This window comes from Mycobacterium sp. NGS24, assembly GCF_059813065.1.
The window spans coordinates 56,338-113,286 of record NZ_JCALDW010000004.1; the positions used below are offsets into that span (position 1 = coordinate 56,338).

Sequence of the window (56,949 nt, forward strand, 5' to 3'; positions counted from 1 at the left end):
CGTCGTTCTTGCCTTCGTCGATGAAGCCCATCACCCGGGTCAGCTGCTTCTGGCTGATCAGCGGGCCGCTGACGCAGCCCTCCTCACTGGGGGCGCCGAGCTTGAACGTGTTGGCCATCATCGAGATGCCTTCCACGACCTGGTCGTACACGCCGCGTTGCGCGAAGATCCGTGACCCGCACACGCAACCCTGCCCGGAGTGCACGAAGATGCCCAGCGACGCCATCAGAATGGTCTTGCTCATGTCGGCGTCGTCGAAAATCAGCACGGGCGACTTTCCGCCGAGTTCGAGGGTCACCTTCTTGAGGTTGCCCGCCGACGCGCGGACGATCTCCTTGCCCACTTCGGTCGAACCGGTGAACGCCACCTTCTCGACGCCGGGGTGCGCGGTGATCGCCGCACCCGCGGTGTGCCCATATCCGGTCAGTAGGTTGACCACACCGTCGGGCACGCCGGCCTCGTGGATCAGCCGATCAAGTAGCAGCGCCGAGAGCGGGGTCTCCTCGGCGGGCTTGACCAGCATGCTGCAGCCGGCGGCCAGCGCGGGCGCCAGCTTCGCACACGCGTTGAAGATCGGACCGTTCCACGGGAAGATCAGCCCGACCACGCCGTAGGGCTCCTTGAGCGTGTAGGCGTGCATGTTGACGAAGGCGTCCGTCGCGATGCCATCGGTTTTGACGTCGTAGGCGACGCCGTTGATCTTGGAACACCAACCGGCGTAGTAGCGGAAGAATTCTGAACAGGTGGACATCTGCAGCTGCGCCTGCATCAGTGGCATGCCGGTGTTGAGCGAGTCGAGTTGCGCGAATTCCTCGGCATGCTCGTCGATCAGATCGGCGATGCGCCACATGACTTTTGCCCGTGCGCGTCCCGGCAACTGGGACCAGACCCCGGAGTCGAAAGCTGCCCGGGCCCGCTCGACGGCGTTGTTGACGGCTTCCTCGCCGCAGTCGGTGAATTCAGTGATCTGTTCTTCGGTCGCCGGATTGATGACCGGGATGACATCTCCGGTGCCGGGGCGTTCACGGATTTCGTCCAGTACCGCATGCAGGGTCATCGTCGATCCTCTTTCGTCTCGAATGCTGAGCACTTGCTTAGCACCGTCAGTGGCGTGGGGTCAAGGCGCCGCCCCGCCCGCCCCCGTTTCGACGGATTCAGTCGTCGAACAGTGCTTGGATAACGAGGTGCCCACCTCCGGCAAGCCGAGGCGCTGCCCGCCGGATCGGCTCGACGATCGGAGAACCCGCATGTCTGACCGCCCCGACATCGTCATCCTGATGACCGACGAGGAGCGCGCGGCGCCGCCCTACGAACCGGCCGAACTGCAGGAGTGGCGCGAGCGGATGCTGCCCGGTCGGCGCTGGTTCGACGACAACGGGGTCAGCTTCACCCGGCATTACACCGGTTCGCTGGCCTGCGTGCCGAGCCGCCCGACGATCTTTACCGGCCAGTATCCCGACCTACACGGCGTCACCCAGACCGACGGAATCGGCAAGCGCTTCGACGATTCGCGGCTGCGCTGGCTGCGCGTGGGCGAGGTGCCGACGCTGGGTAACTGGTTCCGCGCCGCCGGTTACGACACCCATTACGACGGCAAATGGCACATTTCGCATGCCGACCTCACCGATCCGGAGACGGGCGGATCGCTGGCGACCAACGATGACGACGGCGTCGTCGATCCGGTGGCGGTGCAGCGCTACCTGGACGCCGACCCGCTAGCCCCGTACGGCTTCTCGGGCTGGGTGGGTCCCGAACCGCACGGGGCGGGCAACGCCAACAGCGGCTACCGGCGCGACCCGTTGATCGCCGACCGCGTGGTGGCTTGGCTCGAAGATCGCTACGCGCGTCGCCGCGCCGGTGACATCGCCGCCCTGCGCCCGTTCCTGCTGGTGGCCAGCTTCGTCAACCCGCACGACATCGTGCTCTTCCCGGCCTGGGCGCGGCGCAGTCCGGTGCAGCCTGCTCCCCTGGATCCCCCGCATGTGCCGCCGGCACCCACCGCGCAGGAGGACCTGTCCACCAAACCGGCCGCACAGATCGCGTTCCGGGAGGCCTACTACTCCGGGTACGGGCCGGCGCCAGTGATCAGCCGCACCTACAACCGCAACTCGCAGCGCTACCGCGACCTCTACTACCGCCTGCACGCCGAGGTCGATGCGCCGCTCGACCGGGTGCGCCGGGCGGTCACCGACGGTGGCTCCGACAATGCTGTCCTGCTACGCACCTCCGATCACGGCGAACTGCTCGGTGCGCACGGCGGACTGCACCAGAAATGGTTCAACCTGTACGACGAGGCCACCCGGGTGCCGTTGGTGATCGCCCGAATCGGTCACCGCGGCACCGACGCGCGCACCATCGACACGCCGACCTCGCATGTCGACCTGGTCCCGACTCTGCTGGGCGCGGCGGGCATCGACATCGACACCGTCGCCGCAGCACTGGCCGAGTCCTTCTCCGAGGTGCACCCGCTGCCCGGTCGCGACCTGATGCCGATCGTCGACGGAGCCGCCGCCGACGAGACGCGGGCGGTGTATCTGATGACGCGCGACAACGTGCTCGAGGGTGATACCGGCGCTTCAGCATTGTCCCGCCAGTTGGGAAGAAACACGAATCCCCCTGCGCCCCTTCGGATCAGGATTCCAGCCCACGTGGCGTCCAATTTCGAAGGCCTGGTGGTACGCGTCGCTGCTGCCGACGGTGGCGCAGGACATCTCTGGAAGCTGGTGCGCACCTTCGACGATCCGGCCACCTGGACCGAGCCCGGGGTGCGACACCTGGCCGCCAACGGAGTGGGTGGGGAAACCTACCGTACGGACCCGATCGATGATCAGTGGGAGCTGTACGACCTGACTGCCGACCCGGTCGAGACGCAAAACCGTTGGGCTGACCCCGAACTGCTCGAACTACGTCGGCACCTGCGGATGCGACTCAAGCAGATCCGCGCGGAGTCGGTCCCCGAACGCAATCGGCCGTGGCCGTACGCCGACCGGCAACCGCCTGCGGACGGAACGCACGGAGTGCTACGCCGAACGCTTGGGCGGTTGCGCAAACCCGGGTGATTCTGGCACTCCCGTTCAGCAGGGGCGGCGGGTAACCTGTTGACGCGCAGCGTAAATGATCGAGCCTGCGGTATGGAACGGCGTGGAGTCACGGTGGGCGGGTCCGATAGGCAGGTCGGCGGCGCGCCGCAACATCATCTGCGCCAGGGTGCCGTTGGTGCAGTACGGGACGATCAGGACGTTGGCGAGCTGTTCCGCGCCATTCACGCTGATCACGTGCTGCTGCTTATGTTGCCAGCCTTGCCAATTCAAGTCGGGCGGTCGCTGCAGTGGTGGCCAGTTGACGGCGATGCCGGTGACCTCGCCAAGCCGCGCGCTCAGCGCTCCGACCAGCTCCGGCAACTCCGCGCCGATCCGATCGGTACGCGGCCACCACGCCCCGTCGATGTTCTGCCCGAGCTCCAGTGCCAGCGTCAGCCGGATCGGGGTGGCCTGGCGCCGCCCGAGCAACGACGACATCACTGAATCCACGGGGTCGGCGGACCAAACCCCGACCCGGGGCGATGCAGGAGATTTCGTAAGAGCGGTACCGGATTACACACCAGGGGTGTTCCTTCATTCAGCGTCGACGCCCGCGGGTGCGGAACGACGGAGGAATCACATTGCCGGTGTGCGTAGCTTGAGCTGACTACCGCTGACAACGAAACGGCTCGGTCCTGAGGCTACGCCACCGAGGCCGCTGCCGAACAGCTGGATTCAGTTCCGATCAGTGCCGATGCGGCGAATAAGGCAGATGTAGGCGAGTATGGAAAGCATGGCCATAGAAAACTGGTGGGATGCCCCCGAAATCCATCCTTCGGAGATCCGGGTGGGTGATGCCATCGGTACGGTGGACGCCGATCATCTCCGTTACATCGTCAAAATGATCAGCGGCCCGCAATCCGGGCGTCAGCGGTGGACGTTCTTCGGCCGCGACGCGCAGGGCCGGGATCACGCGAGCACGTTCAAAGAAGACGACATGGTTCGCAGGTTCGCCAAAGCGTCCTGAGTTGGCCGGACGCTAATGTAGGCGTACCGCCAAGGACCCACGGGTCCACCAATCGAGCTGGTGACGGCTCCCCGGTGCCGACAGGGGTTGTATGTCTAGGTTTTCGTTGCCCGAGGAAGCGCCGGGGGGTTTGTCGTCGCCGGTGACAGCGAAGGTCATGAAGTATGCGGCCAAGGCGCACGTCGCGATCTTCAAACTCACCAACGGTCGCATCGGCAAGACCTGGCGGGTGGGCGCCGGCTTTCACAAACCGGTGCCGACCCTGCTGCTTGAGCACCGCGGTCGCAAGTCCGGGAAACTGTTCACCACGCCGCTGGTCTATCTGCAGGATGGCGATGATTTCGTCATCGTCGGCTCGCAGGGGGGCATGCCCAAGCACCCGCAGTGGTACCACAATTTGGTCGCCCACCCCGACACCCAGGTGCACGTGACGGGTCAGCGCAATGTCAAGGTGACGGCCCACGTCGCCACTCCGGAGCAGCGCGCGGAGTTGTGGCCCAAGCTGCTCGAGCTCTATGCCGACTTCGCGAAATATCAGACATGGACGGATCGGGAGATCCCGGTCGTCATCCTTTCGCCGCGTTAGCCGTCAGTCGGAACAGCGCGCGATCCAGCGTCGGCAGTATTTCGGTGATGGGGATCTCGCCGGCGGCGAAGCGCGCCACCAGGCCGTAGGCGAGGTTGGAGATGATCGGCGGCAGGTCGTCGATCAAGTCTGGATCAGCGCCGTCCAACGCGGCGGCAGTGGCGGGGATGACTGCGTCCAGACCCCGGCTCACCAACCGCTGGCCGCCCGGGGCGGAGCGGGCCCGGAAGTACGCCCGCAGCATGTCGGGGTGGCGTTCCCATGGCTCGAAAATCGTTCGAAATATTCGCATCAGGCGCTCATAGACAGAGGCGTGCGGATCGGGAGCCTGGCCGGCCAGGCCCGCGTACCGGTTCTCGTTCATCCAGTACTCGAGGGCGGCCAGGATCAGCGCGTCGCGGTTGGGAAACCGCTTGTAGATGGTCGCCAGTGACGTGCGTGCTCGTCTGGCGACCTCGCGCAGTTGCACCGCGTCGTAGCCGTCGGTCTCCAGGATGTCCACCACGATGTCGATGATGCGGTCCCGCCCGCGTTCCGGCCTGGGTTCGGCTTCGCCGGCCGTTCGTTCAGCGCTGACCACATGCACCCTTGCTCTCGTGGAGTAACACGGTTACCGTACCAGGGTGTAACGCCGTTACTCAACGAGGAGATGCAGATGCCAGGTCGGGTTGCAGGCAAAGTCGCGTTCATCACGGGCGCGGCGCGGGGGCAGGGCCGAAGCCATGCCGCGCGGCTGGCTCAGGAGGGTGCGGACATCATCGCGGTCGACGTGTGCCAGCCCTTCGACAACTCCCCGGCGCCGGCGTCCACGGCGGACGACCTCGCCGAGACAGCCGACCTGGTCAAAGGCTTCAATCGCCGGATCGTTACCGCCGAGGTCGATGTCCGTGATTACGACGCACTCAAGGCCGCCCTCGACAGCGGTGTCGAGCAACTAGGCCGGCTCGACATCGTCGTCGCCAATGCCGGCATCGGCACCATCGCCCCCAAGCTGCACCGTATGGACGAGAGCCTCTGGCAGCAGATGATCGACGTCAACCTCAGCGGCGTCTGGAAGTCAGTCAAAGCCGCGGTGCCACATCTGCTTTCATCTGGCGGCGGCTCGATCGTGCTTACCAGTTCAGTCGCCGGACTGAAGGCCTACACCCACACCGGGCACTACAACGCCGCCAAACACGGAGTGGTCGGGTTGATGCGGTCCTTTGCCGTCGAACTCGGCCCGCAGAACATCCGGGTGAACACGGTCCATCCCACCCATGTGAACACGCCACTGTTGATCAACGAGCAGACATTTCACTTGTTCCGGCCCGACTTGGAAAATCCTGGCCCGGACGATCTGGCGCCGATCTGCCAGACCTTCCACACCCTGCCAATCCCCTGGGTCAACGCCGAGGACATCAGCAACGCCGTGCTGTTCCTGGCCTCCGACGAGGCGCGCTACATCACCGGCGTCACCCTTCCCATCGACGCGGGCAGCTGCCTCAAGTGACCATCACCGCCGAAACCGCTGTCTATTACGACCCGTACGACGTCAACATCACCGCCAACCCATACCCGATCTTCAGTCGCCTGCGTGACGAAGCACCGTTGTACTACAACGAGCGCTACAACTTCTGGGCCATCTCGCGGCACGCCGATGTCGAAGCGGCGCTGTCGGATTGGGAGACGTTCTCCAACAGCCGAAGTGACATCCTGGAACTAATCCAGTCCAAGTTCCCGATGCCGCCCGGCGTGATGATGTTCGAGGATCCGCCCAAGCACACCATGCTCCGTGGCGTGATGTCGCGGGTCTTCACCCCGCGGCGGATGGCGGCCATCGAAGACCAGATTCGCCGTTACTGCATCCGGTGCCTGGACCCGCTGGTGGGGTCCGACAGTTTCGACATCATCGCCGAATTGGCTTCGATGATGCCGATGCGGGTGATCGGCATGCTGCTGGGTATCCCCGAGGAAGAGCAGATCGGTGTGCGCGACGCCAACGACGCCAACCTGCGTACCAAAGCCGGCACGCCCATGAAAGTGGCCAACCCCGACGCCATCGCCGATGGCCGCATCTACGCGGACTATGTGGACTGGCGCGCCAAAAATCCCTCCGACGACCTGATGACCTCGTTGCTCAACGTCGAGTTCGAGGACGAAAACGGGGTCACCCGAAAGCTGACCCGCAAAGAGGTGTTGCATTACACCCAGGTGGTCGCCGGGGCGGGCAACGAGACCACAGGTCGGCTGATCGGCTGGCTGGCCAAGGTACTCGCTGAGCACCCCGACCAGCGTCGCGAAATCGCCCAGGACCGTTCCCTTTTGACACGCGCGGTCGACGAGACGTTGCGCTTCGAACCGACCGGCCCCCACGTCGGCCGGTACACGATCCGCGATTTCGAACTCTACGGAACTACGGTGCCGGCTGGCAGCGCGGTGCTGCTGCTATTCGGCGCTGCCAACCGAGACCCGTTGCGCTACAACGATCCTGACATTTTCAACATTCATCGCAACAACATCTCACATCTGACCTTCGGCAAAGGGGTGCACTACTGCCTGGGCGCGAACCTGGCCCGCCTGGAGGGCAGGGTCGCCCTTGACGAACTGCTCAACCGGTGGCCCGAGTGGGAGGTCGACTACGAAAGCCTCAAGCTCGCGCCGACCTCGACGGTGCGCGGCTGGGAACGGTTGCGCATCGTCGTCGGATGACGGGATTCCCTGCCTGTCAGCACCACCGACAACCCGACCAACATGCGAAGCACGCAAACACATTCGGCACGATTCAAGGGAACCGATCGACCCGGATCGCCGCTAGTTCATGAGCGGCCACTGCACACCGACCGGCGCCGAGTTCAGTCGGCCGGCGCCTCGACGGCCGCTCGCCGACTCGGACGGGCCGCACCCCATAGCCCGACGCCGATGCCCACTGCCGCCCCACCGAGCCCGACGAGCCGTTGCGCGGGTTTGAGCTGATCGTGCACGCTCAGCCCGCCGATCAGATCGGCCGCGTCCGCACCGCCGGACGCCAGGAACCAACCGCGGGTGTTCTTGCCGCGCAACGCCGCAGCGGCAAGTAGACCGCCGATCAGCGCGTCGCGATATCCCATGGAGCGCAACAGCAGTTGCGCAGTTGCTGTTTGATCGTCGGGATCGCCCCACAGCTTGTTTGACTTGACCGGGTCGATGAGGAACGACATGCCCGACGCCAGTCGGATGCTGCCCGCAACAAGTGCGGCACGATCGATCGACATGAGCGGAGCTTAGTCTTCCCTCATACCAACGGAGAAGGGGTGCAGAATGACGTGGCAGATTGTGATGGTCGTCTTGTCATTGAGTATCGCGGCCGTCGCAGGATTGGGTTGGATTTTCACCCGCAAAGAACCTGCCCGACAACGCCGCCGGACCGTAGCGCTCGGCTCCCTGGCAGCTGCGGCGATGTTCTTCGTGTTGGGTTCGTTCACGATGGTCGGAACACGCCAGATCGCGATCATCACGACTTTCGGCCGTCCCAACGGGGTGAGTCTGAACAACGGATTTCACGGCAAGTGGCCCTGGCAGGTGGCCCACCAGATGGACGGCGCGGTACAGATCGACAAGTACGTCAAGCACGGTGACCACGACGAACGCATCCTGGTGCGACTGGGCAACCAATCCACCGCCCAGGCCGACGTCAGTATTCGCTGGCAAATCAAACAACACGCCGCGCCCGAACTCTTCCAGCAGTACAAGACGTTCGACAACGTGCGCATCAACCTGATCGAGCGCAATCTGTCGGTCGCCCTCAATGAAGTGTTCGCCGCGTTCAACCCACTGGACTCACAGAATCTCGATGTCTCGCCGCTGCCGAACCTGGCCAAGCGTGCCGCCGACATCATGCGCCAGGATGTGGGCGGCCAGGTCGACATCTTCGACGTTAATGTGCCCACCATCCAGTACGACCAGGGCACCGAGGACAAGATCAACCAGCTGAACCAGCAGCGGGCCCAGACCTCGATCGCGCAGGAGTCACAGCGCACTGCCGAAGCTCAGGCCAGAGCCAACGAAATCCTGTCCCGCTCGATCAGCAACGACCCCAATGTTGTTGTGCAGAACTGTATTACAGCTGCGATAAATAGGGGTATCAGTCCCCTCGGTTGTTGGCCGGGCACTTCCGCCATGCCGACCGTCTCGGTGCCACCCGGCCGGTAGCGAGGGCATAGGGTTGATACCCATGCAGAACCCGTTCGCAGACGCGCTGCGCGGCCGCTGGGTGGGCCGACGAGGGCGGCAGGCGTCCTCGGTCGACGTCGCTGAAGACTTCGAGGACGAAGAAACCAAAGCCACCGACGCCGCGCTCGACGCCGTCGAGCTGCCGTCGGCGGATCCCGCGCTGCTGCTGCAGAAGATGGAGAACCGGCTGGTCCGCAACCACTTGAACAACGACGTCATGAGCGTTGAGCAACTACGCAGACTGCGTTACATCCTCAACTTCGCCCGACTCGCCGACTTCGAACCCGGGGCGGCCGGCCCGGGTGGCAGCCGCGGGCGCGGAGACGTGTCGGTAGGTGCCGAGATCGGGCCTTGGCGGTCCAGGGTCGTCGACGCACTGTATGAACCGTTGCGCGAGGAGTCGGACCCGGTCAAAGCGCTGACAGCGGCTCGGGAGATGTTGCCCGCTCTCAGCGAGGATCAGGACGACCAGCGACGTGTGCTGATCGAACGTCACCGCAACGACTTCTCCGCCGTCGAACTCGACACCGAAGTCGGCTACAAGAAGCTCGTCACAGTCATGGGCGGTGGCGGGGGCGCCGGTTTCGTCTACATCGGCGGGATGCTGCGCCTGTTGGAGGCTGATCAGCTGCCCGACTACATGATCGGTTCGTCCTTCGGCTCGATCATCGGCAGCCTGGTGGCCCGCGAACTGCCGGTGCCGATCGAGGAATATGTCGCGTGGGCCAAGACGGTGTCCTACCGAGCGATCCTCGGCCCTGAGCGGATGCGCCGTCGCCACGGCATGGCTGGTTTGTTCGCGCTGCGATTCGACCAGTTCGCTCAGGCCCTGCTCAGCCGCGAGGACGGCGTACGCCTTCGCATGTCGGACCTGGCAATCCCTTTCGACATCGTGGTCGCGGGGGTACGCAGACAGCCATATTCCGCGCTGCCCTCCCGATTTCGGCGGCCCGAACTAGCGGCATTGCAGGGACGGTCAATCCCGTTCCGCCCCATCGGAATCGGGCCCCTGGTGGCGGCTCGGATGTGGCAGGTCTCGGCATTCATCGACTTGCGGGTCGTCAAGCCGATCGTGATCAGCGGCGACGATCCCGCTCTTGACTTCGACGTGCTCGATGCGGCGTCGTTCTCCTCGGCGATCCCCGGTGTGCTGCATCATGAGTCGAGCGACCCGCGGATGCTGCCACTGCTGGACGAACTGTGCGCGGAACGGGAGGTCGCAGCGCTCGTCGACGGCGGTGCCGCGAGCAATGTGCCGGTCGAGTTGGCCTGGAAACGGATCCGCGACGGGAAGCTTGGCACCAGGAACGCCTGCTATCTGGCATTCGATTGCTTTCACCCGCAATGGGATTCGCGGCACCTGTGGATGGCCCCGATCCTGCAGGCGATCCAGCTGCAGATGCTGCGCAATCTGCCCTACGCCGACCACCTGGTCCGCTTCGAGCCCACCCTGTCGCCGATCAACCTCGCGCCGTCCGCAGCGGCTATCGATCGCGCCTGCAAATGGGGACACAACAGCGTCGGCAAAGCCATTCCGGTCACCACGGCACTCCTGCAGCCGACCTGGTGGGACGGGGACGAACCCGCTGCCGCCGGTTCCAGAGATCGCGTGCGCGCGAAGTCGGTGGCATCGTCGATGAGTTCGGTGATGGCTGCCCTCCAGGCTCCCGGTGGACGGGTGGCACGGTGGCGTGACCGCTACCTGACCTGAGGCCGCGGACCCCGCGGTCTAACATGACCTCATGGTCGACCCGGTCGGGGGCGCTGACTACAACACCGGCGCGCATGCGGACTCGGCGAGTCTTGCATGGTCTAGCGGTACCGAAGTTCCAGACATCCAGAGCGTGCCGCCGGGTGGGGTCCCCGATGATGCACTCGCTGAACCCGCGATCGTGGAACAGTCATGGGGCACCGTATTGGGCAGATCGGTGGCGGTGCTGCTGATCTGCCTCGGGGTGGCTGCGGTGATCGTGGTCGTGGGTCTGGTGCTGCTCCGAGACCCCTCTCCCGACGCTGCCCCGGCGCGCACCACCGCCGCTCCGACGGCGCCGGCCACCACCACGGCCATCGTCTCTGATCCCGAACAGGACAGCCGCTACATCGCGGCCCTCAATGAGAAAGGCATCGTCTTCGCCAACCCCGATGTGGCCGTCTCGAACGGCAAGGCGGTGTGTCAGAGTTTTGCGGCCAGAATGTCGGTGGCAGAAGTGGTGGCAGAGTTCCGGGCAAGCAGTCCCGACTTCAGCGCACACGCCGAAGACATTGTCGCCGTTTCCGTTCGGGCCTACTGTCCGCAATACAGCAAACTCGTCGCGGGAATGTAGGAGCCGACATTGCCCGTTGAGAGGACAGGTGAGAGCCCGTTGCGGGTGGCAGTCATCTCCACCGGCGGCGTGGGCAGCATCGCAGTGCGGGTCATCGCCCGACGCGCCAACTACGACCTGGTCGGGGTGTGGGTGCACAGCCCGGAGAAGACCGGGCGGGATGCAGGTGAACTGGTCGGGATCGACCCCATCGGTGTGAACACCACCGGCGAACTGGACGACATCATCGCGTTGCAGCCGGACTGCGTCGTCTACACCGCCGCCAGCCCGGAAATGGACGCCCCCGCCGTGCGCGATTACGTGCGGTTCCTGTCCGCCGGCATCAACCTCGTCACCACCAACACCCCGGGCATGATGTTTCCCGACAGCTGGATTCCGCACCTGGCCGCCGAGGTGCGCGAGGCCGCGCTGGCCGGCGGCGTCACCGCCTACACCTCGGGCATCGAACCGGGGTTCGCCGGTGTCCAGTTGGCCGTGCTGCTGTCGACCCTGTCCAGCAGTATCAAATCCATTCGCACGCAAGAGATTTTCAACTACTCGCAATATCCGAACACCTACGTGATGTTCGACGCGATGGGCTTCGGCCGGCCGTTGGACTACACACCGTTGCTGTCCCTCAATGGCGCACAGCAGTTTGCGTGGGGTCCGCCGGTCAACATGGTCGCCCGCGCACTGGGCATCACGCTGGACGAGGTAACCGAAACTTACGAGCGGGTCGCGACCCCACGTGAATTGGTGGTGGCGAGCGGGGTCATCGCTGCCGGTACCTGCGGCGCGATCCGGGCGCAGACCATGGGGATGGTCGGTGGCCAACCGGTCATCACCATCGAACACGTCAACCGGATGGCTCCCGACCTGGCGCCGGAGTGGGCCAGCGCACCGAACGGCACGTACCGCCTCATCATCGATGGCGAGCCGAAGATCACCTGCGACTTGCGACTCGGGGCGGCCGACACACCTGCCGCAGCCAATGACGCCGGGATGGAGGCCACTGCCATGCGGGTCGTCAATGCGATCCCCTACGTGGTTGCCGCGCCGGCGGGCATCGCGACCTCACTCGACCTGCCGATCACCGCGCCGCGGCACGCGCTGGTCAGTCCGTAACCGCCCGGAATGCGCTGACCAACTCCGACAGCACCTCGCCCGCCTGAGCAGGATCGGCGGGCAGCGATCCGGAGAGGCGGATGTCGGTGGCCCCATCGGCCAGCAGCTGCGGAACCACCGCGACCGACGCCTGCACGTCGACCGAGCGATCCGCGCCCCTTACCAGCGCCGCGGAACCCTGCACCTGAAGATCACCCGGGTCTCCCCCGGCGTCGACGATCGCCTCCTTCATGGCCGGGATAGCGCCTCGGAGGTCACTGATCGCCGGACCCCAAGGGATCCAACGGTTTCCGAACCGGCTCAACCGACGGGCGACCGCCGGATTGACCGTTCCACTGACCCAGATGGGTATGCCCCCGGCCTGCAATGGTTTGGGCATCTGATGGATGCCGTCGAAGGACAAATCGGGTGCGTCGTACGCGCCGCGTTGCTGCGTCCACAACGTCTGACACACTTCCAGGGTGTGGTTGAGGAGTCGTCCACGTCGTTCGAAGCTAAGCCCTGCGGCCTCGTATTCCTCACGCTGCCAACCGATTCCGACTCCGAGGTCCACCCGCCCGCCGGACAACACGTCAAGGGTGGTCAACTGCTTGGCCAGCACCACCGGACGTCGAAGCGCGGCCAGCAGCACTCCGGTGGAGAGCCGGATGCGGGTGGTGGTGGCGGCTACCGCGGTCAGGAAGATCAACGGTTCCAGCCAGTGACCGTCAGGTCCTGTCGGTTGTTTGCCGCCGGCGGTGCCGCCGGCGGCGGGGTCGCTGTACGCGGCGAGGTTTTCCCCGAAGACGACGTGGTCGGAGACCACGACCCGGTCGACGCCGGCGGCGTCCATTGCCTGCGCCATATGCAGCGTCGCAGCCCAGTCCTCGTCGGAGCGGTCACTGAAGGTCCGCAGGTACAGCGAGAGTTTCGGACGTTGCGTCATAGGCGTCGAGCCTACGGCGCGGACCTCGAGCCGTCCGGGGGAAGGGTTCGCACAGAGCATCTCCCTCGGTGTCCGCGTCGACCGCGAATCCCAGCCCACCCGATCTTGTTCCCGACCGGTACGCGGCGCCTGCAATATCTGCATGCCGAAAGCGGTCACCCCTCGGAGCGCAGCTCCCACGGCTCGTCCCAGTGGTCCGTGACGGCTACTTCAGTCAGGGGTTTGCGCCGCACCAACCTGTGTCTGCCCTTGGGCCAGCCGACCGTCAGCAAAGATGCGATCTGCCAGTCGGCGGGCACACCTGCCACGGCACGCAACTCCGCCTCACACGAGTAATGCCACAGCGTGATCGCTGCGCCCAGGCCCTGCGCGCGCGCCGCGAGCAGAAAATTCTGCACGGCGGGATAGATCGAACCACCCTGCTGGAGCTCAGCTGCCCCCGGCTGAGGCTGGATGCAGAACATGACGAGCGCAGGTGCCGACCCGCCGACGCGGGTGTGCTCGGCCATCGTGCGCAAGGCACGCGACCGCGGATCGTCGGCGGCATCCTCGGGCACCGAAAGGCCGTAGTAATCAGCCAATGCCTGCCACGTCCTGGCCGCACCGGCCGTGACAACTTCGCGAGCCTCGGCCGATCTCAGCACCACGAATTTCCACGGCTGCTGGTTGGCTCCGGACGGCGCCCAAGTGGCAGCGAGCAGGCACCGCTCGAGCACTTCGTCGGAGACGGGTTCGTCGCGATACCGCCGAACAGTTGACGCGGTCCGCATGACCTCCCAGAGATCGACAGGTGCCGCGCTCATGCCAGCGTGGCCCGCTGCAGCACACCTCGCCACGTGCCGCCCCGCATCGGTCCGGTGACCAGCGGCAGATCGAGGGTCGACAACAGGCCGGGCGGAGCGGCGATGACCGCAGGGATGGCGTTGAGCTCGCGCATCACGGTCGCATAAGTCAAGCCGCGCATATTGTTTCCGCGACCATGCATTTCGATGTCAACGGTATAGGTGGGCAACCCGTCCACGATGACGCGGTAGCCGCCGTGCGGTGAGGGATGTCGCGGCCAGTCCGGGGCCGATCCGTTACCCATGCGAGTGATGTGTTCGAGCACGATCCGCTCCTCATCGTCCACGATGCCGGCGAGCTTGAACCGCATCCCGCCCATGGTGCCTGGCTCGATCCAACCCGACGCGACCTCGTAACGCTCTGCAGCGAGCCACTTCTCGATTGTTGTCTCGACCCGGTCGAGTGGGAGGCCGACACCGTCCGCGACCAGGTGGACGATAGGAGCCCATAATGCGGCGAGCCGTTCGGTGTCGAAGAGCGGTGCCGGGTGGTCGGGGGTGTGTCCAAATCCCATGAATTCGAACATGATGTCGGGCTGGTCGATCGGCCCGTAGTCAAGGATCTCGAGCATGGTGATCTTGTCGACACGACTGCTGAATCCGGTCATCGTCAGCGCAATGACGTCATTGGCCCAGCCGGGGTCGACACCACTATTGAAGAAGCTGGTATTGCCTTCCCGGCATGCCGACTCCAACAGTTCGGCGGTCTCATGGTCTGCCGCAGGTGGGTAACACAGCGGCACCAGGGAGGTACACACCACATGCTTGCCCGCGCGTAGGCAACGCGCGATGTCCTGTGCGGCCTCGTGATAGCGATAGTCACCCGATGCGAAGTAGGCCACTACATCAGCGTCACCTGCGAGTGCGGCAGCGATGTCCCGGGTGGCGATGACCCCGGTTGCGGGCATTCCGCACAAGTCGCCGGCGTCGCGCCCCTCCTTGGCATCGGAGTACACGAGCACGCCGGACAGCTCCAGACCGGGATGGGTGATCAAGGCGCGCAGCGCACCGACCCCGACCTGCCCGGGACCCCACAGGATCACCCGGGGTTTGCACTGCTCGTCGCCACTCATGTGCACCTCTCCACCGCTAACTAGGCGTGAGAACATATCCTCTCAGATAGTGATAACACCATTACCAGGTATCCACGACGTGGCGGCGGCGTCCGAGCACGGACGATCGGCCACCTGCGTCGATTCTCGTCGGGCACCACGATCCAGGTGGGGACCAGCGAGTGCAACGCACCATCGTCCCAACGTGGAACCCGGGCTACCCCGTCAGCTTGCGCACCCGCCGAGTCGCCGTCGCGCGCGGAGCGGCTTTCCGCGGTGCCTTGGACTTTGCGCTGGCAGCGGGCGGGCTGATGGCTTGTTTGCACCACGCCCACAGCTGTTCCTCGGTCAACTTGGTTCCCCTGCCGCCGAGACTGAACACCCCGATCTGTGCCAGCGCGGTGAGAGTCGTGTTGAGCAGGGTTGTCAACTGCGCCGGCGTCAGATCGTCACGCACCAGTCCCGCACGCGCGCAGGACGTGATGATCTTGGTCAACAATTTCAGGTGCGGTTCCCACACTTTGGCGAAGTCGGCCGGACGCTCGATCTCCAAGCTGAGGTTGTAGATGGTCATCACCCGACCGCCTACCGCCTCGGAAGTCTCTGCGCGATACAGGAACCCGCGGCAGAATGCCTCCAGTTGCTCCATCGGACCTTCCGCGGCGGCAACCTCCTGGCGGATGTTCTCGGTGAACTGACTGGTGACGTTCTCGTACAGCGCCAGCATCAGTTCTTCCTTGCCGGCGAAGTGCTGATAGAAGGCCCGCAGGCTCAGATTGGACCGGTCGATCAACGCCTGAATCGTGAAGTCGGCCTTGCCCGACTCTTCGACCAATTCCAGTGCCGTGGCCAAGAAGCGGGAACTGCGGGCAAGAGCCCTCGCTCTCGCGGTGCTCAAACGCCGCTCGATGGTGCGTTCCTGCCACGTCGTGGACGTCTCGACGGTGGGATCGACTATTTCCAATCCGGCTTCAGGTTTCTCGCCGGCGCTCTTCTTCGCAGCCATGATGCACATCAGAATACGCGTAGGTTGCCGGAGTTTGCGTGCTACCCACGATGATGTCGGCAACCGACAGCGAGAGCACCGTCGCCGTCCTACCGGGTCTCGCGCGCCGCGAGTCAGCTCTTGCGGTACCGTGAAAATGGCCGTTCTCGCTTGGGGGAATCAACATGCTACAGCTTGGACCCGCAGGCCTTGCTGAAGGAGTGCAGCGTTGAGCGCAGACATCCTGATCGTCTCGCCGGACGATCACCTGGTGGAACCTGCCGACCTTTGGACCAGTCGGCTGCCCGAGCGCTATCGGGACATCGGGCCGCGGATCGTTCGCCTGCGCGGACGCATGGACCCGACGGTCACTTCCGACGTCGCATTCGTCGAAGACAAGGACGGTCGCGACGCCGACATCTGGCACTACGAAGACGCGGTCATCCCGATCCCGCTCATCAGCGCGGCTGCCGGTTATGAACTCGACGAACTCAGCACCGACCCGATCACGTACGACGAGATGCGCCCTGGCTGCTTCCGGCCGGCTGACAGGCTTGCCGATATGGACCTGGCCGGCATCGAGGCCTCGGCCTGCTTCCCCAATACGTTGGTCCGCTTCTGCGGCCAGCGCTTCCTGCACGGTAAGGACAAGGAACTCGCGCTGCTCTGCGTGCAGGCATACAACGACTTCCAAATCGACGAGTGGGGCGGCGATTCCGGCGGCCGGCTTATCCCACTCGGCATCATCCCGCTGTGGGATGTCGAACTCGCCGCCAAGGAAGTGGCGAGGGTGGCCGCCAAAGGCATGCCCGCCGTCTGCTTTTCCGAGTTGCCGTCTCGGCTCGATCTGCCATCGATCCACAGCGGCTACTGGGACCCGTTCTTTGCCGCGTGCGAGCGCAACAACGTGGGCATCATGCTGCACATCGGGTCGAGTTCGTCGCTGACCAAATCTTCCCCCGACTCACCACACGTCGTCACCAGCGCGCTGATGGCCGTCAATTGCACTATCGCGCTGGTTGATTGGCTGTTCTCTGCCAAGCTCATACAATTTCCCAACCTCAGGATCGCCTTCGCCGAGGCGCAAGCGGGGTGGATCCCCTATTACCTGCAGCGTGTCGATGAAGTGTGGGAGGACCGCCGCGCGTGGGGTGGCATTCATCCGCTGCTGACGGAACCGCCGAGCGACCAGGTTCCCGGACGCGTCTACTTCTCCACCTTCGGCGACCCGGTCGCATTCCGCATTCTCGACCTGGTCGGGCCGGACCAACTCATGTTCGAGACCGACTACCCACACAACGACACCAATTGGCCCAGAAGCCTCGAGGTCGCCAATAAGGCTACGGCTGGCCTGGATCAGGAAACCAAACGTAAGGTGTTGTCCACCAACGCGAAAAGGTTCTTCGGCCTGGCTTAACGAGCTTGCCAGTCCGGCTTGCGCTTCTCCAAGAAAGCACGCGGACCTTCGACGGCGTCCTTGGTCAGAGCCACCTTCATGCGGTAGTTCTCCGCGAGCAGTTCGGCCTCGTAGATGGGCAACGACAAACCCTTTCGCACTGCCATGCGCGAACCCCGCACCGCCAGTGGCGCATTCGAGTTCACCACGTCAGCGATCTCCCAGGCACGCTCCATGAGCTGGTCGTGAGGTACCACTTCGGTGAATACACCGAGGTCGTAGGCGCGTTGCGCGTCCAGACTCTCGTGCTTGCCCATCAGCACCAATCGCATCGCGACCGGCAACGGCAGGATGCGGGCCAGCCGGACCGCTTCTCGACCCGACGAAACCCCGATGCTCACATGCGGATCCATCAGCGTCGCACGCTCGGAGGCCACGGTGATGTCAGCGGTAGTGACCAAATCCAGGCCCGCGCCGCACGCGACGCCGTTCACCGCACAGATGATGGGTTTGGTCATCTGCAGCCACGGCGGCGTGGCTTCCTGGGGGGCGTCCCACTGCCGCATCGAGCTCAGGATCGGTTCGCCCTGATTGTCGATACCTGCCGCGTTCTCCATGTCGTGCTCAGCGGCCTTTTTCATGTCCGCTCCGACACACAACGCGCGGCCGACACCGGTGATGATCATGGTCCAGATATCCTGCGAACGCTCAATTTCCGCGTACGCAACGTTGAGTTCGGCACTCATCTCGTCGTTGATCGCGTTGAGCACTTCAGGGCGGTTCAGCGTCACACACGCGGTGTGATCCCGAACCTCGACCTCAATGGTGCCGTAATCCGTCACGTGTGCCCCTAGTCGCAAATCACTGGTGGGATCGTTTGTTTGACGCGGGTGCTCGGTCGGACGCCCAGGATGTCTTCGAATCGGTCGCAATACCGTGGCCAGACATCGGGATTCAGCAGTCTCGGCGGCATGCCGCCGTTGAAGATCGTCTGCCACTGTGTGGCTGTGGCGATAGCAAGGTCGCGTGCAGCTTCGACGGTGATGCCCGCGGTGTGCGGAGTGGCGACCACATTGTGCAGACCCAGCAATGGATTGTCCGGGCGGGGCGGTTCCTCATGGAACACATCGAGACCTGCGCCGGCAATGCCGCCGTCCGCCAGTGCCTCCGACAACGCTTGTTCATCGTGCACGGGTCCGCGTGCGGTGGTGATGAAGAACGCGGTCGGCTTCATCGCAGCGAACTGCTCCTTGCCGAACAACCCTTCCGTCTCAGCGGTCAGCGGACACGTCACCTGAACGAAATCGGCTCGGGCCACCAGTTCGGCGAGCGAAACGGACTGTGCGCCACGGCTCTGCGCAGTCGGTTGGTCGACATACGGATCGAAGGCAAGGACCTCCATGCCGAACGGCGCGCACAGCTCCGCCAGGCGAGTGCCGATGGCGCCGAGTCCGATTACGCCGAGCGTCTTTCCGAGCAGCTGAGTGCCCCGCAGGGCCAATCGATCATAACGGGACCCATCGCGTAGTAGGCGATCAGCGACGGTGATCTTCTTAGCCAAATCGAGCATGAATCCGAGAGCATGTTCGGCTACCGCTTCGGCGCCCGGACCGGAGTTGTTGCACACCGCGATTCCCGCTCTTGTGCACGCGTCGACATCGATCACGTCATAGCCGGCACCCGCCGAGCAGACCGCCAGTAGCTGCTGGCAGCGTTGCACCATTTTGGGTCCGACCAGCCACTGCGCACCGTCGGCGAAGGGCGCGACATCGGTGCGGGTGGCCACCTGATAGCCGTGGGCGCAACCGAGTGCCGCCCACCCTTGCTCAGGTGCGTCCAGATCGAGCCTGACGACATCGACATCGGTTGATTCGAGAATGTCGCCGGCCACCGGATCGGTCCAGCGTTCGAAGACCAGTCGCGGACGAGTCGTCATCGCTTGACGTTTGGCTTCGCCTGGGCAGCCTTGAACATGTCAGCGAGGGCCGCGTCGACGTTCTTGTAGTCGTTGCGCGCGATCGAACCATCGCGGCCCGACACCACGTCGTAGCCCAGCCGCAGATCTTTGTTCTCCATGTGAAAGTACTCGCGACCGATGGGCAGCCGCCGGTCCTGGCGAGGCACCTCCATCCAGGCGCGCAGAAAGCACCGCGCCTTCTTCGGGTCGGTGCTGCTGACGAAATCGGACCTCGAGTGACACATCGCAAAGTTGTTGGCGACGGCGGCTTCGCCGGACTCGAGGCGGAACTCGACCTGTTGTTCGACAAGGACATTGCGCAGCAGCTCGATTGCCTCAGCCTGTTCGGCGGTGAATTCCCGACCGAGTGTCTTCATGGCGGGCAGGATGCTGCTGTAGGTGAAGTTGATGCAGATCCGCCCGTCGATCTGGGAGAACACCGGCACATCGTACGGCGTCACATCGGGCTGATCGTCCGGCTGCTCACTGCGCCGGTGGTGCGGGAAACCCTGGTACAGAACGCCTAACAGGTCCGGACGCTCAGCCAGCAGCCGATTGTGTGCGGCCGGGCCGCTGGCGAACTGACTCTCGCCGCCCTGGGCGGCCGGATAGACGCACAGCAGCGACAGGATGTCGGCGGCGTCGTTGTGCATGGCGAGCTCGGCCCGCGACTTGGTGCCGCGGGCAGGTTGCACTCCGCCCGGCAGCACCTCCTCCTGCACCCGCACCATGCGGTGCCCGAAGGAATTGTTCGACACCAGATAGCCCAGATGGGTACAGAACGCCCAGTAGATGCGTTCCAGGTCTTCCACCGAATGCTGCTCGACGGGAAAGCCGCGTACGCATGCTAGACCCTTGCCGAACATCAGCTCCGAGTAGAGCCGCGCAAGATCCTCATCAAGGTCGGGATGCCGGGCGTCGTCAGGACTGATGTCGTCGCGGTCCTTGGATGCGGTCTTGGCCAAAATAGATTCCAGCGCAGCCACATTGCGCGAGGACAGGTCGAAGGCAAAGTCCTCTTTGCCTTCGAAGTCCGCACCGGTCCAGCCCATCGGGTCGGTGACCTGTTCGGTGAAGATGGCGGTCGGCATCCGGTCCTCCTGTTGTCCGTCAATCGTCGCTGCGGCTCCCGAGTGCACGGAGCGCCTGCGCACGGTTGGTGGCGGCTTCGGTCATCATTCCGACGTCCGTTCCCGCCGAGATGAATCGCAATCCCAGTCCTATGTAGCGTTCCAGCAGGTCGAGGGACTTGATTCCGGCCACACCGAGCGCCACGCCGTGCTTACGGCAAGCCGCCGCAACCGATTCTACTGCATGGCGGAAATGATCATTCTCATACTGGCCGTGGATACCCATCTCGGCAGTCAGATCACTCGGTCCGATCAGGATCATGTCGATGCCGGCCACCGCGGCAATCGAATCAGCCGCCTGCACCCCTTGCGGCGTTTCGATCATCACCGCCACTACCGTCCTGCGTTCCAGCGTCTCAATCAGTTCCGAAGCCGGCTGCACGACATAGCCGCTGACCGCGTTGGGGCCCGAAATCGATCGGTGCCCGACGGGCGGGAAGCGGGCCGCATCGACGACGCCTTGAGCTTGTTCACGTGAATTTATATGCGGCACAATGACACCAACGGCTCCGACATCCAAGACCCGCGCGATGAAGCTGGGGTCCTGGGACGGCACTCTCACCAGACCCGAGATACCCGCCGCCAGTGCGCTGCCGCACAGCAACTGCGCCGTTTCCAGGGACGTAGAGGTGTGTTCGAGATCGACGTAGACCGCGTCGTATCCACACGTCGCGGCGATGGCGGGCACATCCGGCGTGCGGGCATTCTGCAACGCGAGGCACAAAACCAGCGAATCGCCCCGCAACGCTTCCCGCAACGCTCCCGTCATAGGCTCACCGTAGCCGATGTGAGAATACCGTTTCCGTCATCTGGGTAATGACCGTTATCAGTGGTCGCTACAATGTGGTACCCATTAGCTATGCCGTCCGACCGCGTCGCCATCGTGGGCGTCGGCCTGTCGGACTGCGGGCGCGTTCCCGACAAAACCGCCATGGCGCTGATGGCGCAATCCTCGCGTCGCGCCATCGCGGACGCCGGCCTGACCAAGGACGACATCGAAGGTTTCGGTGGGCACGGATCCTTGCTCCCGCCGGCAGAAGTCTGCGAATACCTCGGTCTGCGACCTTCCTGGGTCGACGCCACCAATGTCGGTGGTTCTTCGTGGGAAGTGATGGCTCGTCATGCGGCGGCGGCGATCACGACGGGCGAGATCGACGTCGCGCTGTTGACCTACGGATCAACCGCACGCTCCGACGTCAAGCGAAGAATACGCGCGTCGGCAGCTGCGCTGGATGCCGGTGGCGCACTGCAGTACGAAGCGCCTTACGGCGCAACCCTGATCGCCAAGTACGCGATGGCAGCCAGGCGCCACATGGTCGAATTCGGTACCACCGTCGATCAACTGGCTGAAGTCGCCGTCGCTGCCCATGAGTGGGCGGTGATGAACGAGAACGCTTTTGAGCGCGACCGCATCACCGCGGCCGACGTCGCGGCCGCGCCGATGCTGGCTGACCCGTTCACCACCAAACATGTGTGTCTGCGCACCGACGGTGGTGGCGCGGTGGTGTTGGCCAGCGAGCGGGTCGCGAAAAATTCTTCCCACGAACCGATCTGGATCCTTGGTGCCGCCGATGCGACGTCACATGTGAGCATGAGCCAGTGGCCTGACTTCACCACCTCCCCGGCGGCAACGTCGGGGCCGCGTGCGTTCGCACAGGCCGGGGTGCGCCCGGCTGAGGTCGACGTGTGCCAGCTCTACGACTCGTTCACGTCCACCGTGCTGCTGACCGTAGAAGACCTCGGCTTCTGCGCAAAGGGCGAGGGGGGACCGTTCATCGGGTCCGGTGCCCTGCGTCCCGGCGGCGCACTGCCGACCAACACCGATGGCGGTGGCCTGGCCTCGTGTCACCCGGGCATGCGCGGCATGTTCCTCATGGTGGAGGCGGTCAAACAGTTGCGGGGGGAATGCGGATCGCGCCAAGTCCCCGACGCGCAGGTGGCCTGCGTCCACGCTATGGGTGGGTTCTTTACCCACAGCGCCACAATGATTCTCGGACGACGGCCGTGACCGACCGGCCGACGATTGACACCGACAGCCAAGCATGGTGGTCGGCGGTCCAGGATCGGACGCTGATGGTCAACGCGTGCCGCGCCTGCGGCAAGACGTCCTTGTACGTCCGGCCGTTCTGTCCACACTGCTGGAGTGAGGATGTCGCGTTGGCGCCGGCGAGCGGACGGGCCCGCCTCTACACCTGGAGCGTGGTCCACCAGAACGCGGCACCCTTCGATGCGTGCACGCCCTACCTGCTTGCGATGGTGGATCTCGAGGAGGGACCCCGCCTGATGACGGTCGTGCAGGATTGTCGCGCCGAGGATCTACGCGCCGAGATGGAAATGGAAATCGCCTTCCGCACCGACGACGACGGCTTCGTCATCCCTGTGTTTCGACCCGCCAACGCCGAGTAGCGGCAGGACGGTCGACCTCCCACCGCGGCATCAAGCTTCATCGGGCACCGGCCCGTGCTCCTATCTCGTAATATCGATGAAACGGATCACCGTCCCGCCGATCCTTCACCCCTTCATTTGGCATCAGCCAGGCGCTCGGCGATCAGTCGCCGACGTCCCTCGGCTGCAACGTGGAGTTTCGCGCGCTCGACCTTGCCATTGGCATTGACGGGCAGCGGCTCGGTCCAGATGACCAGTTCCTCGGGCAGCTTGTACTTCGGCAGCCCCGCCGACGTCAGCGCAATAACGGCGTCGGCCAGTGACATCTCGACGCCGGGTTCGAGCACGACAGCCATCGCCAGACGTTCGCCGGTGATGGCGTCGGCCACCGAGTAGGCGGCGCACTCGCGGATACCCGCGATCCGCGACACCGCATCCTCCACCTCCGCAGCAGGGATCTTGAGCCCGTTGCGAATCACAATGTCCTTGATGCGGCCGATGATTCGCACGCGGCCGTCTACCAGTTCCGCGATATCCCCGGTGCGGAACCATTCGCCGTCAAAAGCAGCTACGTCGTCATCGCTGTCGGTGTAACCAAGAAACGTGTGCGGGCCACGGATACAACACTCTGTCGGCTCTGCCACCGAACCGACCCGCACCTCGACATCGTCGAGCGCCGCCCCGTCGTCGGCATGTCGCAAATCCCTGGCTTCGTCGCGCAAGCCGGCCGTGCTCACCGGCACTTCCGACGAGCCGTAGGCACGCATGACCACGACGCCGAAATCGTCCTCGATACGTTCGACGATCCGACGGTCCAGCATGGTGCCGCCCAAGAAAACCGCCCGCAACGGCACGGTGGACTCCTGTCCCACTGCGCTGTCAAGCATTCTGTCCAACAACCGATCTGGTCCCCCGTACCACGTCGCACCCGAAGTGACCATCAGATCGCTCGTCGACGCAGGATCCCACCGATCCTCGAGGATTACCGGTATCGCCAGCATCGGCCCGATGAACAGGGCCTGCACCACTCCGGTCACCGACGCCAGTGGACTGACGAGCAAGATCCGGTCATCAGACCCGAGACCGGCCGCCGTGATGTAGTTGGCCGAGGCTTTGGCCAAGGTGCTCAGCGAGTGGATGACGCCCTTGGGTCGTGACGTAGTGCCCGAGGTGTACAGCACGAGACATGGTTCATCGGCGGACCGCGAGGGGCGCGAGGGTGTGACGGCACCGGCGGCCGCGGCCGTCTCGATCCAGCGACACTCAGGCACCTCGGCAGCCCAGTTCGGCGCCGCCCCAAGGTGCGCGCCGGTGCGCGTGATGATGTCCGCAACCTGCGCGGCACCCGCACTGCGCGGTACCAGCAACACCACTGCGTCGACGCGCAACGCAGCGTGCACGGCCACCATCGACTCGACGTCGTTGCCGACCACCACCACTATCGGGCGCCCGGGCGTGACACCCGCGTCGGTCATCGCCTGAGCGGCCGAATCGATGCGTTCATCCAGTTCGGCATAAGTCATTTCAACCGCTCGCCCGGCCACCGCGAGCCGGCCGGGATACCGCGCCGCGGTGCTACGCACCAGATCGACAGGCGTCGCCGACCACAGGCCCGCCGCGCGGTAACGAGGGCGCAAGGCCTCGGCCCGCTGGCGTGCCTGGTGCAGCAACCCGCCCATGGGTCCTCCGATGCAAATGTCAGTTCTCGATTGAGCAAATGTAACCTCTCACCCATGCCATCAATGACTTTCGACAATCAGGTAGCAATCGTCACCGGCGCGGGTGGCGGCCTGGGTCGCTGTCACGCTCTCGACCTCGCTCGCCGGGGCGCGCGGGTGGTGGTCAATGACCTGGGTAGCGCTGTCGATGGCAGCGGCGCTTCGACGTCGGCAGCCCAGTCGGTGGTCGACGAGATCACCACTGCCGGAGGCACCGCGATAGCCAACGGCGACTCGGTGGCGACCGAGCAGGGCGGAGTCGCGATCGTCGACGCCGCGACCGACGCCTTCGGCCGGGTCGATGTACTGGTGAATAACGCAGGAATTCTGCGGGACGCCGCGTTCAAGAACATGACGGCCGACCAGGTCGATGCCGTCATCGCGGTGCACCTGTCCGGAGCCTTCAACGTCACCCGAGCAGTCTGGCCGGTCATGCGGGCGCAGAATTACGGCAGGATCGTTCAAACAACTTCGGGCACTGGTCTTTTCGGAAATTTTGGGCAAGCCAACTATGGGGCGGCCAAGATGGGTCTGATCGGCATGATGCATGTGCTGGCCATCGAAGGGGCCCGCAACGGCATCGCGATCAACGCGGTCGCCCCCATCGCTCGCACCCGTATGACGGAGAAGATCCTGGGCGAGGCGGGCAAGGTGATGGATCCAGAGTTGGTCACACCGGTGGTGGTCTACCTGTCGCACCGCAGCTGTGACCGCACGGCGCACATCTATTCGGTGGGCGCCGGGAAGGTGTCGCGGGTGTTCATCGGTGTGACCAAGGGAATTGAGGACGCAGCGCTGTCGGCGGAACAAGTGGCGGACTCGATCGACGAGATCGATGACAGCGCCACCTTCACGATTCGCGGCGGACCGGCCTGAGATCAGCGCCCAAGGAATCGCGGCTGACGCCGCTCGGCGAACGACGCCAGCCCTTCCTGCAGGTCCAAGGTTCGCGACACCACCTCCTGCGCCCAGGCCTCTTCCTCGAAAGCCCGGTCGCGCCCAGACTCGGACGACACCGACAACAAGCGCTTGGTCAGCCCCAGCATCACCGTCGGGCCGGCCGCCAGACGCACGGCGAGCTCCTCGGCGGCCGCATCGGTATCGCCCAGTGCCACTACACGATTGGCCAACCCGAGGCGCTCGCACGTCGCTGCGTCGACCGGCTCACCGAGCATCAACAGTTCGGTGGCCTTGCGCAACCCGACAATTCTCGTCAGCAAGTGGACGGCACCGGAGTCGGGCAAGATGCTGCGATGCACGAATGCCTCGACGAGCTTTGCCTGCGCAGACATCACCACCAGATCACACGCCAGGACCAGACTTGCACCCGCTCCGGCGGCAGCGCCCTTGACTGCGGCAACCACCGGTTTGTCGCAGTCAAGCACCGATGCGATGAGGCGTTGCCAGCCCTGCTGCAACATCCGCGCCACGTCGCCGGGCCGCCGCTCTGGTTGCGGATCCCCCGTGGTGGCTGCCAACCCTGCCCCGGTACAGAAGTGTCGGGTGCCGGCGGCGCCGAGCAGGACAGCGCGCACGGCGGAGTCATCTTTAGCGCGTAGGAAAACCTCGGTCAGCGCGTCACGTGCCAACGGAGACAACGAATTTCCTACCTGAGTACGGTCGATCGTGACCCGGGCGACCGCATCCTCGCCGAGCGACACCACTATTCCGGACACTTCTTCATTCATCTCGCAAACCATCCCGTTCAGACCTGCGTTAACGGCGTTTCCGCTTTTCGGGTATCTTAATTTCCACCTTGTCCGGCTAGCACACGGGCCACAACGGGGAGGCGATCCGATGCCGGAGACCGGCCAAATCACCGATGAGGGACTGGCCAGACTGCGCGCCACCATCGGTATCGCCGTCCCGCACCCGCAACCTCCCCACTACATTCGTCCCAATGAGGACGCGTTTCGACACGTCGCCGAGAGCTACGGTGACGCCAACCCGCTGTGGGCGGATCCGGAGTACGCGGCCAAGTCGGTCTGGGCTGAGTCAGTCGCGCCGCCCGCCCTGGTCGGTGGCGACACGCTGATCGGCGAGGACGAGGTCGACACGCTCTCCGACGATGACCGCGCCCTGACCAAGGGTGACCCGTTGCGGGGCGTGCACGCCTTCTACGCGTCCTCAGCGCGGGAATGGTGGGCGCCGTTGCGCGCCAATCATCGGGTATACCGGCGCAATGCGCTGGTGGCGGTACTGGACAAACCCAGTGAATTCGCAGACCGGGCAATCCACGAGTGGTCGGCCCAGGTGTTCCGCGACGACGAGGGCGTGATCCTGGGCGGCCAGTACCGCAACATGATTCGCACCGAGCGAAGAAAGGCCCGCGGCCGCAAGAAGTACGACGCTGTCGAACTGAAGACATGGACTACCGAGGAGATCGCCGAACTCGACGAACGCTATGCGCACGAAACAGTGCGCGGTGCCGAACCACGCTGGTGGGAGGACGTCACCGAAGGGGATGTGGTCGGACCGCTGACCAAAGGGCCGCTGACGGTGACCGACATGGTCTGCTGGCACGTCGGCATGGGCACCGGGATGTACGGCGTTCGACCGTTGCGGTTGGCGTGGCGCAACCGGCAACGCATTCCCCGCTTCTATACCCGGAACGAGTACGGCGTGCCCGATGTTCAGCAGCGGGTGCACTGGGATCCCGGCGCGGCCAGGAACGCAGGCAATCCCAGCACCTTTGATTACGGCCGGATGCGCGAGACCTGGCTGATCCACCTCTGTACGGACTGGATGGGTGACGACGCCTGGCTGTGGAAACTCGATTGCGAATTCCGCCTGTTCAATTACGTGGGCGACCTACACACCATCACCGGCACCGTCGTGCGTAAGTACCTCGCCGAAGGCGACCGTCCCGCTGTCGATCTTGAGCTGGCCGCGACCAGTCATCGCGGTCAGGTCACCGCGCCCGGGCATGCCTCGATTCTATTGCCCAGCCGCGATCGCGGACCGGTGCGACTACCTGATCCGCCCGGCAGTGCCACCAACTTGACGGACCTATTGACCGCCGTGTCAGCGCAATTCACCGAGCGCTGACCAAATGACTTACAATACTGTTCCGGGACTTCAAGCCGTACAACATGATTCGACACTGCGGCTGACCCTTGATCGTGCTGATCGCCGCAACGCCGTCGACGATGTGATGCTCGACGCCCTGATCGCCCATATCGCGGCTGCGGGAATCGACGAGTCGGTGCGTGTCATCCGAATCGACGCCGAAGGAGCCGACTTCTGCGCGGGGTCCGACTTGATCGCCAATAATGCGAAATCGGAACGTAAGCCCCGCGTGGGCAGCACGCAGCGCCGGTTGCCCAGTAAAGCCAACCGGTTGATCCCGTTGATGCTGGAAACCCAGGTGCCGATCGTGGCTGTAGTGCGTGGCTGGGCGGCGGGGCTGGGGTTTCACGTCGCGATGGCCGCCGATTTCTGTGTGGCCACCGACGACGCCCGGTTCTGGGAACCATTCATGGCACGCGGATTCACGCCCGACAGTGGCGCGGCATGGCTGCTCCCCCGCCTGATCGGTATGGTCCGCACCCGCCAGTTGCTCATGCTGGGTCAAGAGATCTCCGGTGCCACCGCAGCACAGTGGGGCATCATCCACAGTGCAGTCTCGGTTGACCACTTGGAAGCTGCCGCAACCGAACTGGTGTCGACACTCAGTGCTGCGCCCACGGTTGCGCTCGGCCTCACCAAGTGGCTGCTGCAGAGCGGCAACGGACTCGACCTCGACCGTCACCTGCAGAATGAGGCGATGGCGCTCGAATTATCCAGCCGCAGTGAAGATTTCCGCGAAGGTCTGGCTGCCTTTCGCGACAAACGCGATGCAAAGTTTCAGGGCCGATGACACCGGTACCAATCGGCCCTGCCACCAGCGTCGCTGAAGCGGTCACCGCGGTAGAGCGGTGGATCACCGACGAGGTGCCAGAAACGTGGCGCGCCGCGGCGGCCGCTGGGCCCGACGCCTTACGCACCGTTCGGAGTCCGTCTGATTACCGGCAGTGGTACCCGGCGTTCGCACAGTCGGGTTTGGTCGCGCCCACCTGGCCGACCGAACACGGCGGGCTGAGCATCACCGATGACGCCGCCCGCGCCATCGAAACCGTGCTGCGGCCGTTGCGGTTTTCCCGGCTCAACCCGCTGGGCCTCAATAATGCCGCCGCCGCACTGTTCAGCCACGGGACCGAGGAGCAACGACGGCGCTTCCTGCCGCCGATCGTGCGCAACGAGGAGAAGTGGTGCCAACTGTTCAGCGAGCCCGGCGCCGGCTCCGACCTCGCTTCACTTGCCACCCGTGCCGTGCGCGACGGTGATCAGTGGATCATTACCGGCCAGAAGGTCTGGACCACCTGGGCAGATGAAGCCGACTTCGCCATCCTGTTGGCCCGCACTGATCCAGACCAACCGAAACACCAAGGCATCACTTATTTTTTGCTCGACATGCGCCAGCCAGGCGTCCAGGTCCGCCCGCTGCGTCAGATCACCGGCGAAAAGGAATTCAACGAAGTCTTCCTCGACGGTGCCCGTGTTCCCGACGAGCACCGGGTCGGCGATATCAATGACGGCTGGCGGGTCAGCGCGTCGACGCTGTCCAGCGAACGCCAGATGGTCTCGGGGTCGGGGTCCGGCGGCATGGGACGTCTCGGCGGCTTCAGCGCCGAGCGGCTGATCACCCTCGCTCAGGAAACCGGCCGCTGGGATGATCCAGTGGTCCGAGTGAAAGTCATGCGTCTGTGGGCCCAGGAAAAGGTCCGGGGCTGGACCAATGCCCGCGTGCGGGCGGCACTTTCGGCCGGCCAGTCCCCTGGCGCTGCGTCGTCGATCGGCAAAGTGCACCAAGCCACCCTCAATCAGCAGATTCAAGACCTGATGGTCGACTTGCTTGGCACGGATGCAGTCGCATGGCCCGCTGCCGACGATCCGGATGCCATGCCGCCCGAGGTGCACGGCATGCTGCGCAGCCTCGCCAATGCAACCGAAGGCGGCACCACCGACATCAACAAGAACATTCTCGGCGAGCGGGTGCTCGGCCTGCCCCGCGAACCCGACCCGTGGAAAGGCAAGCCGTGGCGAGACATTCCCCGCTCGTGAGCGGTTATGAACGACTCGTAGTGGAAAAGTCGGACGGCATCGGATGGCTCATCCTGAATCGTCCGGACGCCGGCAACGCTTTCGACGCACTCATGCTCGACGAGCTCGAATCCGCGTGGGCCACTCTTGAAGCCGACCCCGAGGTGCGGGTGATCGTCAACACCGCAAACGGTAGCGCGTTCTGCACGGGCATGGACGTCGTGCAGGTAGCCCGGGACAAGGAGGCGATGCGCCGGCACTCACGGCGGACCAGGGATGCGGCGCTGATGATCTCGTCCTGGCACTGCCAGGTGTGGAAGCCGGTGATCGCGGCCGTCAACGGTGTGTGCGCGGGCGGGGGGTTGCACCTGGTTGCCGATGCCGACATCGTCATCGCAGCCCAGTCGGCGTCTTTCGTCGATCCGCACGTATCGGTGGGACAAGCGGTCGCCTACGAGGCGATCACCCTGCTGCGGAAGTCCCCGATGGAGGCGATCGCCCGAATGACGCTCAGCGGCAAGGGCGAGCGAATCTCGGCCCAGCGCGCGTACGAGCTGGGAATCCTGTCCGAGGTGGTCCCGGACGGCGAGCTCCGCGAAGCGGCCGCACGGCTGGCCGCCGTCATCGCCCGCAACTCGCCAACGGCGATGCGCGCCACCAAGAAAGCGCTGTGGCGATCGCTGGAGGTCGGACTCACCCAGGCGCGCAACGATGCGGCCGAAGAGATCTGGCGCCTCCGGAATCACCCCGACCACGCCGAAGGCGTCCGGGCCTGGACGGAGCAGCGGCCCGCGCGCTGGGAACCACTCGAATCCGCGGAGGTTTCATGACCTATCAGCGGCTTGTCGTGGAGCGGCACGGACCCGTCGGCTGGATCATCAACAACCGTCCGGACCGCCTCAATGCCTACGACGCCACGATGCGCGAAGAATTCCCCAGAGCGTGGGCGGAATTGGACGCCGACCCCGATGTCCGCGTCATCGTGCACACCGGGAACGGCCGGGGTTTCCAGGTGGGCGCCGACGTCGAAGAACTCGACGGTGCAGCCGTGCTGCAGTTCCAGGAGACGATGCGCACACTCGACCTCAAACTCACCGCCTGGCACTGCAACGTCGGCAAGCCGGTGATCACCGCGGTCAACGGTGTCTGCGCGGGCGGCGGTCTGCACTGGGTGGCCGACGCCGACATCGTCATCGCCGCGTCCGACGCAACATTTGTCGACCCGCATGTCTCCATCGGTCAGGTCTCGGCTTTGGAGACGATCGCCCTGATGCGCAAAGTGCCGGCCGAAGCGGTGCTGCGCATGGCGCTGGTCGGCAGTCACGAGCGGCTGACCGCACGACGCGCATACGAACTCGGGATGATCAGCGAAATCATCGATCCGCCCGAAAGATTGCGGGACGCCGCGCAGCAGCTTGCGGAGCAGATCGCCAAGAATTCGCCCGCGGCCATGCGGGCCACCAAGCGTGCGCTGTGGGGTGCGCTGGAGCATGGGCTGACCGACGCGTGCAGGGAAGGCGCCAAGCATCTGACATCGATGTGGGGACACCCTGACCAGAATGAGGGGCCGTTGGCCTTCGCCGACAAGAGACCACCGAATTGGCTGCCGTTGCAGAGGGATTCGTGAGTCTGACTGAGGTTCTCGCGGGCCTGCCCGACGTCGCCGTGCACACCCTCGACGGCGAGGTGACACGCGCAGACCTCACCGCCAGCGCAAAGCAGATGGGTCGGGTGCTCACTGAGATCGGCTTGACCACCGGCCAAGTAGTCGCCGCGATGCTGCCCAATGAAGCCGTGACGGTCGCTGCGCTCTTCGGCACCTGGCACGCCGGCGGCGTGTACACCCCGCTGAACCCGCGGGTCGCCGAAGCTGAGCTTGTCGCCCAGCTGCAAACGTTGCGGCCCGTTGCGGTAGTCACCACCCCTTCGCTGGCTCAACGGTTTTCGGCCTTCGAGCTACCCGTCGTCACGCGTTCTGGGTTGACGTGGTCAGCGAGCGCATCCATCGCCGAATCGTCCGAGCCACGCAGCTACGACGCCGATGTCGCGTTACTGCAGTTCACCTCGGGCACCACCGGCCCGCCGAAACCGGTGCCGCTACGCCATGCCACTGTGTTGGATCTCATTGACCGGTTGCTGGCCAAGCTACGCGGAGCAAAGTCCGGTAAGAGCGGGAGACGTGCCCCGATGCCCAACTTGGTACCGCTGTCTTTATCGTTATGGGCGGGCATCTACCAGGTGCTGTTCGCGTTTCGCGCGGGTTCGGGTGTGGTACTGATGGATCGGTTCTCGGCGGCTGACTTCGCGGCGCTGGTTCAGCGACATCGACTGCGCTCCACGGTATTACCGCCTGCGGCGTTGACGATGGTGTTGCACGACGACACAGTCACCGACCTGTCGCCGCTCGAGATCGTCCGGTCCATCACCGCTCCCCTTTCTCCGGTTCAGGCCGCGCGATTCCGCGACAAGTTCGGCGTGCTGGTGCTCAACTCCTACGGTCAGACCGAACTCGGCGGCGAAGTAGTGGGTTGGTCGGCCGCCGACGCGCGCGAATGGGGTGAAGCCAAGCTCGGCTCCGTGGGCCGTCCGCTGCCGGGCATCGACGTGCGGGTCACCGACGACGAGGTGATGGTCCGGACACCGACCACCGCGGCCCGCAAGATCGACCCGGCCTTCCTCGACCGTCTCACCGAGGACGGCTGGTTCCACACCGGTGACCTCGGCTGGTTCGACGACGACGGCTTCCTGTGGCTCGACGGCCGGGTGTCGGACATGATCAATCGAGGCGGGCTCAAGGTGTTTCCCGGCGCGGTCGAGGATGTGCTGGTGGCCGCCGACGGTGTGCGCGATGCGGCGGTGGTAGGGGTATCCGACGAGCGGCTGGGCGAGGTGCCGTGGGCATTTGTGGTGCGCGCCAACCAATCGCTCTCCGAGATCGAGCTGTTGTCCTGGTGCCGGGAGCGACTGACGCCTTATCGGGTTCCGGTTCGTGTGGTGTTCGTGGATCAGCTGCCGCGCAACGAAGTTGGCAAAGTTGTCAAGCGCGACCTGGCTGTGCTCGCCGATGGCGCATCCGCAACGTCCCAGTCCAACCCTCGGCGTTGACGGCGGTTACTGCACCGACCTCTTGGACCAGTAGCGGAAATGTCAGTTCTCGTATTCGGATATAGTTGTCTCCGACAGCAACGTGCAGAGGAGGCGGCCGTGAAGGATGGACAGGCTTTCGAGGTGTGGGATGCCGATAACCACATGTACGAGACCATCGACGCCTACACCCGCTATCTGCCGGAGAAGTATTCCGAGGCACTGAAGTTCGTCGACGTGAAGGGTCGCACGAAGCTGCAGATCCTTGGTGTCGTCACGGAATGCATCCCCAACCCCACCTACGAGGTAATCCCCACCCCGGGCGCCTGGGCCGACTACTACCGGGGCATTAACCCCGACGGCAAGTCGCTGCGCGAGCTGGCCGAACCCATCCGGTGCCCGGACGAATTCCGAAGGCCGGATCTGCGACTGGCGCTGATGGATCGCCAGGGTGTCGACGGTGCGGTGATGTTCCCGACGACCGCCGGGATGCTCGAGGAACGGACGAAGTCGGATTCCGAGCTCACTCATGCGATTACGCACGCCTTCAACCGTTGGCTCCTGGATGACTGGACATTCAATTATCAGAACAGGATTCTCGCCGTTCCTGCGGTCTCGCTCAACGATCCCGCCCAAGGCGTCCAGGAACTCGAATGGTGCCTGGCCAACGGCGCCAAGACGATACTTATTCGGCCGGCACCGGTGCCGCGTGACGACGGCACCTCGCGCTCCCCCGCATTGCCCGAATTCGACGAATTCTGGCGTCTGGTCGAGTCGTCCGGAATTTCCGTTCAGATGCACAACTCTGATGCGGGGTATGACCGCTACCTGAACGACTGGGAGGGCGGCGACGAGTTTCAGGGCTTCCAACTGACCAAGTTTCGCGGCTTCATCTACGAGGAGAGCCGGCACATCTTTGACACGCTGGCGGCGTTCATCGCCCATGGTGTGTTCGAAAGATTCCCGGGACTCCGCATCGGGGTGGTCGAGAACGGCGGGTCGTGGGCTCAGCGCCTGATGGAGGTGTTCGACCGCGTCTACCGCAAGAAACCGCGGGACTTCAACGAGAATCCTTGTGACGTGTTCCGTAGACACGTGTGGGTCAACCCGTTCCACGAAGAAGACATGTCGCACCTGATCGAGGTAATCGGCGCGGATCGGGTGATGTTCGGTTCAGACTTTCCGCATCCGGAGGGGCTCGCCGAGCCAGCCACTTTCATCAAGCAACTCGAGAACCTGCCCGCCGTCACCACCGCACGGGTGATGGGTGGCAACCTCAGGGAACTCATCGGCCTTTAGAGCGCGACTGCCTGCTCACGACTGACGGACCCGCCAACGGATTGGTGAGCAGCCCCGGTGGCGCACACACGACATCCGGTATCGCGTTCACCGCGGCCATCGCCGTGACCGTGATACCTGGATTCACACGATCAGCGGGTGACTGTGGAAGATGCAGTGCCAGGCTCATGCTGGGATCGCCCTCGATCCGAAACACCATGCCGCCTTGACCTCCTCGTGCCGGCTTTGGCCAGTGCGCGGGCCATGGTGTGCTGCTGACTGTAGCGAAATATTGCACGGCGACCGCTGGTTTATTCTCGATGACCCCGGCCAGCTGCCAGCGATGAGCGCAAATCGTTCCTGCTTCGATGACGCCCAAGGCGGTTTGCAGATCCGAGGGCGCGAGCAAGGTCTCCCAATCGAGCTCGACCGAATCCAGTTCCAGCCCAAGGATTTCGGCGATATAGCACACCACGGTATCCCAATCATGGTTCACCTTGCCCGAGGCGATACGGACAGGAACATGGCCGTCCGGCTTCCCGAAACCCATGGATTCGTGCAGGACGTCCCAGATCGGGTAGGACGTGTCCAAATCGAGCGCGTACTCGTCCATTCGATAGGACTCGACAGTGCCCGCGCCGGAGAGTAAGGCAGTAGGTAGGTTGAGGCTGATGAAGCCGGGCTCGCTACCAGTTGCGTAGAAAGTCGAGATTCCCTGCTCAGCAGCGTCTTTCACGGCTTGGCGCCACTCTGCCGGCGCAGCAGGTGGATACACCAGCGGGATCAGCGAGATCGTCACGACATTGACGCCTGCCTTGAGGTACTGCACGATGTCGGCGATCGCATCGGCCTCGCGCCGTACGGCGGTAGCGCAGTAAAGAACGCAATCCGGCTTCAAGGCCAGTACCGCCTCGACATCGTCCGTCGCCGTCACGCCGGTGTCCTGCTGTCCGACAAGGCGACCGGCGTCGACGCCGACCTTGTCCGGAGTAGAGACCTTCACTCCCACCAGGTCCAACGCAGGATCGCCGATTACCGCACGCAATGCCTCTTTACCAGTGAGTCCGGTGCCCACATGCACCACTCGGGGCCGTTTACCGCCAGGCTCGTCGACCACTCTCGCTCCCCTCCCCATCTCGCTATGCCAACTCTGCGCAGCGCTTCGGATAGGGCCACGCCACCCCCGGCGGCATCGCGCACAACATGAGAGATTCGCGACCCCACGGCACTCATTCGCCACCAGCCTGGCTGTCGATTCTCGAGCGTCCGAGACAAGTTCCTCGGGATTCCGAATCCACGCTAAAAGGCGTGTAATCAGGAGTCAAGGTTACGACAACGTACCCATCACCCAGCAACGGGAATCCGTAGTTCCCCATGACGGCTCGCGAATCATGAGGTAAGTGCGGGTTCAAGCGCCGGCACGCGATGCTTGGCAACAAGGGTTGCCAGACGGCCGTCAGGGCCCTCACCCGCCGATCCGATCAAGGTAATTGCGGCGCTGGGTCTCGTCGAAATGCCCGGGTGGCTCGTTCCGGGTGGCGAGCCGTTTGATCATCTGAAGCAAGGGTTCTGGGGTGACTTCTTCTACCAGCCCGAACGGTGCCAGCCACCGCGGCACGGTGACCTCCCGTCCCGGCCGCCGCGCACTGTCGGCGATGACCGCGCCAATCTGGTCGGGTTGCCTGGTCGGCAGCAGGTCCAGCGTCACCCCCGCGGTCAGCTCGGTGTGCACAGCGGTCGGCATGACCGTGGTGATAGTGACGTCGGTATCAGCGATTTCGGCACGGACGGCGCGAGACAGTGCGGCCACGGCCGATTTCGTCGCGCAATACACCGAGATCCCTGGCGTGGTCACCTTTGCCGCCATCGACGCGAGGTTGACGATGTGCCCGTGATTGCGGTTCACCATCTCGGGCAGGAACTCGTGCATGCCATTGATGACGCCAACCAGGTTGACCGCTACTTCCCGGTGATAGGCCGAAAGCTTCTGCTCGACGAAGGGGCCCATGTACTGAATGCCGGCGTTGTTCACCAGCATCGCGACCGGACCGTCGGCGGCGGCGGCTTGGTGAAACGCCGCCATACTGGATTCGTCGGTCACATCCAGACAGGTTGCTCTGGCCCCGATTTCGCGGGCAGTGCGTTCGGCTTCGTCGGCGTCAAGATCGCCAATCCATACCGTTGCCCGCCGGGCGACCAAGGCCGCAGCCGTCGCTCGACCGATGCCGCGTGCGCCACCCGTGACGCACGCAACCGCTCCGGCGAGGTCGATCATCGGCTTGAACGCTCGTCGGCGAACTCTCGCAGTGCGAAGTAGGCGATGAGACGAATTTCGCCGCTACGCATCATCAACAACGCACGGCCAAGGTAAAGACCGGGCAGGAGTTCCACCACCTCGTCGCGGGTCCGTTTGATCGGGAATGTCCGAACGCTGGGATTGCGGTACTCCTCAGGGCTGTAGTCCAATGCTCGCACCTTGATGTACGGCGCAACTGCAGCGGTGTCGATCCGATGATTGAAGGAAAAGCCCTCTATCTCAGAGCCAACTCTGCGCAGCCCGGAGTAGAGGGGCGCAATGGCGCGCAGCGCATACCGGGCCAACGGCGCCAGCCGGTTGAAGCCGGTGTCGGTATCGAAAGTCTTTCCCCGCCAGGTCGGATTGATCTTCAACAAGGGGTTGGCCAGGGCGGCCTCCGGTATACCGAAGAGGTTGCCGACGATCAGCCCCTCCAATGCGCCGTGCGGACCGTCGGGGGCGTCGCCGCGCTCGAAAAGTGCGGACAATTGGTCGCGCCGACCAGCCTCACCGAGTTCGCGGAGGTAACTCCAGCCCTGCCGTTGCGCAAGGACGGGCGAGTTCTGGGATAGCAACCGCAGGTCGTCAAGCACTGATGTCGTCACTACCGGGTTTTCGATGGCGTCTGCGGCCGAGGTCATTATGAGCCCTCCTTATCGTGGTCATCTGGTACGACACCGTGCCAGAATATGTGGGTGCAGTCAATCTGCAACGATCGAGCGGTGCCTGACTCCACGCAGCGTTCCTACGGTGGACAATCCGCGGACTCCCGCCGCGCGCAGCGACGCCGGCGTCTGCTGGATGCCGCGATGGAGGTGATGTCGCGCGACGAATGGCGCAGTGCGACGGTCGAAAAGCTTTGTACTACAGCCGGTTTGAACAAGAGATACTTCTACGAAAGTTTCACCGATCTCGATGCCTTGTCTGCCGCCGTTGTCGACGACATCGCCGAGGATGTTCGTGCCGCCACAGTCCGGGCAGCAGACGAGTCAGCTGACGGGCCACTGGAGGCGCAAGCATTAGCCGGTGTGGCCGCTGCGGTGCGCGAGCTGGTTGACGATCCGCGCCGCGCGCGTGTACTGCTGGGGGGCGTCGCGGCATCGCCTGAGTTGCGCGACCACCGCGTCACGGTCATGCACCGCCTCACCGGTGTATTGATCGATCACGGACGAATGGTGCACGGCGTCGAATTGGAGACCGACCCATTGGCCAAGGTCGCGCCGGCTTTCATCGTCGGAGGCACCGCAGACGCAATCCTGTGCTACGTCAACGGCGACGTCGAACTATCTCTCGATGATTTCATCGCCCAACTCGCGACGCTGTGGCTCATCACCGGGAACGGGGCCGCGCAGATTGCTCGTGCGCGAACCACACCGAGTGTGGGCCCTTTGAACGAAAAGCGCTGAGAAGAAATACAAATCCCCCACACATGACGCGCGAGGGCGGTGCGTCAGACGCTAAAGCGCACGCGGAGTTGGTTCTTCAGCACCTTGCCAGTGAGGTTTCGCGGCAACGCTCCCAAGATTTCGAGCCGCTCCGGGGATTTGTGCCGGCTCAGACCTTGCTTCTGACAATGCTCGGCCAGCGCGGCGAGCGTGACCGGACTTCCTGGTTGAGGTACTACCACGGCGCAAACCCGTTCGCCGGTCCGCGGATCCGGCACGCCGATGACCGCGACATCGGCAACCGCCGGGTGCGTTGCCAGCACCCCCTCGATCTCAAGAGCCGAAATATTCTCCGCATTGCGGATGATCGCGTCCTTGATTCGCCCGGTGATGATGACGTTGCCGTCAGTGTCGAGTCTTCCTTGGTCGCCACTGCGAAACCACCCCTCGCGGTCGAAAGCACTGGCGTTCAGCGATTCGTCGACGTACCCAAGGAAGCACTGCGGTCCCTTGAGTCGCAGTTCACCCTCCTGACCGATGTCCACCTCGCGTTCACTGCTGTCGACAACGCGCACCGATACTCCTGGGACAGGAAGTCCCACCGTGTGGTCAAGCAGGTCGGGTGCACCCTCCGGAGTCTGCGACGTCGCCACCGGAAATTCGGTCAGGCCCCACGAATTGGCGACACCATTAACCGAGAACGTTTCCCGCAATTGGCGTCCCAATTCGGCAGTGATGGGCGCCCCACCACCTACGCAGCCGCGCAGATCGGGGTAGAGCGGTTCGGCTCCGTGGGCGCGCTGCGCAGCCATGAATGCAACGAAAAAGGGGGTGGCAGTACCTAATAGCGTCGGCCGGTGCGCCGCGAGCGCCTGGGGGGTGGCCACGGGGTCGAACGAGTCGAACAACACCAATCGCATGCCGCTCTGCAAACTCGCCGCGAGCATTGCCGCACCACCGATGTGCGAGATGGGAAAGGCTATCGGGTTCACATCAGTATTCGACGCCCCTACGATGCCGAGTACTCCCGCAGCACCTGCCATCACCGAGCGGTCGCAATGGCGGGCGCCTTTTGGCGCGGCGGTGGTGCCCGAGGAGTAGTAGATCCAGCGGGGACCTTCTCCCGAAGAAGGCGCAGGGGGCAGCGCTGCGGGGTCGCCCGCGGGTAGCCGAAGAGACCCCGTTATCGGGGCGTCGTGATCGATCACCACCACTGACATCGGTCGCTGCCCGGCCACTTCGGTAGCCAACGCGGTGTGATCGAACCCACGCCACCGGCCCGGGACTACGAGTACCTCGGTGGCGAGTTGTGCTGTGACGAAACGGACTTCGCTTTCGCGCCAGATCGGCAGAATCGGATTCTGCACCGCGCCTAGGCGGGCGAGTGCCACCATTACCACCGCCGTCTCCAGCGTGGTCGGCAACTGCCACGACACCACGGTGCCCGCGCCTACTCCGGATTCCGACAGTGCCGCCGCCGTGCGCAGACCTTCATCTCGAAGCTGCGCACAGGTGAGGCTGCGACCGTAGTCATCGGTCAGGACGACGCGGTCCGGATGGGCATCCGCCGCCGCGTCGACGAGACCCCAATATGTCTCCCCACCCACTTGCCCGCTCACCCGCTCGGCAACAGCAGGCGACGTTTCGCGAGGATGTTACGCATCATCTCCGAGCTTCCGCCGGAAATCGTATAGGCCCGCGACCATAACCAGCATTCTCGCAGACGCGCTTTCGCCTGCTGAACGTCGTCGGTGCCGGCATCCACTGCGGCGGCGGCAAGTTCTGCCCCGTAGGCCGAAACCCGGTGGTAGGTCTCGGCGAAGCTCAACTTTGCGATCGAGCCGTCACCGGGTTGGTCGGCTCCGATGATGAGCCGTTCGACGTGGTCGTCGATGAACGACTTGGCTACCTCGACCTCGACGGCGAGTTCTGCAATGGCTTGGCGAATGTCGTTGTGGGTCAGCGCCGGCGCGCCGTCGACGAGTGCCTGTCGTGCCACGGTCACAACGTCGTCGATCAGCAATTCGAGCAGGATCACGTTGCCGCCGATGCCGAAGCGCTCGAAGTCCAAGCCCGCCATGATGATCGACCAACCATGGCCGGCTTCGCCGATGAGACTGTTCGCGTCGACCACCACACCGGTCATGAAGACTTCGTTGACTTCGATCGCGTCTCCGACGGTGCGGATGGGTCGGACCTCGACTCCGGGTGCCGACAGCGGCACCGTGAACACCGAAAGTCCATGGTGACGAGACAAAGTCGGGTCGGTCCGAACGAGCGCCAGGCCCATGTCGGCCCAGTGCCCGTCGGTGATCCACGTCTTTTGTCCGTCGATCACCCAACTGCCGTCGATCCGTTGCACAGCGCGGGTGCGGACGGCGGCAATGTCACTGCCCGCATCGGGCTCGCTGAGCAATTGGCACCACACGTGTTCGCTGCGCCGGATCGGCGGCAGCAACGCCTGCTTCTGCTCTTGCGACCCGAAGTGCAGCAGCACATGGGCCGCGAGATTTACCTGGTCGACGGGGCGCGGTGCACGCGCACGCAGAATCTCCTCGCTGACAACGCGGTCATGCAGCGGATGGTGCTCGGCGCGCCCACCGTACTCGACCGGCCAATCCGCGCCGACGAAACCCGCGTCGAACAATCCGGCGAACCAGTTGCGCAACTGGGCTTCCTGCGCGGCATCAACCGGCGCGCGATGCCCCTCACGTGCTTCGATGGCCGGCGCGTGCTGCGCGATGTGCGCCCTTACCCGGTTCCGAAACGCCGCAAGTTGTTCCGCGCTCGGCCTGCTGCCCACACCATTCACCAGCGCAACACCTCGGCGACCAGCGCACGACTTGATCGTGCCGTGCCCATCAGGTGGCCGTTGGTGAAAACCCGGCGCAGTTCATAGTGCAGCGGATACTCCCAGGTGAAGCCGATCCCTCCGGAGAGTTGCATGCACTCGTCCACGGCGGCAGTCGCTTTCGCGGTAACGAAGGCGTGTGCGACGGTCGCCAGCACCATCGCCCGATCATCGGCGGCGGCGACGGCGCGGGCAGCCTTCATCACGACAGCGCGTGCTTTGACTACGAAGACGAGAAGCTCCACCAGTCGGTGCTGGATCGCCTGGAAGCTCGCGACGGGTACGCCAAACGCGATGCGCTCCCTCAAATATGACGTCAACCGCTCGAGAGTCATCGACACGGCGCCGACGGAATCGGCAGCGACCAGCAGCCGGGCCAGCGGGGTCAGCTGCCGGGCATGCTCAGGCGATCCGATCAACACTGTTGAAGCCTCGTCGATCTCAACACGCCAGACCGGACGGGTGACATCCAGCAGATCGCCGTCAAGGCGGCGCACTCGGACCTTTGACGCATCGGCAAGGTGAATGCCGTTGTCGCTCAGTGTGACGAAAATGTTCACTTCGTCTCCGCGGATGGCGCGCGCAGATTCGTGGCTGATCAGCCCCGCGGTGAACGCACCGCTGAGCAACCCGGGCAGCCATTGTTGCCTGATTTCATCGGGCCCGGATGCGACCGCTGCGGCGGCCACGACGGTCCCCAACCACGCCGATCCGTCCTGCGCCCGACCGAGTTCCTCGGCCACAATGCATGATTCAACGGGCCGCCAGCCGGCCCCGCCCGACGCTTCGTCGACCAGCAATCCTGTCCAGTCCATCGTCGCCAGATCGGCTGTGGACTGTTTGTGGTTGCGCTCCGCCAGAAATCTTCGCGCTGACCCCCGCAGCAGATCGAGGTCGACGTCAGCCTCGGGGTCGTCAGGCATCGAGCGTCTAGCTCTGGCGCAGCAGCTGGTCGGCGTTGTCGCGCATGATCCGCTTCTTGGCGGGATCGTCGAGCGGGTCGAGCAGCTTCACGAAGTCCGCCGGTTCGGCCAGCCCTTCGGCGTGCGGATAGTCCGAGCCCATCAGCAGGCATTCGTCATAGCCCAACCGTTCCACGATGGTCGGAATGTCGTCTTCGGGATACGGGACCACACCGACATGGCGGCGGAAAATGTGTGACGGACGTTCGGTGAGCTTACCGCCGATCCACGGACCGTTTCGCCCCATGCCGCGACTCTTGTCCATGTGAATGACAAACTGCGGCACCCATTCCGCACCATGTTCGGCAACAAGAACATTCAGTCCGGGGAATCGCCCGAACAGGTTGTCGAAGATCAGCGCTGACAGCGTGTCCTCTATCGGACGCTGGCCGTAGATGTTCATCCACTGCCACGCGGACATGTGCCACGCCGCTGGGTCGGGGTTGTGTCCCCAGGCTGGCGAGATGGCGTTGAAATACCAGAACGGTTGAATGTGGAAGACCAGCGTGCAACCGGCTTCCTGCAGCCGCGCATAAATCGGGTCGAAGTACGGGTCACCGGGCGAGCGACCGTAGGCCGGCCCGGTCGGCAGCAGCACCAACCGTGCACCCTGCTCAATGATCGCTTCGGTCTCTTTGATCGACGATTCGAGGTCCCGCAACGACAGCAAGGCGGTGGCGTACAGCCGGTCCTGGTAGTTGAAGCCCCACGTCTCGTCGAACCAGCGGTTGAACGAGCGCAGGTTCGCGTACAGGGCCTCGGTGTCGTCAACGTAATGCTCAGCGGCCAGCGCCATACCGGCGGGGAAGATTACCGCGCGTTCGACGTTCTGCTGGGCCATGACCGTCAGCCTGGGCTCTCGCTCCAGATACTCCGGCCGCATCGGCTGCGGTTCGTAGGTCTCGTCCGGGTTACCCGAACCCATCTGCTTGAGCATTTCCTTGAGCGAGCCAGGTCGGTAGGCCACATCGAAGCCCAATCCGGCCTCACTGTTGAACGTAGCGATCCGATGTCCGGCCAGGATGACTTCCGTGCCGTCGGCGCCGACGACGGGTGTGATCGCGCGGTCATGAAACTTCTTGGAAAGATAGCGGGTGAACGCGTCCCGGGTCTCATAACAGTGGGTGTCGCAATCGAAAATCCCGTAGTCGAGTTTCGTCACCGCGTCGCTCCTTCTTACGAGAATGGCTATTCTCTAATTCAGAAAACATACTATCCTGATCCCTAAACCACTATCTCGGGTCCGTTTGGAGACATCGCGTGGCAAAGAGCGAGCTAGACGAGCTCCGTGCCGCTGTCCGCGAGTTCCTTGATGCGACGTCACCCATCGAGACGGTGCGCGCGCTGATGGCAACAGACACCGGGTTCGACGCGGCGTCCTGGCGGCAGCTTGCCGGCGAGTTGGGCCTGACTGGCATCGCGGTTCCTGACACCTGGGGCGGGGCCGGCGCGGGAATGGCCGAACTGGCAGTAGTTTTCGAGGAGATGGGCGCCGCTCTGCTGTGTGCGCCCTTCTTCGCCACGGTTGCTTTGGCCATACCCGCGATTCTCGCCAGCGCCGACGAAGCTGCGACCGAGAAGTTCGTTCCAGGGTTCGTCGACGGGACGAGCACCGCCACCCTGATCCTCAATGGCCAACTGGGACCGTGGGACTCGGACACTGTGTGCTTGCGTGCACAGCAACATCGCGCCGGTTATCGGCTGCACGGTACTGCGCCACTGGTGCTCGACGGCCACACCGCCGATGTGATTCTCGCGGCGGCCCGCACCGAAGCAGGCATTTCGCTATTCGCGGTACCCGCCGACGCAGCCGGTCTACGCCGGACACTGATGGCTGGACTCGACCGCACCCGCAAGGTTGCCCGGGTCGAGTTCGACGGCGTCGCAGCCGAGCTGATCGGAGCCGACGGCGGTGCCGCGCACTTCCTGGCGCGTACTTCGGATGTGGCCATTGTCGCGCTGGCCGCCGAACAGCTGGGCGCGGCGCAGCGCTGCCTCGAAATGGCGGTCGAGTACGCGAAGAACCGCATCCAGTTCGGACGGCCGATCGGCAGCTTCCAGGCGATCAAGCATCGGTGCGCGGACATGCTGGTACTGGTTGAGGGGGCGCGTTCGGCAGCAACGCGTGCCGCCGAGGTGGTTGACGCCGACGAGCCGTCGACCGCAGCGGCAGTCGCGAAAATGGTGTGTTCGGAGGCGTTTTTGCAGGTTGCCCTGGACAACATGCGCATACACGGTGGCATTGGTTTCACGTGGGAACACGATGCCCACCTGTACCTCCGTCGCGCCAAGGCAAGTCAGTTGATCTTTGGAACCCCGGATTATCACGCACAGCGGCTGGGTGAGCTCGTGGCGACTTCAGCTCAGAAAGGGCACACGTGACCATCTCGTTCTCCCTGGAGCTGCCTACCCAGCGGGTCGCGGCGGCGCACGAGTTCGTTACCGCCGACGCCATCGCCGCCATTGCAAGGGCAGCCGAGTCAAGCGGATTCGCGGCCGTGCACGTGACCGACCATCCCGCACCGGATGCCAAGTGGCTCGACCACGGGGGTCACCACGCGCTGGACCCGTTCGTCGCCCTTGCGTTCGCGGCTGCCGCCACCACCGACATCAAATTGCTGACGAATGTCTACATCGCGGCGTACCGTAACCCGTTCCTTGGCGCCAAATCCATCCAGAGCCTGGCCGTGCTGTCCAATGGACGCCTCATCCTCGGAACGGCAGCGGGCTACCTCAGGCCCGAATTCCACGCCCTTGGAATCGATTTCGACAGTCGTGGGGCGCTGCTCGACGAAGCTCTGGATGTGCTCGACAAGGTATTGACCGGTGCAGACATCGCCTATCAGGGAACGTCATTCGCGGCCCGCGGGGTCCGGCTACGTCCACTGCCCCCGGCCACACCACCGGTCTGGGTGGGCGGCAACAGCAAGCCGGCGATCCGCCGCGCGGTATCCCGTGCCCAAGGATGGGCGCCGTTCAACACGTTCGGCTACGCCACCGCATCACGAACCGCGGAGATCTCGACGCTCGATGACCTGGAGGCTGCCATCAACTGGGTCAAGAGCTACGCAACCGAGATCGGTCGTACTGCCCCGCTCGACATCTGCTTTTCGGCGGGAAACCTGTTGGACGACAACAAGTCGACCGATGAACGGCACGCCACCATCGACAGGCTGCACGCGGCGGGCGTCACCTGGCTCACCATCGCACCGACCGGGGCGGACCGAGCGGAAGTCATCGAGCGGTCCCAGGCCTTCGCCACGGAGTTCATCGCGACGTAAAGAGCACCTCACCTGACTGCTCACCGCCACCCGCGCCGCCGGGGTTCGTGTCGTGCATTGGCTGATGGAGAAGCGTCCGTCACCACCACCGGGGCGGTGGTCGACGCCCGGTCAGGAAGGTGATAACGTCATTCTCACTTAGCGTAAATGCTCATATTCGCTGCTCAGGAGGATAAGATGCCTGCCCGTTCATTGCCGTACCCGGTTTTCGATATCGACAACCACATGTACGAGACGACGGACGCGCTCACCAAATATCTGCCGATGGAACACCGGGGAAAGGTCGGCTACGTCGAGGTCAACGGCCGCCCCAAGCTCGTGGTCAAGGATCACATCAGCCACATGATCCCCAACCCGACCTTCTCGCGGGTGGCCAGGCCCGGCAGTGCCGAGGACTACTTTCTTGGCAACAACCCGGAGGGTCTCAACTTCCGCGAGTTCGTCGGCGAGGCAATGGATGTCATACCCGCCTATCAGGCTCCCGCTCCACGGCTCGAACTGATGGACGAGCTGGGCATCGACCAATGTGTTATGTACCCCACCCTCGCCAGTCTCATCGAGGAGCGCACCACTGACGACGTCATCCTGACCCACGCGATCATTCACGCACTCAACGAGTGGATGCACGAACACTGGACGTTCAACTACAACGACCGCATCTTCGCGACGCCGGTCATTTGTTTACCGCTGGTGGACGAGGCGATCAGGGAATTCCACTGGGGACTCGAGCGCGGTATGAAGACATTCCTGGTCCGGCCCGCGCCAGTGCCCAGTCGCTTCGGCGGATCGCGCTCGATGGGCCTGCCCGAGTTCGACCCGTTCTGGGAAGAGGTCGTCAAGACCGGCATGCCGGTCACCATGCACGCTTCGGACAGCGGCTATCAAAAACATCTCATGGAGTGGGAGGGCGGTGGCGAATACCTGTCGTTCAAGCCCAGTGCCCTGCGCGAGGTTGTCATGGGACACCGAGCTATCGAAGACACTCTGGCGGCGATGATCTGTCACGGGGCACTGTCGCGGTTTCCCGAACTGAAGATCCTGTGTGTCGAAAACGGCAGCGGCTGGGTGAGGAATCTGCTGGAACAACTCAACACGGCGTACCGCATCATGCCCAAGGAATTCGACGAACACCCCGTTGAGGTTTTCAAGCGCAACATCTACATTCACCCGTTCCTCGAAGACGACGTCAAAGGGATCGTCGACATCATGGGTGAGGACCATGTGATGTTCGGCTCTGACTTTCCGCACCCCGAGGGCATGGGCGACCCACTGAGCTTCGTAGACCGACTCGATGGCATCCCGGAAACCGCGAAGGCGAAGATCATGGGCGGCAACGCTATTGAACAGTTAGGACTCAAGGTCGCGGTGTGACGGCAAGGTTGTGCAGCGGAACGTTGGACCAGCCGCAGACGTTGGACATCGCCACCCGCCGCAGCCCGCTGCGGTCGACTTCGTATTCGGGAACGAGATCCAGCAATGCGCCCAACGCGATACGGCTTTCCATTCTGGCCAGCGCGGCACCCAGGCAGCTGTGCACACCGTAACCAAGTGCCAGATTGAAGCCCATCTTGCGTTGCCGGTCGATGTCCAGCCGGTCGGGATCGGGAAACATCCGCTCATCGCGTGTCGCTGAGCCGGTCACCAGCAAAACCGCGCCACCTTCTGGAATCGTGTTGCCATGCAACGTAAGATCTCTGGTCGCGGTACGGACCTGGTATTGAGACGGTGCCTCGTAGCGCAACAATTCCTCAACCGCAGCCGGAATCTTGCTGCGGTCCGCGCGCAACTTCTGCCATTGATCGGGGAAGTCGGCGAACGCCACCATGGCATTGCCAATTAGTTTGGTCACCGTTTCAGCGCCCGCTCCCCCGAGCATGGTGGCAAAGCCGGTGATATCCACGTCGGTGAGCTTCTCGATCTGCCCGTCGCGCTCGATCTCGGTCTCGATAAGCCGACTTATCATGTCATCCTGCGGTTCGGCGCGACGCTTCTGCACAAGGTTCCAGTAATAGATCCCGGTCTGCACTGAGGCGTCATAACCTGTTGCGGTGGTGGCGATCTCTCCAGGGTGGCGCTCCAAGAGCAGATCCAGCCAGACCCGGATTTGGTCGCGGTCTTCTTTGGGCACCCCGAGCATCGTGGTGATGACGTCATTGGGGAACAGCGCCGAGAAGTCGGCCACCACATCGAAAGATTGGGGATCGAGCGCTTCGACGCGTTCATAGACCTTCTCGCGCACCATGTCTTCCAGCGCCGCGATAGCGCGCGGGGTGAAGACGTTGCTCACGAGTCTGCGCATCTTCTGATGCTCGGGCGGATCCATCGAGATGATCACCTTCGGCACCGGAATGGCGTTGTCGTGCGCCTTGACCATGTCCAGGGTCGCGCCCTTAGCTGACGAATAGGATTGGTAATCCCTTGTAGCCGGTGCCACGTCGTCGTACCTCGTCAGCGCCCAGAAGTCCCACTTCGCGCTGTAATACACCGGTGCTTCATCCCGCATCCGCCGATAGGTGGCGAAGGCACCGTTGAAGAAGTCGTCCGAGAACGGGTCGAAGTCCAAGGGTTCATCGGACGTGGCGGCGCTCATAGGATCGACCCGGACTCCTTATCGGCCATGATGGTGTCGCAATCCAACCCTGCATCCAGCAATATTTCTACGGTGTGTCGACCAGGTTCAGGGGTCTCGTATGAGAATGACCATTCTACCTTGCTGGTAGCTTGGCCGACTAGGGCCGCCGACCGGGGCGGCGGTGTGGGCCCACGTTGAGAACCTGTGTTCTCGATTTTCGTTAAGGCTACTATCCTACGAAGGTGCCTTTCCCGAACATCCCGCCCACGATTCCTGCACTGATCAGGTCGTGCGCCGAGCGTTTCGGGAACAAGCCGTTTCTGATCGTCGACGGCCGGGTGCTGACCTACGCCGATCTCGACCTGCGCTCAGCCGACTTGTCGATCGCGTTGCTGGCGGCGGGGATTGGCAAAGGCGACCACGTCGGGATCCTAATGCCCAACAGCGTTGACTGGGCGCTGGCCTGGTTCGCCACCACGCGCATCGGTGCGGTCGCCGTGCCGCTCAACACTTTCTACCAGGCGTCCGAGATGGCCTGGACCGCACGGCACGCTGACCTGCGGGCTGTCCTGACGTGGTCACATTTCCGCAACCATGACTTCATCGCCCGCCTCGAAGAGGCGCTCCCCGGGATGGCCGATCAGCGCGAGCCGGGACGAATCGCCGTTGTTGATGCGCCATTCCTGCGCACCGTCATGGTGTGGGGATCCAGCGATCGAGCCTATGCCACAACCACAGTCGGCGCTGCGGCGCCGGGCATCGATGCCGCTTTCCTGGCCGCTGTCGAATCATGTGTCACACCGGCCGACGAAGTGACGATCATATACACCTCCGGAAGCACCGGGAATCCAAAAGGCACGGTGCACACCCAGGGTGCGCTCGTTCGCCATACCTACAATCTGACCTTCTCCTACGGCGTGACGCATGAAGACGTCATGTTCACCTCGATGCCGTTCTTCTGGGTAGGCGGGCTGATCACCGGTTTGCACGCCGTGATTCACCATGGCGCAACTCTCGTGACCCAGCCGGCCTTCGACGCGGGGGAAGCCCTGGAACTCATCGAACGCCATCAGGCGACGATTGCCCTCGGCTGGCCCCAGCAAGGCAAGACCCTCGCCGAGCACCCCGACTTCCCGCGCCGCGACCTGCAATCGGTTCGGCGCACCAGCATGCCCGCGATGGTGCCACCTGAGCACCGGCCGAAGGGCCCCAACGCGCTGGGCATGACCGAATTGTGCGGCAACCACATTGGTGTGGATCAATATCTGCAACAGCCGGTTGATCGGTTGGAAACAGGCGGCGTGTCCATCGAGGGACTCAGCCACCTCCTCGTAAACCCCGATACCGGCCTCCCGGTGCCGCGCGGCACGCCCGGCGAAATCTGGGTACGCGGTTACTCGCTGATGCAGCGCCTGCACAAGCAGGAACGCGAAGAGGTATTCACTCCGGACGGCTACTACCGCACCGGTGACTGCGGCGTCGAATCCGACGACGGCTGGATCAAGTTCACCGGCCGGTTGGGCGACTTGATCAAAACCGGCGGCGGCACCAACGTCACACCAAGCGAAGTCGAACGTGCGCTCACCAATTGCGCGGGTGTGCTGGAGGCCTACGTAGTTGGAGTCCAGGACGCTGACAACGGGACAGTGGTCGCCGCCGCGGTGGTACCGCGCGGTGAGTCAGTTCTCGACGGGGCGGCCTTGCGAACGGAACTGCGCGGCATCCTGTCCGCGTACAAGGTGCCGAAATACATCTGGGTCGCGGCGAAACAGGACCTCCCGTTCACCGCGACCGGAAAGGTCAAGAAGTCAGAGCTGTCACAGCAGTTGAGTGACCTGCTGCCGCGAAGCTGAGCACTAGTCCCCCCTAGTCCCAGACCACGTCGAGTCGCGGCGGTGAACGGAACATGGTGCCGGTGACATACGGGCGCGGCGCCTCTGGATCGAGTCGCAGGCCGGGCAGTTCGTCGAACAGCGCGTTGAAGATTCTGATGCTTTCCAGCCGTGCCAGGTGCATGCCGAGACATACGTGAGCGCCGTGGGCGAACCCGATGTGCGGCTTACGCTCTCGATAGATGTCGAAAGATTCGGGATCGTTCCAGCGCGTCTCGTCGTGGTTGGCGCTGCCCAGGCTGAGCATCATCGTCGCGCCGTTGGGGATCCCTACTCCGAAGAATTCGATGTCGCTGGTGACTTCACGCATGAAGTTCAGCAGCGGCGTCTCCCACCTGATGCCTTCCTCGATGGCTTGCGGCAGCAGACTCCGGTCATTGCGCACGGCGTCGAGTTGATCGGGATGGGTCAGCAGTCCCATCGCCAGGCTGGCTGTCGATCTGGACGTGGTTTCGGCGCCGGCGGGTAGGAGGTTTCGCATGAACCCATAGATCTGCTCGTCAGACATCTTGACGCCGTCGATCTCGGCTTGCGACAGGATGGTCACCATGTCGTCCTTTGGCGACTTGCGCCGGTCGGCAAGCACGCCGACGAAGTACTCCTTCATTTCGGCGGACGCCTTCATCGCGCGATCCATGTCGCCACGGAAGCCCAGCAAATCGATGGCGAGTCGATGAAACTCGCCGATATCGGACTGCGGTAACCCCAGCAGGGCGGCGATCACCCGAACCGGAATGGGCATGAAGACCGTGTCCACCAGATCGGCGCGCTTGTTGTCGCGGAACTTCGCGACGGTGCGGTCCACCAACGGGCCGACAAGTTCTGCGTCCCAACGCTTCATCGATGAACGTGCGAAAGCGAATTCGTGCAACCTGCGGTAGACGGCGTGCTCGGGCTCTTGCATTTCCAGGATTGTCGGCCCCTGTAACGGCCGCACCACGTCTTCGTAACACCGGGTACTGAAGGTGATGTTGTCGATGAAGACACTCTTGACAGCGTCGAAAGAGTACGCGGTATAGGTTTTTCTACCGTTTCCGACATCTTCGGGAACGCCCATCTCCGGCCATCCAGGGTGCACGGCGCCCTTCGCCCGTAACTCGCGCAGCAGCGGATAGGGCGTCGCGTCTCCGTCTGCACCCATGCCGGCGTTGAACTTCTCCTGCGCTTCGCGGATGCGCTGGTCGATATCGTCGGTGACCGCCGGCTCCGCCACGTAAGCCTCCCTACCGGTATCAACCTACAGTCCGTCGGTTGTAAACCTACATGATGTATGTTGAACCGACCAGAAGCGAGCCGACCCCCAAAGCGCAACCTGGAGTATTCGATTGGCCATTCGAGTCGTGCAATGGGCTACCGGCGCGGTAGGCCGTGCTGCGCTGCAGGAGCTTATCGAGAATCCCGATTATCAACTGGTCGGAGTGCTCGTATACGACCCCGCCAAGAACGGTGTGGACGCGGGACAACTGTGTGGGCTACCCGCCACGACGGGGGTCGCCGCCACGACGGACAAGGACGAAATCGTCTCGTTGAGAGCGGATGTCGTGGTGCACGCCGCCAGCAAGGCGCACGCCGTCGAGACCAACGCCGAGGACATCTGCCGGTTGCTCGCGGTGGGCACCAACGTCATCACGACCACGTCGTACAACCATCTGCCCACCTATGGCGCACAGACCGAAGCCTCGTTTGTGCAGGCGTGCCGGCAGGGCAAGTCGCGTTTTCACGCCGCAGGGGAGAATCCCGGCTTCATGTTCGAGCGGCTGATCGCGACCGTCACCGGGTTGAGCAAGACGATCGACCGCATCGATCTGTACGAGGCCACCGATGTGTCAGCCGTCCCCAGTCGGCCGATGCTCGTCGACCTCATGGGCATGGGCCGTCCACCCGAGGACGTCACCGTTGATTCCCCGATCATCAAGAAACTGGATCTGGCCTACCGCCAGGCACTCAACGCCACCGCCGACGTCCTGGGAATCTCGTTGTCACACATCGATGTGTCCGTGGACGCCACCACACTCCCCCACGACATCGTGGTGACGGCTGGTGCGATCGAAGCGGGAACCGTTGTCGGACAGCGGTTCTCCTGGGTCGGTCACTGGTCGGGCCGGCCTCTGCTGGCCATCCATGAGGAATGGGTGCTGACCCGGGACCTACCGCAGTGGGGCATCACACCGTTGGCGCCGGGTGAGAAGTCCCCGCTGATCCGAGCGGTCATCAAGGGCGTGCCGAGCTTTGAACTGCAACTCGATGTCGGTTGGGATGGACAACCGGCCACGGGGCAGCACGCCCAGCCGGGCCATCTGATGATCGCGATGGGGGCGGTGCGCGCCATTCCGTACGTGCTGGGTCAACCGCCCGGGATCGTGACCGCGCCCGTATTCGGCGCCATCCAATTAGCCGGCAGCGACACCGACCGCGCGTGAGATGTGCTCGCTCGGCGCGGCGTGGAATACGTGCCCCGAGCCGTCCGGCAGCACCCTACGGGCGATCAGGTAGTCCGACCCCAGCCAGCCTTGCCGGATGTATCGGCCGAACCGCAAGAAGGTTCCGGGCGCGCCACTGGCCGACGGTATGAGCTTGACTTGTTCGATCCCAAGCTTGACGCCCTCGCCGGTCAGCGGACGCGCCGCGGCCAGCCCCCGAGTTATGACGGTGGCGGCGTCGTGGGACAAGCCGGGCATCGAATGCCCCGGCCGCCGACCGTATCTGGTCTCGAATCGGTCCAGGAATGCCTGCCCGACCAGATTGCGCTCGTCGTAGCTGTCCAGCCCGATCCAGCCCGAGAGGTGTCGCATCCACTCGGCATTGATATGTGCCATCTCAAAGGCGGTGGTGGTGTACCGGGGAGGATCCCAGCCGGCAGCGCGCAGTGCGTCGCTGAACCCCCACAAGCCGTGCCCGAAACCCACGTGGACGACGGCATCCGGATGCGACGCCCGCAAGGCTGCCACCGTGTCGGCCTTATCGGCCTCCACTTGCGGAATTGCGACCGTTGCAACCACTTGCAAACCCGCAGCCGCATAAGCCTTTTCCGCGAAAGACAGATACTCCTTGCCGATCAGCGACGCCTCGTAGGCAACGGCGATGCGCGAGCGGCCGTCGCCAATCATGACCGCCGCCAGCATCACCGGTTCTTCAGCCATCGAGCCGTTGTTCAGGGCGAAGCACCACTCGCCCAGCGCGCCTTCTGATCCCGACAAAGTGATGATCGGGACCTTGGCTGTCGCATCGACGTGCGCCCGCAGTGGCACCACGTTGTCAGAAACCCACGGTCCAAAAATGACCAGGCACCCTTCGGCCACCAGTTCATCGAAGGCGCGTTCCACCGCCTGATAGGTCCCGTTCGGCAGACCCACAACGTTGCGTTGAATCAGATCGACGGGCCGGTCGATCAATCTCGAGGCGACAGCCTCGTCCAGCACCAGTTGCAACGCGGCGACGGTGTTGTCGTCGGTATCGCCGCTCGTCGGATAGTCGTTCAGCAATCCCACCTTCAGTGGTGCGACCGACCCGTATGCGCGAACCACGTCGTCTGCCATACCCGGCAACATACAGGACGTATGTTGCTACGATCATCGTCGTGGCCCAGCGTGGAGGATCTGACGACGACCGCCGGGCGCGCGGCGATCAAACGCGGCGTGACCTCATCGATGCGGGGCGAGAACTGTTCGTGGCGCAGGGATACTTCAACACCAGCGTCGGCGACTTGGTGACGAAGTCGGGTGTCGGTACCCGTGGCGCGTTCTACCACCATTTCAAAGACAAGGCTGAGTTGTTCCGCGCCGTCTTCGAAGAAGTCGAGAGCGACCTCACGCTGCGCTCCATCGCCAACCCCCCGCCCGGTGCGGACCCGTGGCAACGGTTAACCCGCGGCATGCAGGGATTTCTCGAAGCGGCCCTCGAACCCGAAGTGCAGCGGGTAATGCTGGTCGACGGGCCGGTGGTCCTTGGCTGGCAGACATTGCGAGCCATTCAAGAGGGCAACAGCATCGCCTTGATCAATGAAATGGTCCGCGCGGCCATCGCAGACAAGATCATCGACGATCAACCCGTCGGAGAGCTCACCCACATGATCGTCGCCGCACTCGAAGAAGCCTCCAGAATGGTCGCGCACGCGGCGAATCCAGCAAGGGCGCGCCGACGAGCCGCCAAGGTACTCGACCGTCTGCTGCTGAGCTTTGCGGTGGACGAGCGAAAAGCACTGCGGCGGTGAGTGTTTTGCTCCGACTATGGGAAACCGTCGGTCCGTGTGTAAATGTGTGTTTGCGCAAGTGAATAATTTCGCTCTCAGCCCGGCGACCCAGGAGCCCCATGCAGACTGAGCAACAACCATTGCGGGTCGCGGTCGTCGGCGCATCCGCCGGCCTTGGCCGGTGCATAGGCACCGGGCTCGCCAAGCGCGGCGCCCATGTTGCCCTGCTCGCCCGTCGATATCCCCGCTTGGTCGACGCGACCAAGGAGGCCGGCAACGGCGCGGTGGCCGTCGCGTGTGATGTCACTATCGCCGAGACCTGCCAGCAAGCGATAGCGGAGGTGGTCGGCGCGCTGGGTGGACTGGACGCGTTGGTGTACACCACCGGCATGGGGGTGTTGGCGCCGCTGCAAGAGGTGACAGCCGAACAGTGGGGACGGTTGTTCGCCACCAATGTCACCGGTGCATCCCTCGTCACTGCGGCTGCGGCACCACACCTGGCTGCGGCCGGCGGCTCGGCCGTCTATCTGTCCTCGCTGAGTGCGTCCTACACGACACCGTGGCCGATGCTCGGGTCGTACGCGGTCACCAAAGCCGCATTGGACAAGCTCGTCGAGGCATGGCGTATCGAGCACCCCGAAATCGGCTTCACTCGCCTCGCCGTGGGCGACAGCATGGGCGGCACCGGCGACTCGATGACCGAGTTCAACAAGGACTGGGACCCAGAAGTCCTGGAAAAGGCGATCCGATTCTGGATGGACCACAATTACATGCAGGGCGGGCTGATTGACCAGGAACATCTGACCGACGTCGTCAACAACATAATCCGTTGCGGCAAGAGCGGTTTCGTCCCATACATGACACTGGCCCCGCGCTCGTCCGACGCAGTGCAGGAGCTCCGGAATTGGTGACCCAGATTCTTTCACGATGGAGGCAGCAATGAAATCCAAGGCGGCGGTGCTGCGCGGAGTCGGACTCGATTGGGACGTCACCGAAGTCGAGCTCGATCCCCCGCATGCGGGCGAAGTTCTGGTCAGGATGGCCTACGCGGGGATCTGTCACTCCGACGAGCATTTTCACACCGGCGACAGTGTGCCCACCCCGGAGATGGAAGAGATGATGCGGGCAGCGGGCCGTACGGTGCCCGAGTGGTTCCCGATGCTTGGCGGGCATGAAGGATCTGGCGTCGTCGAGACGATAGGGCCAGAGGTCAAGACCCTGAAACCTGGTGATCACGTTGCTATTTCGTTCTATCCGTCATGTGGTAACTGCCGATGGTGTACCACCGGCCGCACCTATCTGTGCGACGTGGGCGCCGACATCCACAGCAAAGCGATGACCACCGACGGCACGCGGCGCCGCCACCTCGACGGTGAAGATCTGATGGCGATGATGCAAGTCGGCACCTTTTCCGAATACGTGGTGGCATCCGAGCGGTCACTGGTGAAAGTTCACGACTGGATCCCGCTGGACTCAGCTTGTCTGGTCTCCTGCGGTGTGACAACCGGATTCGGATCGGGCTCGGTGGCCGCCGGTACCGAAGCCGGTGACACCGTCGTGGTCGTCGGCGTTGGCGGAGTAGGCATGAACGCCGTCCAGGGCGCAAAGATCGCCGGTGCCAAGCACATCGTTGCGGTCGATCCCAACGAATTCAAACGTCAGATGGCGCCGACCTTCGGGGCTACCCACACCGTCGTCGACACCGGCGCCGCAATGGAACTGGTCACCGAGATCACCTGGGGACTCATGGCCGACCGGGTCATTCTCACGCCGGGTGTCGTACCTCCGGACATGGTGCTGCTCGCCCTGATGATGCTGCGCAAAGGGGGTACCTGCGTGTTGACGGGAATGCCCAAGGTCAGCGACCTGATGGTGCCGATGGTCCTCACCGACATGATCTACTCCTGCAAGACCTTCAAAGGCGCGCTCTATGGCGAGCTGAATCCACGCGAAGCCATGCCCCGCCTGCTGGCGATGTACGAGGCCGGCCTGATCAAGTTGGATCAACTCATCACGCAGAAATACAAACTCGACGATATCAATGAGGCGATGCGGGATCTTCGGGCCGGCAAGAATATCCGCGGCGTAATCACATTCGAGTGAGAAGGGCGCAATGCCGACTATCGAGTTCACAGTAACGGGCTGCCAAGCGTCACTGGATCACTACCGCCGATCGTGGACACCAAGTCCCGACGTAGCTTTGGCCGGCATCTGGCTCGGCGCTGTCGTCAGCGACGATTCGGGTCACAACTACTGGGGCTTGCGCGGCATGGACGACTTCGTCGTCGGCATGACGCACGTGGTGTCTCCCATCTGTGGATTTCGTTCGTTGCCAGAGGCTTTGGAATCCGACGCCCCGCACCTGTTTGACGAGTACTCCTCCATCGACTGGTTTGAACCGTTCGAGTACAGCGATGACGGCAACACGCTGCAGATGATTTACGCCAGTGGCCGCGTTGCGCGTGACGCTGACGGCTTGCACTGGTACGACGCCAGCGGACGTTGGGAGATGCACGGCCGAACGGTCAGTGATGTGGTGGTCACGCACGTTCCACAACAGCAGGGCGACTATCACCTCGACCACGACGTGTACTACCGGCACGAATTGCTCTATGTGACCGGCACCATCGACGGCGAGCAGGTTTCCGGTTATGCGCATCAGGACTTCGCCTACGGGCCGCCGGGGATGTCTTACACCGAATTACCCATCGCCCGTCACCTGCAGGGGATGTGGGTCTCCTGGCTGCACGAATACGACGACGGCCGCTTGGGAGGTGGCAGCTTCTGGCAGGGCCGCGATGACTTGGCTTTCGGTCCCGGCTATCAGTTGAAGGACGGCGTGACGACTGTCCATGACGACATCGTCGCTACTCCGCGCTTCAACGCGGCTGGGAAAGTCGCCAGCCTAGAGACGGTAATCGGTGACGACACCTACGTTTTCACATTCACCAGCAGCGGGAGCCCGCTGCATGTGTTCGGAAACCTGACCGGCGATCCGTCCGGCGAGGCACTGTCACGCAGCTGGTGCTGGGTCGAATACGCCGGCGGCATGTTGACCCCGGAGGTTCTGGACATGGTCATGCAGCGGTTTCGCCTGGCACGCGGGGGCTGATTATTTGTGCACTACCCCGCATGGCCTCGCGAGTCCAAGCTCCTGGTGAGTGAGAATCCTGGTGGCGCATCGCAGACGGCTTCGTTCCCGCCGCTTGCGTGATTGTTACTCCATCCACATGAGGCCGCGCAGCGCCTCGGCAGCCGGAATCTCATCGACGGCAATCAGTCCCGCTGGGGCACGGCACACTGATTCGATGGCATTGACTGCGCGCGCCGCTGTCGAGATGCAACCGGCGACTGTCGTGTCGTACAACGGATGGGAGACATGGGTATTGATCTCTATCCGGGGTTCTCCCTCAACGACGACCCGGTGCACCCCAGGCT

Annotated in this window: 54 protein-coding genes and 1 pseudogene (2 of these 55 cut by a window edge); 30 read left to right on the top strand and 25 right to left on the bottom strand. The window is 63.7% G+C overall.

The features are described from left to right. Positions 1-1,057, bottom strand: partial view of an aldehyde dehydrogenase family protein gene (locus AC5Y6Y_RS07730; protein WP_463827725.1) — the 5' portion only. It extends 398 nt beyond the left edge of the window; the window shows 1,057 of its 1,455 coding nt (coding positions 1-1,057); it begins with the start codon at positions 1,055-1,057; its stop codon lies off the left edge, out of view. Between the two features lie 190 nt (positions 1,058-1,247). Between AC5Y6Y_RS07730 and AC5Y6Y_RS07735 the strand changes: the two genes are divergently transcribed. Further along, a complete protein-coding gene (locus tag AC5Y6Y_RS07735) occupies positions 1,248-3,059 on the top strand; it encodes a sulfatase family protein (RefSeq protein ID WP_473139026.1) in 1,812 nt (603 codons plus the stop codon). Between the two features lie 15 nt (positions 3,060-3,074). Here the strand turns inward: AC5Y6Y_RS07735 and AC5Y6Y_RS07740 are convergent, their stop codons facing one another. Further along, positions 3,075-3,518: a DUF5994 family protein gene (locus AC5Y6Y_RS07740; RefSeq protein ID WP_473139027.1), complete on the bottom strand. Its 444-nt coding sequence runs from the start codon at positions 3,516-3,518 to the stop codon at positions 3,075-3,077. Between the two features lie 295 nt (positions 3,519-3,813). On the opposite strand from AC5Y6Y_RS07740, the gene AC5Y6Y_RS07745 reads away from it, so the two are divergent. Together AC5Y6Y_RS07745 and AC5Y6Y_RS07750 are read left to right on the top strand one after the other, a co-directional pair. Beyond that, entirely contained in the window at positions 3,814-4,047 is a 234-nt protein-coding gene (locus tag AC5Y6Y_RS07745; protein ID WP_463827722.1) for a hypothetical protein, read from the top strand. A 91-nt stretch (positions 4,048-4,138) separates the two neighbouring features. Further along, positions 4,139-4,633, top strand: coding sequence for a nitroreductase family deazaflavin-dependent oxidoreductase (locus tag AC5Y6Y_RS07750; protein WP_463827721.1), 495 nt, complete (start codon positions 4,139-4,141; stop codon positions 4,631-4,633). On the opposite strand, the gene AC5Y6Y_RS07755 is transcribed toward AC5Y6Y_RS07750, so the two are convergent. After that, entirely contained in the window at positions 4,614-5,213 is a 600-nt protein-coding gene (locus tag AC5Y6Y_RS07755) for a TetR/AcrR family transcriptional regulator (protein WP_473139264.1), read from the bottom strand. The two genes, AC5Y6Y_RS07750 and AC5Y6Y_RS07755, sit on opposite strands and share 20 nt — an antisense overlap. 75 nt (positions 5,214-5,288) lie before the next feature. Between AC5Y6Y_RS07755 and AC5Y6Y_RS07760 the strand changes: the two genes are divergently transcribed. After that, positions 5,289-6,122: a mycofactocin-coupled SDR family oxidoreductase gene (locus tag AC5Y6Y_RS07760; RefSeq protein ID WP_473139028.1), complete on the top strand. Its 834-nt coding sequence runs from the start codon at positions 5,289-5,291 to the stop codon at positions 6,120-6,122. Further along, positions 6,119-7,321 (top strand): cytochrome P450, encoded by a 1,203-nt coding sequence (locus AC5Y6Y_RS07765; protein WP_473139029.1) that lies wholly within the window; start codon positions 6,119-6,121, stop codon positions 7,319-7,321. Before AC5Y6Y_RS07760 ends, AC5Y6Y_RS07765 begins: the two co-directional genes overlap by 4 nt. A gap of 143 nt (positions 7,322-7,464) precedes the next feature. Here AC5Y6Y_RS07765 and AC5Y6Y_RS07770 read toward each other — a convergent pair whose 3' ends face one another. Continuing rightward, the gene (locus AC5Y6Y_RS07770) at positions 7,465-7,863 is read right to left on the bottom strand and encodes a DUF4267 domain-containing protein (RefSeq protein WP_463827717.1); all 399 of its coding nucleotides are present in this window, start codon (positions 7,861-7,863) and stop codon (positions 7,465-7,467) included. Positions 7,864-7,909: 46 nt separating this feature from the next. Between AC5Y6Y_RS07770 and AC5Y6Y_RS07775 the strand changes: the two genes are divergently transcribed. The 4 genes from AC5Y6Y_RS07775 to AC5Y6Y_RS07790 are packed head-to-tail and all read left to right on the top strand — an operon-like array spanning position 7,910 to position 12,249. Next, positions 7,910-8,800, top strand: coding sequence for an SPFH domain-containing protein (locus tag AC5Y6Y_RS07775; RefSeq protein WP_463827716.1), 891 nt, complete (start codon positions 7,910-7,912; stop codon positions 8,798-8,800). 22 nt (positions 8,801-8,822) lie between these two features. Next, a complete protein-coding gene (locus tag AC5Y6Y_RS07780; protein ID WP_463827715.1) occupies positions 8,823-10,532 on the top strand; it encodes a patatin-like phospholipase family protein in 1,710 nt (569 codons plus the stop codon). 31 nt (positions 10,533-10,563) lie between these two features. Then, entirely contained in the window at positions 10,564-11,145 is a 582-nt protein-coding gene (locus tag AC5Y6Y_RS07785) for a DUF732 domain-containing protein (RefSeq protein ID WP_473139030.1), read from the top strand. Between the two features lie 9 nt (positions 11,146-11,154). Next, positions 11,155-12,249, top strand: a complete 1,095-nt coding sequence (locus AC5Y6Y_RS07790) for an NAD(P)H-dependent amine dehydrogenase family protein (protein ID WP_473139031.1) — start codon at positions 11,155-11,157, stop codon at positions 12,247-12,249. On the opposite strand, the gene AC5Y6Y_RS07795 is transcribed toward AC5Y6Y_RS07790, so the two are convergent. The 4 genes from AC5Y6Y_RS07795 to AC5Y6Y_RS07810 all read right to left on the bottom strand — a co-directional run bounded on the left by AC5Y6Y_RS07795 (position 12,239) and on the right by AC5Y6Y_RS07810 (position 16,074). After that, positions 12,239-13,174, bottom strand: coding sequence for a TIGR03619 family F420-dependent LLM class oxidoreductase (locus AC5Y6Y_RS07795; RefSeq protein ID WP_473139032.1), 936 nt, complete (start codon positions 13,172-13,174; stop codon positions 12,239-12,241). The genes AC5Y6Y_RS07790 and AC5Y6Y_RS07795 overlap by 11 nt on opposite strands. Before the next feature lie 155 nt (positions 13,175-13,329). Further along, the gene (locus AC5Y6Y_RS07800) at positions 13,330-13,977 is read right to left on the bottom strand and encodes a nitroreductase family protein (protein WP_473139033.1); all 648 of its coding nucleotides are present in this window, start codon (positions 13,975-13,977) and stop codon (positions 13,330-13,332) included. Further along, entirely contained in the window at positions 13,974-15,059 is a 1,086-nt protein-coding gene (locus AC5Y6Y_RS07805) for an NAD(P)H-dependent amine dehydrogenase family protein (RefSeq protein WP_473139265.1), read from the bottom strand. The genes AC5Y6Y_RS07800 and AC5Y6Y_RS07805 overlap by 4 nt, the downstream gene beginning before the upstream one ends. 226 nt (positions 15,060-15,285) lie before the next feature. Next, positions 15,286-16,074, bottom strand: coding sequence for a TetR/AcrR family transcriptional regulator (locus AC5Y6Y_RS07810; RefSeq protein ID WP_473139034.1), 789 nt, complete (start codon positions 16,072-16,074; stop codon positions 15,286-15,288). 208 nt (positions 16,075-16,282) lie between these two features. Between AC5Y6Y_RS07810 and AC5Y6Y_RS07815 the strand changes: the two genes are divergently transcribed. Further along, entirely contained in the window at positions 16,283-17,470 is a 1,188-nt protein-coding gene (locus tag AC5Y6Y_RS07815; RefSeq protein ID WP_473139035.1) for an amidohydrolase family protein, read from the top strand. Here AC5Y6Y_RS07815 and AC5Y6Y_RS07820 read toward each other — a convergent pair. From AC5Y6Y_RS07820 to AC5Y6Y_RS07835, 4 genes and pseudogenes are all read right to left on the bottom strand, one after another. Beyond that, the gene (locus AC5Y6Y_RS07820; RefSeq protein WP_473139036.1) at positions 17,467-18,291 is read right to left on the bottom strand and encodes an enoyl-CoA hydratase/isomerase family protein; all 825 of its coding nucleotides are present in this window, start codon (positions 18,289-18,291) and stop codon (positions 17,467-17,469) included. The genes AC5Y6Y_RS07815 and AC5Y6Y_RS07820 overlap by 4 nt on opposite strands. A gap of 8 nt (positions 18,292-18,299) precedes the next feature. Continuing rightward, on the bottom strand, positions 18,300-19,385 hold the full coding sequence (locus AC5Y6Y_RS07825) for a hydroxyacid dehydrogenase (protein ID WP_473139037.1): 1,086 nt from the start codon (positions 19,383-19,385) through the stop codon (positions 18,300-18,302). Beyond that, the gene (locus AC5Y6Y_RS07830) at positions 19,382-20,497 is read right to left on the bottom strand and encodes a TauD/TfdA family dioxygenase (protein ID WP_473139038.1); all 1,116 of its coding nucleotides are present in this window, start codon (positions 20,495-20,497) and stop codon (positions 19,382-19,384) included. Before AC5Y6Y_RS07830 ends, AC5Y6Y_RS07825 begins: the two co-directional genes overlap by 4 nt. A gap of 19 nt (positions 20,498-20,516) precedes the next feature. Further along, positions 20,517-21,345: pseudogene (locus AC5Y6Y_RS07835) on the bottom strand (HpcH/HpaI aldolase family protein). A gap of 50 nt (positions 21,346-21,395) precedes the next feature. On the opposite strand from AC5Y6Y_RS07835, the gene AC5Y6Y_RS07840 reads away from it, so the two are divergent. Continuing rightward, the gene (locus tag AC5Y6Y_RS07840; protein WP_473139039.1) at positions 21,396-22,544 is read left to right on the top strand and encodes an acetyl-CoA acetyltransferase; all 1,149 of its coding nucleotides are present in this window, start codon (positions 21,396-21,398) and stop codon (positions 22,542-22,544) included. After that, positions 22,541-22,942, top strand: a complete 402-nt coding sequence (locus tag AC5Y6Y_RS07845; RefSeq protein ID WP_473139040.1) for a Zn-ribbon domain-containing OB-fold protein — start codon at positions 22,541-22,543, stop codon at positions 22,940-22,942. The genes AC5Y6Y_RS07840 and AC5Y6Y_RS07845 overlap by 4 nt, the downstream gene beginning before the upstream one ends. Positions 22,943-23,055: 113 nt before the next feature. On the opposite strand, the gene AC5Y6Y_RS07850 is transcribed toward AC5Y6Y_RS07845, so the two are convergent. Beyond that, complete coding sequence (locus AC5Y6Y_RS07850; protein ID WP_473139266.1) at positions 23,056-24,558, bottom strand: class I adenylate-forming enzyme family protein; 1,503 nt, start codon at positions 24,556-24,558, stop codon at positions 23,056-23,058. A gap of 96 nt (positions 24,559-24,654) precedes the next feature. On the opposite strand from AC5Y6Y_RS07850, the gene AC5Y6Y_RS07855 reads away from it, so the two are divergent. Beyond that, positions 24,655-25,515, top strand: a complete 861-nt coding sequence (locus AC5Y6Y_RS07855) for an SDR family NAD(P)-dependent oxidoreductase (protein WP_473139041.1) — start codon at positions 24,655-24,657, stop codon at positions 25,513-25,515. A 2-nt stretch (positions 25,516-25,517) separates the two neighbouring features. Here the strand turns inward: AC5Y6Y_RS07855 and AC5Y6Y_RS07860 are convergent, their stop codons facing one another. Then, positions 25,518-26,327 (bottom strand): enoyl-CoA hydratase/isomerase family protein, encoded by an 810-nt coding sequence (locus AC5Y6Y_RS07860; protein ID WP_473139042.1) that lies wholly within the window; start codon positions 26,325-26,327, stop codon positions 25,518-25,520. A gap of 109 nt (positions 26,328-26,436) precedes the next feature. Between AC5Y6Y_RS07860 and AC5Y6Y_RS07865 the strand changes: the two genes are divergently transcribed. The 7 genes from AC5Y6Y_RS07865 (at position 26,437) to AC5Y6Y_RS07895 (ending at position 34,104) form a co-directional block, all read left to right on the top strand. Next, complete coding sequence (locus tag AC5Y6Y_RS07865; protein WP_473139043.1) at positions 26,437-27,687, top strand: hotdog family protein; 1,251 nt, start codon at positions 26,437-26,439, stop codon at positions 27,685-27,687. Between the two features lie 4 nt (positions 27,688-27,691). Beyond that, positions 27,692-28,498, top strand: coding sequence for an enoyl-CoA hydratase/isomerase family protein (locus tag AC5Y6Y_RS07870; protein WP_473139044.1), 807 nt, complete (start codon positions 27,692-27,694; stop codon positions 28,496-28,498). Further along, positions 28,495-29,742 (top strand): acyl-CoA dehydrogenase family protein, encoded by a 1,248-nt coding sequence (locus AC5Y6Y_RS07875; protein WP_473139045.1) that lies wholly within the window; start codon positions 28,495-28,497, stop codon positions 29,740-29,742. Before AC5Y6Y_RS07870 ends, AC5Y6Y_RS07875 begins: the two co-directional genes overlap by 4 nt. After that, positions 29,739-30,551, top strand: a complete 813-nt coding sequence (locus AC5Y6Y_RS07880) for an enoyl-CoA hydratase/isomerase family protein (RefSeq protein ID WP_473139046.1) — start codon at positions 29,739-29,741, stop codon at positions 30,549-30,551. Before AC5Y6Y_RS07875 ends, AC5Y6Y_RS07880 begins: the two co-directional genes overlap by 4 nt. Continuing rightward, complete coding sequence (locus AC5Y6Y_RS07885; RefSeq protein WP_473139047.1) at positions 30,548-31,348, top strand: enoyl-CoA hydratase/isomerase family protein; 801 nt, start codon at positions 30,548-30,550, stop codon at positions 31,346-31,348. Before AC5Y6Y_RS07880 ends, AC5Y6Y_RS07885 begins: the two co-directional genes overlap by 4 nt. After that, positions 31,345-32,826 (top strand): class I adenylate-forming enzyme family protein, encoded by a 1,482-nt coding sequence (locus tag AC5Y6Y_RS07890; protein ID WP_473139048.1) that lies wholly within the window; start codon positions 31,345-31,347, stop codon positions 32,824-32,826. The genes AC5Y6Y_RS07885 and AC5Y6Y_RS07890 overlap by 4 nt, the downstream gene beginning before the upstream one ends. 144 nt (positions 32,827-32,970) lie before the next feature. Further along, entirely contained in the window at positions 32,971-34,104 is a 1,134-nt protein-coding gene (locus tag AC5Y6Y_RS07895; protein ID WP_473139267.1) for an amidohydrolase family protein, read from the top strand. Here AC5Y6Y_RS07895 and AC5Y6Y_RS07900 read toward each other — a convergent pair. The 3 genes from AC5Y6Y_RS07900 to AC5Y6Y_RS07910 form a co-directional block, all read right to left on the bottom strand. Then, positions 34,091-35,200 (bottom strand): dihydrodipicolinate reductase, encoded by a 1,110-nt coding sequence (locus AC5Y6Y_RS07900; protein WP_473139049.1) that lies wholly within the window; start codon positions 35,198-35,200, stop codon positions 34,091-34,093. The genes AC5Y6Y_RS07895 and AC5Y6Y_RS07900 overlap by 14 nt on opposite strands. A gap of 348 nt (positions 35,201-35,548) precedes the next feature. Continuing rightward, positions 35,549-36,358, bottom strand: coding sequence for an SDR family NAD(P)-dependent oxidoreductase (locus tag AC5Y6Y_RS07905; protein ID WP_473139050.1), 810 nt, complete (start codon positions 36,356-36,358; stop codon positions 35,549-35,551). After that, positions 36,355-37,020, bottom strand: a complete 666-nt coding sequence (locus tag AC5Y6Y_RS07910) for a hypothetical protein (RefSeq protein WP_473139051.1) — start codon at positions 37,018-37,020, stop codon at positions 36,355-36,357. Before AC5Y6Y_RS07910 ends, AC5Y6Y_RS07905 begins: the two co-directional genes overlap by 4 nt. Before the next feature lie 48 nt (positions 37,021-37,068). Here AC5Y6Y_RS07910 and AC5Y6Y_RS07915 point away from each other — a divergent pair, with 48 nt between their 5' ends. Then, entirely contained in the window at positions 37,069-37,785 is a 717-nt protein-coding gene (locus tag AC5Y6Y_RS07915) for a TetR/AcrR family transcriptional regulator (protein ID WP_473139052.1), read from the top strand. Positions 37,786-37,829: 44 nt separating this feature from the next. On the opposite strand, the gene AC5Y6Y_RS07920 is transcribed toward AC5Y6Y_RS07915, so the two are convergent. Genes AC5Y6Y_RS07920 through AC5Y6Y_RS07935 form a run of 4 tightly spaced genes read right to left on the bottom strand, consistent with a single transcriptional unit; the run spans position 37,830 to position 42,739 of the window. Continuing rightward, positions 37,830-39,371 carry a class I adenylate-forming enzyme family protein gene (locus AC5Y6Y_RS07920; protein WP_473139268.1) on the bottom strand — a complete coding sequence of 514 codons (1,542 nt, stop codon included), beginning with the start codon at positions 39,369-39,371 and terminating at the stop codon, positions 37,830-37,832. A gap of 8 nt (positions 39,372-39,379) precedes the next feature. Next, a complete protein-coding gene (locus AC5Y6Y_RS07925) occupies positions 39,380-40,576 on the bottom strand; it encodes an acyl-CoA dehydrogenase family protein (protein ID WP_473139053.1) in 1,197 nt (398 codons plus the stop codon). Then, complete coding sequence (locus AC5Y6Y_RS07930; RefSeq protein WP_473139054.1) at positions 40,573-41,538, bottom strand: acyl-CoA dehydrogenase family protein; 966 nt, start codon at positions 41,536-41,538, stop codon at positions 40,573-40,575. The genes AC5Y6Y_RS07925 and AC5Y6Y_RS07930 overlap by 4 nt, the downstream gene beginning before the upstream one ends. 7 nt (positions 41,539-41,545) lie before the next feature. Then, entirely contained in the window at positions 41,546-42,739 is a 1,194-nt protein-coding gene (locus AC5Y6Y_RS07935) for an amidohydrolase family protein (protein WP_473139055.1), read from the bottom strand. Positions 42,740-42,837: 98 nt separating this feature from the next. Here AC5Y6Y_RS07935 and AC5Y6Y_RS07940 point away from each other — a divergent pair, with 98 nt between their 5' ends. The 3 genes from AC5Y6Y_RS07940 to AC5Y6Y_RS07950 all read left to right on the top strand — a co-directional run bounded on the left by AC5Y6Y_RS07940 (position 42,838) and on the right by AC5Y6Y_RS07950 (position 46,229). Then, positions 42,838-43,959, top strand: a complete 1,122-nt coding sequence (locus AC5Y6Y_RS07940; RefSeq protein ID WP_473139056.1) for an acyl-CoA dehydrogenase family protein — start codon at positions 42,838-42,840, stop codon at positions 43,957-43,959. Continuing rightward, complete coding sequence (locus AC5Y6Y_RS07945; protein WP_473139057.1) at positions 43,956-44,858, top strand: TIGR03619 family F420-dependent LLM class oxidoreductase; 903 nt, start codon at positions 43,956-43,958, stop codon at positions 44,856-44,858. Before AC5Y6Y_RS07940 ends, AC5Y6Y_RS07945 begins: the two co-directional genes overlap by 4 nt. 177 nt (positions 44,859-45,035) lie before the next feature. Then, positions 45,036-46,229, top strand: a complete 1,194-nt coding sequence (locus AC5Y6Y_RS07950; RefSeq protein WP_473139058.1) for an amidohydrolase family protein — start codon at positions 45,036-45,038, stop codon at positions 46,227-46,229. Here the strand turns inward: AC5Y6Y_RS07950 and AC5Y6Y_RS07955 are convergent. After that, complete coding sequence (locus AC5Y6Y_RS07955; protein ID WP_499918042.1) at positions 46,213-47,448, bottom strand: cytochrome P450; 1,236 nt, start codon at positions 47,446-47,448, stop codon at positions 46,213-46,215. The genes AC5Y6Y_RS07950 and AC5Y6Y_RS07955 overlap by 17 nt on opposite strands. A gap of 224 nt (positions 47,449-47,672) precedes the next feature. Between AC5Y6Y_RS07955 and AC5Y6Y_RS07960 the strand changes: the two genes are divergently transcribed. Then, on the top strand, positions 47,673-49,283 hold the full coding sequence (locus AC5Y6Y_RS07960; RefSeq protein ID WP_473139060.1) for a class I adenylate-forming enzyme family protein: 1,611 nt from the start codon (positions 47,673-47,675) through the stop codon (positions 49,281-49,283). 13 nt (positions 49,284-49,296) lie between these two features. Here the strand turns inward: AC5Y6Y_RS07960 and AC5Y6Y_RS07965 are convergent, their stop codons facing one another. Beyond that, positions 49,297-50,535: a cytochrome P450 gene (locus AC5Y6Y_RS07965; protein ID WP_473139061.1), complete on the bottom strand. Its 1,239-nt coding sequence runs from the start codon at positions 50,533-50,535 to the stop codon at positions 49,297-49,299. A gap of 127 nt (positions 50,536-50,662) precedes the next feature. Between AC5Y6Y_RS07965 and AC5Y6Y_RS07970 the strand changes: the two genes are divergently transcribed. Continuing rightward, entirely contained in the window at positions 50,663-51,742 is a 1,080-nt protein-coding gene (locus tag AC5Y6Y_RS07970) for a dihydrodipicolinate synthase (RefSeq protein ID WP_473139269.1), read from the top strand. Here AC5Y6Y_RS07970 and AC5Y6Y_RS07975 read toward each other — a convergent pair. Next, positions 51,713-52,858, bottom strand: a complete 1,146-nt coding sequence (locus AC5Y6Y_RS07975; RefSeq protein WP_473139062.1) for an ABC transporter substrate-binding protein — start codon at positions 52,856-52,858, stop codon at positions 51,713-51,715. The genes AC5Y6Y_RS07970 and AC5Y6Y_RS07975 overlap by 30 nt on opposite strands. Before the next feature lie 41 nt (positions 52,859-52,899). Here AC5Y6Y_RS07975 and AC5Y6Y_RS07980 point away from each other — a divergent pair, with 41 nt between their 5' ends. The 4 genes from AC5Y6Y_RS07980 to AC5Y6Y_RS07995 all read left to right on the top strand — a co-directional run bounded on the left by AC5Y6Y_RS07980 (position 52,900) and on the right by AC5Y6Y_RS07995 (position 56,623). After that, positions 52,900-53,532 (top strand): TetR/AcrR family transcriptional regulator, encoded by a 633-nt coding sequence (locus AC5Y6Y_RS07980; RefSeq protein WP_473139270.1) that lies wholly within the window; start codon positions 52,900-52,902, stop codon positions 53,530-53,532. Positions 53,533-53,630: 98 nt separating this feature from the next. Beyond that, positions 53,631-54,422, top strand: a complete 792-nt coding sequence (locus AC5Y6Y_RS07985; RefSeq protein ID WP_473139063.1) for an SDR family oxidoreductase — start codon at positions 53,631-53,633, stop codon at positions 54,420-54,422. Between the two features lie 28 nt (positions 54,423-54,450). After that, positions 54,451-55,614 (top strand): NDMA-dependent alcohol dehydrogenase, encoded by a 1,164-nt coding sequence (locus AC5Y6Y_RS07990; RefSeq protein ID WP_473139064.1) that lies wholly within the window; start codon positions 54,451-54,453, stop codon positions 55,612-55,614. A 10-nt stretch (positions 55,615-55,624) separates the two neighbouring features. Next, positions 55,625-56,623, top strand: a complete 999-nt coding sequence (locus AC5Y6Y_RS07995; RefSeq protein ID WP_473139065.1) for a hypothetical protein — start codon at positions 55,625-55,627, stop codon at positions 56,621-56,623. Between the two features lie 105 nt (positions 56,624-56,728). Here AC5Y6Y_RS07995 and AC5Y6Y_RS08000 read toward each other — a convergent pair whose 3' ends face one another. Then, positions 56,729-56,949 carry the 3' portion of an NAD(P)H-dependent amine dehydrogenase family protein gene (locus AC5Y6Y_RS08000; protein WP_473139066.1) on the bottom strand. It continues 859 nt past the right edge of the window, so only the last 221 of its 1,080 coding nucleotides appear in the window; the start codon falls outside the window, past its right edge — the gene reads right to left on this strand; its stop codon occupies positions 56,729-56,731.

Excerpts from the sequence above, each read along its gene's own strand:
- AC5Y6Y_RS07830 (WP_473139038.1), bottom strand. The coding sequence starts at position 20,497 with ATGCCGACCGCCATCTTCACCGAACAGGTCACCGACCCGATGGGCTGG.
- AC5Y6Y_RS07975 (WP_473139062.1), bottom strand. The coding sequence starts at position 52,858 with ATGGCAGACGACGTGGTTCGCGCATACGGGTCGGTCGCACCACTGAAG.
- AC5Y6Y_RS07930 (WP_473139054.1), bottom strand. The coding sequence starts at position 41,538 with ATGCCTGACGACCCCGAGGCTGACGTCGACCTCGATCTGCTGCGGGGG.
- AC5Y6Y_RS07795 (WP_473139032.1), bottom strand. The coding sequence starts at position 13,174 with ATGACGCAACGTCCGAAACTCTCGCTGTACCTGCGGACCTTCAGTGAC.
- AC5Y6Y_RS07950 (WP_473139058.1), top strand. The coding sequence starts at position 45,036 with ATGCCTGCCCGTTCATTGCCGTACCCGGTTTTCGATATCGACAACCAC.
- AC5Y6Y_RS07760 (WP_473139028.1), top strand. The coding sequence starts at position 5,289 with ATGCCAGGTCGGGTTGCAGGCAAAGTCGCGTTCATCACGGGCGCGGCG.
- AC5Y6Y_RS07985 (WP_473139063.1), top strand. The coding sequence starts at position 53,631 with ATGCAGACTGAGCAACAACCATTGCGGGTCGCGGTCGTCGGCGCATCC.
- AC5Y6Y_RS07855 (WP_473139041.1), top strand. The coding sequence starts at position 24,655 with ATGCCATCAATGACTTTCGACAATCAGGTAGCAATCGTCACCGGCGCG.
- AC5Y6Y_RS07955 (WP_499918042.1), bottom strand. The coding sequence starts at position 47,448 with ATGAGCGCCGCCACGTCCGATGAACCCTTGGACTTCGACCCGTTCTCG.
- AC5Y6Y_RS07825 (WP_473139037.1), bottom strand. The coding sequence starts at position 19,385 with ATGACGACTCGTCCGCGACTGGTCTTCGAACGCTGGACCGATCCGGTG.
- AC5Y6Y_RS07990 (WP_473139064.1), top strand. The coding sequence starts at position 54,451 with ATGAAATCCAAGGCGGCGGTGCTGCGCGGAGTCGGACTCGATTGGGAC.
- AC5Y6Y_RS07840 (WP_473139039.1), top strand. The coding sequence starts at position 21,396 with ATGCCGTCCGACCGCGTCGCCATCGTGGGCGTCGGCCTGTCGGACTGC.
- AC5Y6Y_RS07860 (WP_473139042.1), bottom strand. The coding sequence starts at position 26,327 with ATGAATGAAGAAGTGTCCGGAATAGTGGTGTCGCTCGGCGAGGATGCG.
- AC5Y6Y_RS07995 (WP_473139065.1), top strand. The coding sequence starts at position 55,625 with ATGCCGACTATCGAGTTCACAGTAACGGGCTGCCAAGCGTCACTGGAT.
- AC5Y6Y_RS07785 (WP_473139030.1), top strand. The coding sequence starts at position 10,564 with ATGGTCGACCCGGTCGGGGGCGCTGACTACAACACCGGCGCGCATGCG.
- AC5Y6Y_RS07905 (WP_473139050.1), bottom strand. The coding sequence starts at position 36,358 with ATGATCGACCTCGCCGGAGCGGTTGCGTGCGTCACGGGTGGCGCACGC.
- AC5Y6Y_RS07885 (WP_473139047.1), top strand. The coding sequence starts at position 30,548 with ATGACCTATCAGCGGCTTGTCGTGGAGCGGCACGGACCCGTCGGCTGG.
- AC5Y6Y_RS07775 (WP_463827716.1), top strand. The coding sequence starts at position 7,910 with ATGACGTGGCAGATTGTGATGGTCGTCTTGTCATTGAGTATCGCGGCC.
- AC5Y6Y_RS07740 (WP_473139027.1), bottom strand. The coding sequence starts at position 3,518 with ATGTCGTCGTTGCTCGGGCGGCGCCAGGCCACCCCGATCCGGCTGACG.
- AC5Y6Y_RS07810 (WP_473139034.1), bottom strand. The coding sequence starts at position 16,074 with ATGGCTGCGAAGAAGAGCGCCGGCGAGAAACCTGAAGCCGGATTGGAA.
- AC5Y6Y_RS07915 (WP_473139052.1), top strand. The coding sequence starts at position 37,069 with ATGTGGGTGCAGTCAATCTGCAACGATCGAGCGGTGCCTGACTCCACG.
- AC5Y6Y_RS07750 (WP_463827721.1), top strand. The coding sequence starts at position 4,139 with ATGTCTAGGTTTTCGTTGCCCGAGGAAGCGCCGGGGGGTTTGTCGTCG.
- AC5Y6Y_RS07870 (WP_473139044.1), top strand. The coding sequence starts at position 27,692 with ATGACTTACAATACTGTTCCGGGACTTCAAGCCGTACAACATGATTCG.
- AC5Y6Y_RS07745 (WP_463827722.1), top strand. The coding sequence starts at position 3,814 with ATGGCCATAGAAAACTGGTGGGATGCCCCCGAAATCCATCCTTCGGAG.
- AC5Y6Y_RS07780 (WP_463827715.1), top strand. The coding sequence starts at position 8,823 with ATGCAGAACCCGTTCGCAGACGCGCTGCGCGGCCGCTGGGTGGGCCGA.
- AC5Y6Y_RS07770 (WP_463827717.1), bottom strand. The coding sequence starts at position 7,863 with ATGTCGATCGATCGTGCCGCACTTGTTGCGGGCAGCATCCGACTGGCG.
- AC5Y6Y_RS07895 (WP_473139267.1), top strand. The coding sequence starts at position 32,971 with ATGTACGAGACCATCGACGCCTACACCCGCTATCTGCCGGAGAAGTAT.
- AC5Y6Y_RS07800 (WP_473139033.1), bottom strand. The coding sequence starts at position 13,977 with ATGAGCGCGGCACCTGTCGATCTCTGGGAGGTCATGCGGACCGCGTCA.
- AC5Y6Y_RS07865 (WP_473139043.1), top strand. The coding sequence starts at position 26,437 with ATGCCGGAGACCGGCCAAATCACCGATGAGGGACTGGCCAGACTGCGC.
- AC5Y6Y_RS07910 (WP_473139051.1), bottom strand. The coding sequence starts at position 37,020 with ATGACCTCGGCCGCAGACGCCATCGAAAACCCGGTAGTGACGACATCA.
- AC5Y6Y_RS07875 (WP_473139045.1), top strand. The coding sequence starts at position 28,495 with ATGACACCGGTACCAATCGGCCCTGCCACCAGCGTCGCTGAAGCGGTC.
- AC5Y6Y_RS07735 (WP_473139026.1), top strand. The coding sequence starts at position 1,248 with ATGTCTGACCGCCCCGACATCGTCATCCTGATGACCGACGAGGAGCGC.